Raw genomic sequence first — 43,278 nt, 5'->3', positions numbered from 1 at the left:
TATTCAAAAAGCCTTAGGATACTTATCTCCCTTAGAATACAAATTAAAATATCTATAATATTTTATTTGATGTGTACTTGACAGGGCATAGTATCCTAGGACCTCTTTTTAGTTTATTTAAATTTAACTTGATGATATACTTTTTTACCTTTTTTAATTAGGATTTTATCATCTTTAAAGTTATCTTCTGTAATTACTGCATTTACATCATTAACTTTTTCTCCATCAATAGAAATACCATTTTGTTCAATAAGTCTTCTACCTTCAGAGTTTGATTTAATTAAAGAAAGTTCTTTCATAAGTTCAATTAGATTTTTTCCTTCTTTAAATTCTTCTTTGTCAAATTCAGTTGTAGGAATATTATCTGAATCTGCTCCTGTTGTAAATAGTGCTTTTGCAGCTTCTTGAGCTTTGTTTGCTTCATCTTCTCCATGAACTGTTTTAACTACTTCATAAGCAAGTCTTTCTTTAGCCTTATTAATACTTGATCCTTCTAATTTTTCATATTCTCTAATTTCTTCCATTGGAACAAATGTTAGAAGTTTCATAAATTTAATAACATCTCTATCATCAACATTTCTTAAATATTGATACATTTCATATGGTGGAGTTTTCTTTTCGTCTAACCATATAGCTCCTTTTGCAGTTTTACCCATTTTAATTCCATCTGCAGTTGTAAGAAGACTAAATGTCATTGCATATACTTTAGCTTGTTCTACTTTTCTAACAAGTTCAAATCCACCAATCATATTAGACCATTGATCTGATCCTCCAAGTTGAAGTCTACAATCATATTCTCTATATAAATGTAGGAAGTCATAGGATTGAAGTGGCATATATCCAAATTCAAAGAATGTAAGTCCATCTTCAAGTCTGTTTTTGTATGAATCATAAGAAAGCATTTTATTTACTGTAAAATGTGTACCAACTGTTCTCATAAAGTCTAGATAATTAAGGTTAAGAAGCCAATCTGCATTATTTACAAATCTTGCTTTTCCTTCACCGAAATCTAAGAAGTTAGAAAGTTGATTTTTGAAACATTTTGCATTGTGTTCAATAAATTCTTTAGTCATTACTTTTCTCATATCATTTCTGCCAGATGGATCACCAATCATTGTAGTTCCACCACCAAGAAGTGCAATAGGTCTATGTCCAGCTTTTTGCATATGCATCATAGCCATAACTGTTAAAAAGTGTCCTAGTGTAAGTGAATCAGCAGTAGCATCAAATCCAATATAAAAAGTTACAGGTTCGCTTCCAAGAAGTTCCTTTAACTCATCTCTATGTGTTACTTGATCAATATATCCTCTTTCTTCAAGAATATCTAATACATTTTTCTTTTCCATATATCCTCCTAAAAATAAAAAATACTACGCGCATACGAAAGGACGCATTCGTGTTACCACCTTTCTTCGCCGTAGCCTCTTACTGTTTAAGCACAGTTACCTAAGACTTAGATATTGTAATTTCAAACTATCTATTTCAAAATAGTCCTACTTGATATCATCAATGTCTATGTATGAATTTAAAGATATAGTACAATAGTTTGTGTGATTTGTCAAACTATATTGAAAGTTATAATTGTAATAAAAAATTAAAAATATATTAGAGATTTATTTAACTATTAATTAGAATTATACTCTATAATTATATATGGTATAATATAAAAATTATGTTTAATACTTTTAAGATAAAAGATTAGGTGATTATATGCTTGGGGTAGATATTGTAAAAGTTAGCAGAATAAAAAAAGTCTATGAGAAGTTTAATGAAAAGTTTTTATTTAAAATTTTTAATGATGAAGAAATTTTATACATAAAAGGAAAAAATTATAATATAGAGACAATATCAGGACTTTATGCTGCAAAGGAAGCAGTTTCTAAATCAATGAAAACTGGAATATCTAAATTATCTTTTAAAGATATAAAAATATACCATAAAAACAATGCTCCATATGCCATTGTTTTTGACAATGTATTTGATTTAAGTATATCTCATGAAAGGGAGTATGCCATAGCTGTATCAAATTTTAGAGAAAAATTAAATGATAGTGAATTTAAGTTTTTAAATAAAAGAAATAAAAATGCTCATAAGGGAGATTTTGGAAAAGTTGCAATTATAGCAGGTAAAAAGGGAATGACTGGATCTGCCTATTTATCTTCTAATGCTGCAATGAGAACAGGATCAGGACTTGTATATAATATTGTTCCTGAGGATATAATGGATATTATGAGTATTAAATATATTGAAGTTATAGCTAAATCTTTTGATAATTTAAATAATATGAATGATTTTCTAGAAAAAATGGACTCAATTGCAATTGGACCTGGAATGGGACTATCAAGTAATGAAGAGAAAATACTTGATAGTGTGCTTAAGATAAATAAAAATATTGTAATTGATGCAGATGGAATTACTAATTTATCAAAAAATATGAAATTACTTGAAAAAAGAAAGCCCTATACTACAATATTAACTCCACATAATTCAGAGTTTTCTAGATTATATGGGTATAGTATAGATGAAATACAAATTAATAGAATTAAACTTGCTAAGAGCTTTGCGCTAAAATATAAATGTGTTCTTTTATTAAAGGGTAATAATACAGTTGTTACTGACGGTAAAAGGGTATATATAAATAGAAGTGGCAATCCAGGAATGGCAACTGCAGGATCTGGAGATGTTTTAACTGGTATAATTGCTTCACTTCTGGGACAAAACATAGACATATTTAATGCAACTTGTTATGGTTCTTATTTACATGGTCGTGCTGGTGACTTAGCAAAAGAAGCTGTAGGTGAAGAAGCTTTAATTGCTTCAGATATTATTAGAAATATTTACAAGGCAGTTTCAGAATGTATAAAAGATGAATTTGAAACTACTTAATATTATATAAGGTGCGATATTATGTTAATTAAGAGAGGAGATATATTTTACGCCGACTTGTCGCCTGTTATAGGTTCTGAACAAGGTGGTGTAAGACCTGTTGTTGTTATTCAAAATGATGTTGGTAATAAGTATTCACCAACTATTATAGTTGCTGCTATTACATCTCAACTAAATAAGGCAAAGTTGCCTACACATGTGAATGTGGAATCAAAAAGTGTTCCGCTTCCAAAGAATTCTGTAATATTATTAGAGCAAATAAGGACCATAGATAAAAAAAGGTTGAGAGAGAAAATAGGCAAATTTGGTGATGGTATAATGACTGATATAGACAATGCTATTAAAGTCAGCCTACATCTTAAGTAATTGGATAATATACATACTTATAGGCTTTAGATTAAATCTAAAGCCTATTTTTATATGTAAAATTCTATATTTTCATAGTATAATGATTGTTATACTTATAGAGTAAAAAAAGACTAAAGGAGATAAAATGTTAAAAAACTATAAAAACAAAATATTTGCAGTTTTTATACTTTTATCAATTATTTCTTCCTTTTATTTTGTAAATGGAAGACTTAAAGCTGAGAAAGTTTATAAAAACTATGAAATTTGTGCTGATTATGATGATTTTGTAAGAATGGGTTTTAGTTTGGGCAAAAATCCTAAGGATTATTTTAAGGAATTATCAGAAAATGGCATAACTACTGTAATGATAAATGAATCTAGTATTAATTCAATGAAAAAAGATCCAACAAAAAATATTAAAACTTATAATGATGGAATTGATTTAATAGTTGAGGGAAATGCTGAAGATTTAGATTTTATTAAAGAAGGACTTAATTCTCTAAAAGAAAAAAGAGAAATTGAAGAAATTTCAAAAAATCAAATTAAGATTAAAGGAAATTTTGAAGATATTGTACTTTATAAATCTGATGCTTTAAATATTTTAGGTCAAAGAGTTGGAGATGACGGTTTTACTGGATCTGTACTTGAGTATATTGGACTTGGTTTTGAAGAGGAAAAAATTAACAATATAAAAGATATTGAAAATATTCAAATTAATTTAAGACCTACTTTTACTGAAGATTATCAAGATACAAGATATTCTATGAATAGATTTTTAGAATCTGTTGATAAATATTCAAAGAATCAAAATTATATAGTTTTTTCAGGAAAAGAATTTTATAAAAACACTGAAGATGATGAAAATATTCAAAGTGATTTTATAAAGGAAATTAATAGTAGAAATCTAGCTATGGGAATGGTTGAAGCATCTAATCAAAGAGGTCATTTAGATTTAGATGGAATAAATTCTGTAATAAAAAAAGATGATGTAAAAAAAGTAAGAGTATTTACAACTTGGGATTATATCCAAAATGAATTTGATTATAAAATTCCAGGACATCACAATGGAGAAGAGCTTACTAATGTTTATTATAGAGCTATTTCAGAAAGAAATATTTCTGTTGTATTTTTAAAACCATTTATTAAAAATAATAAAATGATTCCAGAAGCTAGTGTATATGGAAAAGTTTTAGGAGATTTAAATGAAAGACTTGTAGAAAAGGGATATGAAGATGGAAATGCAAATCCAATGGGAAATTGGGAAGTAAATAATAAGATGAAATTTCCAGTTGCACTTGGTACTACTGCAGCTTCTGTTATTCTTTTAGGACTTGTATTTGGAATAGGAATAAAACTTCAATCAGTTTTCTTTGTAATAGGGGCATTATTAAGTGCAATGTTCTTCTTACTTGGAAAGAAGGAAGATCTTGGAAATGTATTGTTTAATTTAGCTGCAATTGTAGCTTATCCATCTCTTGCAGTATGTATTATTATGGAGAATTTTAACAATGCTAGAAAGTCAAAAAGACCTATGAAGTTATCTAAGATATTTATTCACAGTACTCTTACTCTTTTAGCTGCAATTATAGTGTCTATGATTGGTGCTTTAATGGAAATTTCATTTATGAGTGGTACTAATTATTTAATGGAGCTTACAATATTTAGAGGTGTTAAGATTTCTCAATTATTGCCAATACTTTTATCTATATTTATATTTATGGCCTATGTAGGTTTTTATAGAGAAGATATTACAAAGCCAAGACTTGAGGTAAAGGAATTGACTAAGGCTCTAAATCAAAGTGTTACTTTTTGGCAAGCAGGACTTGGAGCACTTGTTTTAGTTATTCTTGCATTATTTATTTTAAGAGGTGGAAATACTAGTGCTAAGGTACCAAGTATAGAACTTTTATTTAGAAATATGCTAGAAAATATTCTTCCTGCAAGACCTAGAACTAAGGCAATATTTATTGGATATCCTGCAGTATTTTTATTAATATATTTAGGATATAAAAAACGTGGAGAATTTTTAATATTACTTCTTACAATGTTTACAGCTATTGGACAAGCTGATATTGTAAATACTTTTTCTCATATTAGAACTCCACTAAATATTAGTTTTTCAAGAATATTAATTGAATTTGTTGGAGCTACAATTTTAGGTTTAATTTTAATTGTAATTGCTCAAATAATAATGAAAGGGTATGACAAATACATTGCAAAAGCGCTATAAAATCCTAGTTTCAGGATATTTTGGATACAATAATATAGGTGATGAAGCAATTTTAAAAGGTCTTATTGACGGAATAAGAAAAAAATCTTCAAATATTGATATTGTAGTTCTTTCAAAAAATCCTGACTGGACTATGGCAAAATACAATGTTGAGTCTGTTAATAGATCGAAGATTAGTGATATTATTTCTGCCATTAGGGACTGTGATATGCTAGTTTCTGGTGGTGGATCACTTCTTCAAGATGTAACAAGTAAAAAGTCGATTTTATATTATCTTGCTATTTTAAAACTGGCATTATTTTTTAAGAAAAAGACCTTTATATATTCTCAAGGTATTGGACCAATAAGTCTTAAGTTTAATAGGATTTTAACTAAAAGAATTTTAAATAAAGTTGATTTTATTAATGTACGGGACAATCAGTCTAAAAGATATTTAAGTGATATGGGAATTAATAGAGATATTCTTGTTACAACAGATACTGTCTTTGGAATAAATAAACCTTCTTTAGAAGATGGAAAAGAACTGCTTGAAAAACTAGGTATAGATAAAAATAAAAAAAATATAGCTCTTACAATTATAAATTGGAAGGGATATAGAAAAAGAACAGTGGAAGAAATAATAAAAACTGTAGAAAAAATAAAAGAAAAAGAAGATGTGAATATTATTTTAATTCCATTTTTTTATCATGTAGATTTAGATATTGAAACTGAGATTTATAATAAGTTAAAGAAAAAGTATGATAATATTTATTTAGTTAAAGAATATCTTCATATAGAGAGATATTTGTCACTTGTTGGAAATATGGATATTATGCTTTCAATGAGACTACATGGATTAATTTTTGCAACACTTATGGGTGCATATCCCATAGGAATTTCCTATGATCCGAAGATTGATGGTTTGATGAAGGAATTAAATAGAATTCAAAATCACTATGTTGAGGATTTTAACTCAGATGATGTTGCTAAGGAAATAATTAATGCAGTTGAAAATTTAGATATGCTTATGGAAGAAACTAATACTCATTTAAAGAGATTTTATAGTTTAACTGATAAGCATAATGAGGCTGTAATTGAAGTATTAAAGAGGTGAAGTATGGAAAAGGTAAGTATATTTGGTGTAGATATATTTAATATAGATTTTAAAGAGGCAACAGAAATTGTAAAAGGTTTTTTAAAAGAAGATGGAAAAATTAAAAAAATCTTTACTCCAAATACAGAAATTGTAATGGATGCAAGGGACAATAATGAAATAAAGGATATAATTAATTCAGGAGATTTAGTTATAGCTGATGGAATTGGTTTAATCTATGGTTCTAAAATGAGGAAGAAACCTCTTAAGGAAAGGGTAACTGGTTTTGATATTTCTATGAAACTTATAGATATTGCAGAAAAAGAAGGATATTCAATTTATCTTTTAGGTGCAAAACCTGGAGTTGCAAAAAGAGCTTCTGAAAATTTAAAAAAAGACCATCCTAATTTAAATGTAATAGGCCATCATGATGGATATTTCAAGGGTATTCATCTTGGAATGAAGGATCATGAAGAAGAAAAAGTTGTAATAAATGAGATAAATAGTTTAAAACCTGATATAATCTTTTTGGGGCTGGGATTTCCCAAACAAGAGATATGGATTAATGAAAACGCTGAAAAACTTGATTCTAAGCTAATTATAGGAAATGGTGGGGTAATAGATATTCTATCAGGAGATATGAAAAGAGCTCCAGAAATTTTTATAAAGTTAAACTTAGAATGGTTTTATAGATTAATTACAAATCCATCTAGAATAAAAAGGCAACTAGCTATTCCCAAATTTTTAATTGCAATAATAGTAGATAAGAATTCCGTAAAGTGAGGGGGATAAAATTGAAAATTGATGAACAATGTATAAACACCATAAGATTATTAAGTATTGATCAAATTCAAAAGGCAAACTCAGGACATCCAGGATTACCACTAGGAGCTGCACCTGCTGCTTATACAGTATGGAAAGGTATGAAACACAACCCAAATGATCCTAAATGGATTAATAGAGATAGATTTGTATTATCTGCAGGACATGGATCTGCACTTTTATATTCACTATTACATTTATTTGGATATGGACTTAGTATTGATGATCTAAAAGAATTTAGACAACTAGGATCTATGACACCAGGACATCCAGAATTTAGACATACTACTGGAGTAGAATGTACAACTGGCCCACTTGGACAAGGTATCTCAATGGCTGTAGGTATGGCTATGGCAGAAAAACACCTTGGAGCAATATATAATAAAGACATAGAAATAATAGATCACAACACTTATGTAGTATGTGGAGATGGAGACTTAATGGAAGGAATATCCAATGAAGCTTCATCACTTGCAGGAACATTAGAACTTGGAAAATTAATAGTACTTTATGATTCAAATAAAATTACTATTGAAGGATCAACTGATCTTGCATTTAGAGAGAATGTACTTAATAGATATTCTGCTCTTGGATGGCAAACAATAACTGTAGAAGATGGAAATAATATCTCTGAATTAGAAGAGGCAATTAAACTTGCTAAAGAAGATAAAACTCATCCTGCAATAATTGAAGTAAAAACAAAAATTGGATATGGATCACCAAGAGTTGGACTTGCAAAAGCACATGGTGAGCCATTAGGAGAAGATGGAGTTATAGAAACTAAAAAATATTTCAACTTCCCAGAAGATAAAGATTTTTATGTGCCAGAAGAGGTTCGTGAATATTTTGAAGAAATTAAAAAAGATTTAGAATTTGAATATGAAAAACAAAAAAGAGTAGAAAAAATCTATTCTGAAAAATATAAAGAAGATTATGAAAAATTAATTAAGGCTTTTAATGAAGATTGGGATTTATCTTTCTTAGAAGATAAAGAATTTTATGAATTTGAAAAAGATTTAGCAACAAGAGCATCATCTGGAGAAGCTTTAAATAGAGTTGCTGATAAGTTTGAATCTTTCTTTGGTGGTTCAGCAGATCTTGCACCATCAAATAAATCAAATATGAAAAATTCAACTAATTTTAGTGCTATTAATCCAGTTGGAAAAAATATCAACTTTGGAATAAGAGAACATGCAATGGGAGCTATTGTAAATGGTATTATGCTTCATGGAGGACTTAAATCCTATGGAGCAACATTCTTAGTATTCTCAGACTATATGAAGCCTGCAATAAGACTTTCAGCTCTTCAACAAATAGCACCTGTGTTTATCTTTACTCATGACTCAATAGGAGTAGGAGAAGATGGACCAACTCATGAGCCAATAGAACAACTTGCAATGCTTAGATCTATTCCAAATAATATTGTATATAGACCAGCAGATGCTTTTGAAGCTGCAGTAGGTTGGAAAGTTGCTATGAGTTCAAAATCAACACCAGTTTGTTTAATATTATCAAGACAAACTCTTCCAAATCTTTCAACTTCATCACTTGAAGCTGCAAAGGGAGCTTATATTGTTAAAAAAGAAGACGAAGAACTTAAGAAGATTATTATTGCAACAGGTTCTGAAGTTAGTATTGCAATAGAAGCTGCAAAAGATGATAAAAACACTCGTGTAATTTCAATGCCTTCAAGAGAACTATTTGAAGCACAAAGTGTTGATTATAGAGAAAGAGTACTTCCAAGAAATATTAAAAGAAGACTTGTTGTAGAAGCTGCTACATCTTTTGGATGGCATAAATATGCAACAGAAGAAGGAAAAGTTATTTCAATTGATGAATTTGGAGCATCAGGTCCAGGATCAGAAATATTTAATTATTTTGGAATTACTGCTGAAAATGTAAAAAAAGCTTTAAATGAAATTTAATATTAATTTAAAATACATCTAGTTTTCTAGATGTATTTTTTTATAAAAAAAAAGCCCACTTTAAAGTGGGCTGCTTTAATAGTATGTAAACTCTTAAAGCCTAACTACTAAAAGATAGGAAATTGTATTCCTAAACTTTAATCAATTATATTACATTAAATATATAAAGTAAATGAATAAAAAAAAGCACTGATTAATCAGTGCTTTAAATAATTATTTTGTTGCGTAGTTATCAAAGTATCCTTGAACATAAACTACAGGAGTACCTTTGTCTCCAGAACCTGAAGTTAAATCACAAAGTGATCCTAAAAGATCAGTAATTCTTCTTGGAGTTGTTCCAAGTGTTTCTGCTGTTCCAACTAGATTTTCATCTTTGTTAGAAATTTTTTCACGAATTATCTCTTCTCTTTCTTCTTTAGATAAATCTTTTAGTTCTGTATCTGCAATATATTTTATTTTAAGTTCATTTGGAGTTCCAGCAAGTCCTTCTGTATGAGCTGGTGAAACTACTGGATCTGCAAGTTCCCAAATTTTTCCAACGGGATCTTTAAAAGCTCCATCTCCATAAATCATAACTTCAATTTGTTTATTTGAATAGTCACAAAGTTTCTTTTGAACAGCTGTTACAAATTCAGCTCCATCTCTTGGGAATAGTTTAACACTATCATCACTAGCAAGGTTTGAGCCAAGTAGACCAAAATCCGGATTATATCCTGAACCATTAACAGATTCATTTAAAATATCATCAAGGCCATAAACTTTTTCTGCACCTGAATCGATAAGTTCTTGTTTTATCATATCTCTTGTATGAATTGAACAAACTAACACATCTTTTGTGTATTTAAGAATAGATTTAGGATCATTTGAAAAATGTATTTCACAATTTCCAGCAATTTCTTTGTATAGAGATACATAGTCAATTCCTGTGAATTCGTGTTTTACTTCTTCTCCAAAGATTCTTCTATAATCACTTTCTTCTAAAACATCAGTAAATGGATTAATCTTCTTTTCATAAAGTAGTTTTTCATCCATAAGGTGATTTCCCACTTCATCAGAAGGATATGACAGAAGTATGTGAAGTTTTCTACCACTGTTAGCAATACCTTTAAGAACAATAGAAAATCTATTTCTACTTAAAATTGGAAATACAAGACCAATTTCTCCATCATATTTATTTCTAACATCTTCTGCAATTTGATCCACAGTTGCGTAATTTCCTTGACTTCTTGCTACTAAAGACTCAGTTACTGCAACAACGTCTTTATCTCTCATTTGAATATTTTCTGATTCAACAGCTTTTATCATTGAGTCACAAACAATGTCAACAAGGTCGTCACCACTTTTAACTATAGGTGTTCTAATACCTCTTACAACTGTACCAATATATCTTTCCATTTTTTCCTCCTACAATATATAAAATTTCTTTTCAGACAAAAAATAATTTACAGGGATATCAAAATTTTCTTGCCAAGTATTGCCTGTAGTAAACTGAAAATCATATCCAATACCTAGCTTTTTAATATCTCTTTTTAAGCTTTTAAAGAATTTATCATAAAATCCTCCACCATAACCAATTCTATATCCTTCTTTATTAAATAAAAGACCAGGAACAATGGCAAGATCTATAATATCAGGATCTATAAAATCAAGATATTCAGATGATGGTTCTAAGATTTTCATATAATTCTCTTTAAGATTAGAGAAATCTCTTAATCTTGATGCTTTCATTGTCTTTGTTTTAGGATCTACAACTGGAACATAAACTTCCTTATTTAATTTAAGAGAGTTTTTAATAATATTATGTGTATTTACCTCTTTATTATAACTTACAAAGATAAATATATTATTAGCATTTTTAAACAGCTCAAGACTATACAAATTTTCTTCAATAAGATTTGAACAAACTTGCACCTCTTCATAGCTTAATAAATTTCTTCTTTTTAATATTTCATCTCTTAATTCTTTTTTACCCATTATTCACCATCCTTAATAATAGCAATGGGGTTAAAAGTAATTTTCTTTTTGGAAACTTCTATGAATTTCCTGCAATAACATTATAACCATATAATTTTGATTATAAAAGGAAAAACTTAAGAAACTAAGAAAAAATTGCTTAATCTTAATTCTTTTTGCAAAAAGGTGGAAATTTGTTACCAATTTGTAATATAATAGATAAGTAAAATATTTCTTCATAAGAAAGGAAAACTATGATAATTTTTGAAAATGTATTTAAAGAGTATCGAAATGGCTCTTTAGCACTTTCTAATATTAACTTTGAGGTTGAAAATGGAGATTTTCTTTTTCTTGTTGGATCTTCTGGGGCTGGTAAGTCTACGATGATTAAACTTTTAATTAGGGAAGAAGATGTTACAAGAGGAAAAATTTTAATAGACGATGTTGATATTACAAAATTGCCAAAGAGAAAGATACCAGAACTTAGACGTGATATTTCAGTTGTATTTCAAGATCATAGATTGTTAAATAAAAAAACTGTTTTTGAAAATGTTGCTTATGCTCTTGAAATTCAAGGGGAAAGTAAAAAAGAAATAAAAAAATCAGTTGAAGAAACTTTAGATATAGTAGGTTTATTAGACAAAAAGAACTGCTATCCAGAGGAGTTATCTGGTGGTGAGTCACAAAGAGTTTCTATTGCAAGGGCAATTGTAAATAAAGCCCCTATTCTTTTATGTGATGAACCAACAGGAAATCTAGATCAAGATACAGCTTGGGAAATAATGAAAACACTTATAAAGATAAATGAAAGAGGAACTACTATTGTAATGGCAACACATGCTGTTGATATAGTAGATAAGATGCAAAGACATGTTATTACTTTGTCTGATGGAAAGATAATAAAGGATATAAAAAGAGGTGGCTACTATGAAGAAGATTAGACAGTCACTGAATTTACTAAAAGAAACTTTTAAAAATTTATGGAGAAATAAGGCAATGGGATTTGCTTCTATAATTTCTATTGCTGCAATGCTTAGTTTATTTGGATTTGTACTTCTTTTAGTAATAAATATTAATACTTCTGTTTATCAACTTGGAAATGAGCTTGATAAGGTTGTTATTTATCTTAAAGATGAAACTAAGCCACAAAATGTAAATAATCTTATAGCAGATATTTCAAAGGATGATAGAGTTAAGGATGTAAAATACACATCTAAAGATGATGCTTTAAATGAATTTAAAGAAAATTTTGGAGATAAGGCTTATATTTTAGATGTAATTGAGGAAAATACTCTTCCTGCTTCTCTTACAATTTCTTTAAAGGATTTATCTTATACTAAGGATTTTGCCGATGGATATAAGGATAAAGATGAAATTGAAAGAGTTGATTATCATTATGATTTGATTTCTAAGATGATAATTTTTGAAAAGGGAATAAAGTATGTTGGTTTTGCAATAGTAATAATATTATTATTTGTTTCAATTTTAATTATAAATAACACTATTAAAATTACAGTTGCAAATAGAAGACGTGAAATAAATATAATGAAATATATTGGAGCTACAAATGCATATATTAGAGGTCCATTTCTACTTGAGGGAATTGTATTTGGAATAATTGGTGCAATTATTGCAACTTTTGTAGTCTATTATGGATATTCCTTTGTATTTGAAAAGGCGAATGAACAGTTCCAAAATATTTTTGGAATGAATATTACATCTCCTGATGTAATTAAGACAAATATTTCAATTATATTTGCATGTATTGGTATTGGAATTGGATATTTAGGTTCATTAGTATCTACAAAGAGATTTTTAGATGTTTAGAGGTGAAGATATGAGAAAGTGCAGAGCTTCTCTTTTGGCACTTTGTTCTGTTCTTATTTTTTCTCAAGTTACTTATGCTTCAAGTAAGGACTTAGAAAAAAAGAGACAACAAAAAATAAAAGAGAAAGAGCAAGTATCTCAAGATGTAAAAAGTAAAAAAGATAATGTAACTAAAACACAGGGAAAAGTTTCATCTGTTCAAAAGGAAATAGATGTACTAGATAGCCAAATTGTTGGTGTGGAAGGCGAAATATCAACTCTTGAGAGTGAGATCGCAGTACTTAATGATAGAATTGAAACAACTCAAAGAGAACTTGAAGAGTCTGAAGCAAATTTAAAGGAAAAAGAAGAACTTTTTGGTCAAAGAGTTAAGGCAATGTATATGGATGGGCGAGTAAGCTATGTTGAGGTTTTACTTAATTCAAAGGATATGGAAGCTTTAATTAAGAATAATCAAACTATTACAACTATTGCAGAGTCTGACAAAAAATTAGTTGATTATATTACAACTCAAGTAAATACAATAAAAGAAGCTAAAAAACAATTAGAAGAAGATAAGAGAAATGTTGAAATAAATAAATCAAAACTTGTATCTCAAAAGAATAGCTTAGTTGCAGTTAATAATAAGAAAAGTGCATATATGCAAAGTCTTGAAGCTGATGTAGAGCTATATAGAAAAGAGTATGAAAAGGCTGAAAGTTACTGGAGTAATATTGATTCAGAAATAGTAAGACTTCAAGGTGAGATAAGAAATGCAAAAAATAAAGAAGCACAAGCTGAAAGAGAAAGACTTGAAAGAGAAAGAAATGCAAGAGCAAAAAATGTCTCAGCAACAAATAATATAAGACCAAGAGTTAATTCTAATGCTTCAATGGCTTGGCCACTTCCAGGATATAATAGAATATCATCTCAATATGGAAATAGAAGTCATCCAATACTTAAGCAAAATAAATTCCATGCAGGTATTGATATTCCAGCACCAAATGGAACTCCTGTAAGAGCTGCAAAAGCAGGAACTGTAATAATGTCTAGATCAATGAGTGGACTTGGAAATGTAGTAATGATTGATCATGGAGATGTTGTAACAGTATATGGACATAATTCTGTATTAAAGGCAAGAGTAGGACAAAGAGTAAATCAAGGAGATGTAATATCTTTAGTTGGATCTACTGGTATGTCAACTGGAAACCATCTTCATTTTGAAGTTAGAGTAAATGGAGCAACTAGAAATCCACTATCCTATGTATAAAAGAGGTTAATATGAAAAAAAGACGTAATGTATTATTAGTAGTAATACTTTTAATAGTGACAAATATTTTAACTTATAATTTAACATCTTGGGGATATGGAAGAATTAGTAAAGATAAGTTTGCTAAGATGAATTTTTTAGAAAAATTTGTAAAAGAAAATTATCTATATCCTGTAACAGATGAAGAACTTGCAATAGGTGAATTAAAAGGTGTTGTAGCAGGACTTAATGATCCTTATTCTGAATATTTAACAAAGGAAGAATATAATAGTCTAACAGAGACGACTTCAGGTAAATTTTATGGAATAGGTGTTTTTATTTCAAATCAAAATGATGAATTTATAACAGTTATTTCTCCAATTAAGGATTCACCAGCAGACATAGCAGGATTAAAAGCAGGAGATAAAATAATTAAGGTTGATGATAAGGAATATAATGCATCTCAAACTTCTGAAGCTATGAAAGCTATGAGAGGCGAAAAAGGAACAGAGGTTAAAATAACTATATTAAGACCATCAACAGGAAAGACAAAGGATTATAATATAGTTAGAGATGAAATAAAAGAAGAAACTATAATATCATCAAATTTAAATGGTATAGGTTATATTGGCATTACTCAATTTAGTGAAGATACTTCTAAGGATTTTAAAAGAGAAATAGAAAAGCTACAAAAGGAAAATATAAATTCAATTATTATAGATTTAAGAGGAAATCCAGGTGGTATTGTAGATACTGCGGCTGAGGTTGCAGATATACTTCTTCCAGAGGGAATGATAGTCTATGCAAAGGATAAAAATAAAAATACTGTATTTGAATTTAAATCTGATAAAAACTTTGTAGATTTACCTCTTGTAGTTTTAATAAATCAAGGTTCTGCTTCTGCATCAGAGATTTTAGCTGGTGCTATAAGAGATTATAATCGTGGAACTATAATAGGAAAAAAATCCTTTGGAAAGGGAATAGTTCAATCGGCTATGAGATTTCCAAGAGGTGATGGAATAAAACTTACAACTTCTGAGTATTTTTCACCTAAGGGGATTAATATTCATAAAATTGGAATTGAACCAGATATTGAAGTTGATTTAGAAAAAGATATTAAAGGAATAGGTATTGAACATATAAATGAAGATGCTCAACTTCAAAGGGCAATGGAAGTATTAAGGGACGAAGTAAATAAATAAAAATAAAAGCTATCTATTTTTAAAGATAGCTTTTTTTATACATTGAATTTGTGTTAAAATAAAAAAGTATGTAAAAAATGTAAATTATATCTTAAATTTGTAAATTAAATATATATACTTTTGTTTTTTATATTGAGGAAATGCCTATTTGTCGCTATAATAGATTAAGAGTAAATAGTAAAGAGGTGTACTGATGAAGGTTTCAATTATCCTGGCTGCAGGAGAAGGAACAAGAATGAAATCAAAAACTCCAAAAGTCTTACATGAGATTTTAGGAGCTCCAATGCTTAAATATGTAATAGACAGCTCTAAAAGATCAGATGTTGAAAAAATTTGTGTAATTATTGGCCATAAGGCTGATGAAATTAAAAATTATTTTCAAGATGAAGATGTTTTATTTAGAGTTCAACCAATGGGTGAAGATGAACCTTATGGAACTGGCTTTGCAGTAAAACAAGCAGTAGGAGATTTTGATGATAATGATACAGTTGTTGTATTAAATGGAGACACTCCTCTTATAAGAGAGCAAACCTTGGATGGATTTCTACAATTCCATGAGCAAGGTCATTTTTCATGCACAATTTTAACAGCTGATTTAAAAGATCCAACTGGTTATGGCAGAATTGTAAGAGATGATGATGCAAAAATTGTAAAAATCGTAGAGCAAAAAGATGCAAGCGAAAAAGAAAAATTAATTCGTGAAATAAATTCAGGAATATTTGCCTTTAATGGAGGAGACTTAAAAAGAGCATTAGAAAGTTTAGATACAGACAATGCACAGGGAGAGTTATATCTTACTGATGTTGTTAAAATTTTAGTTTCTGAAAAGAAAAAGATTGGTGGATTTAAACTAAGAGATAAAAGAGAGATTCTAGGGGTAAATAATAGAGAACATTTATCTAATTGTACTGAGATTATGAAAGAAAGAGTAAACAAAAAATTTATGGAAAATGGAGTTACTCTTATTGATCCAAATAATACTTACATTGAACCAAGTGTAGAAATTGGATTTGACACAATCATATATCCAGGAGCTATTATCCAAGGTAATACAACTATTGGAGAAAACTGTAAAATCTACGGAACTACTAGAATTATTGACTCAGAGATTAAAGATAATATTGTAATAGATAATACTTTAATTGAAGAATCTATTATAGGTTCGAATACAAAAGTAGGACCATATGCACATATTAGACCAAATTCAAATATTGGAGAAAATGCAAAAGTTGGTAATTTTGTAGAGATTAAAAATTCAAATTTTGGAAATGGCTCTAAAGCTTCACATCTTGCATATATTGGTGATGCAGATGTTGGGGAAAATGTAAATATTGGATGTGGAGTTATATTTGTAAACTATGATGGTAAGAATAAGTTTAGAACTACAGTTTCAAATAATGCATTTATAGGTTCAAATTCAAATTTAGTAGCACCTGTTGAAGTTGAGGAATACGGCTATGTTGCAGCAGGATCTACAATTACTAAAAATGTTAAAGAAGGACAACTGTCAATAGAAAGATCAATTCAAAAAAATATTGATGGCTGGGTTGAAAAGAAAAATTTAAAATAATTAATAGGGGGATTTTATTAAGATGAATTCATGTATAGGGGATATTATAATTTTTACTGGTAATTCCAACAATACACTTATAAACAGAATCTGCAAGGAATTAGGAATTGAAAGAGGAAAATGTGAAGTTAAAACTTTCTCAGATGGAGAAATAGCTATTGATATTGGAGAAACTGTAAGAGGAAAAGACGTTTTTGTTGTTCAATCTACTTCAAGTCCTGTAAATAATAATTTAATGGAACTTTTAATTTTACTAGATGCACTTAAAAGAGCATCAGCTGGTAGAATTAATGCTGTAATTCCATATTATGGATATGCAAGACAAGATAGAAAGACAAAGGCAAGAGAACCTATTACATCTAAACTTGTAGCTGATTTATTAACAGTTGCAGGAGCAGATAGAATTGTTTCTATGGATCTTCATGCTGGACAAATTCAAGGATACTTTAATATTCCAGTAGATCATCTAACAGCAATACCATACCTTGCAAGATACTTTAAAGAAATAGTTAAAGAAGAAGAGTTTGTAGTTGTTTCCCCTGACCTTGGTGGTGTTACAAGAACTAGAAAATTCGCAAATGAATTAAATCTTCCAATAGCAATTATAGAAAAAAGAAGACCTAAACCAAATGTATCAGAAGTAATGAATATTATTGGAGATATAAAAGGCAAAAACTGTATTCTTGTAGATGACATTGTAGATACTGCAGGAACAATATGTCAAGCTGCAGCAGCTCTTCAAGAACATGGAGCTAAAAAAGTTTATGGATGTGCAACTCATGGAGTATTATCAGGTCCAGCTATTCAAAGACTTGAAGACTCTGTAATGGAAAAATTCATAATAACAGATACAATTGAACTTACAGAAGATAAGAAAACAAATAATATTGATGTAGTTAGTGTTGCTCCATTATTTGCAAATGCAATTAAGAGAATTAATACAAATACTTCAGTAAGTGAAATGTTTGATAAATAAAAAGGTGATAAATTGTATATTATAGCAGGTCTTGGAAATCCAGGTAGCAAATATGAAAATACAAGACATAATATGGGATTTCTAGCAATAGACAATTTGGCTAAAAGGCTAAATATTAATGTTAATAGAATAAAATTTAAAGGGCTTGTTGGCGAAGGTAGAATTGGAAATGAAAAAATAGTTTTACTAAAACCACAAACTTATATGAATAATAGTGGAGAATCTATTCGTGAAATTTTAAGTTTTTATAAAGAAACTCCTGAAAATTTAATAGTTTTTGTAGATGATATTGATATTGGTTTTGCAAATTTAAGAATTAAAAAAGGTGGATCTGCAGGAACACACAATGGTTTGAAATCTATTATACATTTAATTCAATCAGATGAATTTCCAAGAATTAAAATTGGTGTAGGAAAGCAATATGAAGGACAAGATCTTGCTGATTTTGTATTAAGTGGTTTTTCTAAATCTGATGGAGCTGAAATTGAAAAGACAATTGATCTTGCAGTAGATGCTGCAGTTGAAATTGTAGAAAACAATGTAGAGTCAGCTATGAATAAATACAACAGAAAAAAATCTAAATAAATAGCTCAAGATTAGAGGGGAAACCCTTTATCCTTGGGTTTTTTGTATTTGAAATAGAGGTGAGTAAATGGACTTTTTAGTAGATAATATGCTTAATTTAAATGCCTATAGAGAAACTTTAGAATCCCTAGAAAATAAAAATACACCAATTTTAATCTATGGACTTACTGAAAGTGCAATAGGACAAATAGTATATTCACTAGAGGAAAATACAAAAAGAAATATAGTATTAGTAGCTCAAGATAGTTTAAGAGCAAGAAAAATCTATGAAGATATATTGAACTTGGGATTTAAAGAATGTTCAATTTTTCCAAAAAAAGATATATTTTTATATGATAGAGACTCTAAGAGTTTTGAAAATATGGTTCCAAGATTAAAAACCTTATCAGGACTTATAAATGGTAATGTCAAAATACTTATAACAACATTAGATGCTTTAAGAGATAAGGTTTGCAAAAAAGAAATTTATAAAGAAGCAACTATAAAAATTAAAACTAGCAGTGAAATAAATACAAAAGAATTAGAAAAAAAACTTGTAAACATGGGATATGAAAGACTTCCACAAGTTGAAGGGCGAGGTCAATTTTCTATAAGAGGTGGAATAATAGATATTTACACTTCTGAAATCCCTTATAGAATTGAACTTTTTGATGTTGAAGTTGATTCTATTAGATCCTTTGATATAGATACTCAAAGATCAATAGAAACTCTTGAAGAAATTGAAATAAGTCCAATACTTGATATTCTTTTATTAGATAAGAGAAAAAAAGAAATAGCAAGTAATTTAGAAAAAGATATTAAAAAATCAAAACTTAAATCTGTTGAAAAGGAAAGACTTGAAGAAAAGTTTTTAAAATATGTTGATCTACTTAATCAAGAAGAAAGCATTTCAAACTATGATTTGATACTTCCATATATAGACGAAGAAGATTTATCAAGTGTTATAGATTATTATGATGAAGATCCAATTGTTATTTTTGAAGAGCCAAAGAGATCTCTAGAAAGAGCAGAGAGATTTGAAGTTGAAGAAAAAGATAATTTATCTGAGATGATGAGCTTTGGTGAAGCATTAAAAGTTCATGAAAATGTAAGATATTCCTATCATGAAACTATTAATAATTTAAAGAAAAAAGATATTATAAATTTAAATACTCTTTTAATTCCAACAAAGGAATTTCAAGCAAAATCAATTTATAATTATAAGATGAAATCTATTACTAATTATCGTGGTAAGATGAAACTCTTTAAAGATGATCTAAAGGACTATATTTACAGAGGATATAAAGTTGTAATACTTGGTGGAAATGAAAAGAGAACTAGAAGACTTCACAACACATTAAAAGAACTAAATATTCCTGCAAGACTTGAGTTTAACAGAAATACAAGTTTAAAAAGTTCTGAGATTATAGTTACAACAGGAAGTCAAAATAATGGTTTTGAAATTTCTGATATAAAAACTGTTTTAATAAATTATGCTGAAATTTATGGAACTCACTTAGAGAGAAAAAAACCTAAGAAAAAATCAAAGCAATTACATTTTCAAGATCTTGAAGTTGGAGATTATGTAGTTCATGAATCTCATGGTATTGGTAAATATATTGGAACTGAAAGACTTGAAGTAAAAAAGATAAAAAAAGATTATATTGTAATTGAATATAAGGGAGAAGATAAATTATATCTTCCAATTGAAAATTTAGATCTTATATATAAATATGTTGGAGCTGAAGGAAAAACCCCAAAAATTAATAAATTAAATTCAGTAGAGTGGAATAAAACTAAGCGAAAAGCTCAAAAAAATGTAGAGGATATGGCAGATGATTTAATTAAATTATATGCTAAAAGAGAATCATCAAAGGGCTTTTCCTTTAGTGCAGATACACAGTGGCAACAGGAATTTGAAGATGCCTTTATCTATGAAGAAACAGATGGACAACTTCGTGCTACTGATGAAATAAAAGAAGATATGCAAAGACAAAGACCAATGGATAGACTTCTATGTGCAGATGTTGGATATGGAAAGACAGAGGTTGCATTAAGAGCTGCTTTTAAAGCTGTAATGGATGGGAAACAAGTTGCATTTTTAGTTCCAACAACAATCCTTGCACAGCAACATTATAATACTATTGTAGAGAGATTTAAGGACTTTCCAGTAAAGGTTGCAGTATTATCAAGATTTAGAACTAAGAAGGAACAAGCTAAGGACTTAGAGGACCTAAGACATGGTTTTGTAGATATAATAATAGGAACACATAGATTATTGTCTAAGGATGTTAAGTTTAAGGATTTAGGACTTTTAGTAATAGATGAGGAGCAAAGATTTGGAGTAAGGCATAAAGAAACTTTAAAAATGCTTAAGGAAAATGTAGATACACTTACTGCAACTCCAATTCCTAGAACTTTACAAATGTCTATGATTGGCATACGTGATATGTCTGTAATAGAAGAGCCACCTGAAGAGAGATTTCCAGTTCAAACCTATGTCCTTGAATATAATGACATGATGGTAAGAGATGCGATTATAAAAGAGATAGAGCGTGGAGGGCAGGTTTATTTTGTATATAATAGAGTGGCAAATATGGAAAATAAACTTGCAGAGCTTAGAAATTTAGTTCCTGAGGCATCTTTTAAAATGGCTCATGGACAAATGGGTGAAAGACTTCTTGAAGATACTATGATTTCTTTTATAAATAAGGAATTTGATGTACTTCTTTGTTCTACAATTATTGAAACAGGAGTAGATGTTCAAAATGCAAATACTATGATTATCACAGATGCAAATAGACTTGGACTTTCACAACTTTATCAATTAAGAGGAAGAATTGGAAGAAGTAATAGAATTGCCTATGCGTATTTTACCTATGAAAGAGATACATCATTATCAGAAATTGCACAAAAAAGACTTAAGTCAATTAAGGAATTTACTGAATTTGGATCAGGATATAAAATTGCAATGAGAGACTTAGAAATAAGAGGATCAGGATCTATTTTAGGAGCAAGACAACATGGTCATATAGATTCAATAGGATATGATTTATATATTAAATATCTAAGAGATGCTGTATCTAGACTTAAAGGTGATGTAGTTGATGAAAAAATTGAAACAACAGTTGATTTAAAAATAGATTCTTATATACCAAGTGAATATATTTCAAATGAAAATATTAGACTTGAAATATATAAGAAGATTTCTGTAATAGAATCTGAAGAGGATTATTCAGACTTAATAGATGAACTTATAGATAGATTTTCAGATATTCCTAAGGAAGTTACAAATCTTATGGATATATCTCTTCTTAGATTTAATGCAAGTCATGCAAAAATCAATTCAATAGTTCAAAAAAATGAAAATTATGAATTTAAACTATCCTTTGTGCCAGAACTTACACTTATAAATGAACTGACAGATCAGTTTAAAAATATAAAATTATCTTTAGGAAAAGAAGCAGGATTTACAATCTCAAAATTGAAATATCCAATAGAAGATTTAAAGAAAGCCGTAGATTTAATAAATTTACACAAAAACTACACATCAAAAGAGAAATCTTAGTGTATAATTAATTCAACTATGTAAGAGAGGATGATTATTTGAAATTTTTAAATAAGAAAAGTTTAACAGCACTAGCACTAACACTTGTAATGGGATTAACAGGTTGTGGAAAAGCTCCAGAGGGAGTTGTTGCAACAGTTAATGATGAAAATATTTCAGAAGAAAAATTTGTAATGCAATATGCAGCTCAAAGAAATCAATATGTTTTAATGGCAGGAACAAATGATATTTTAGAAGAAATGTCTCATGATGGCAATAAGACAATTGATGAAACCATTAAAGAATATACTTTAAAAAATCTTGAGCAAATGGAAATATTAAAACAAGATGCGGCAAAATCAAATATTACAGTTGATCAATCAGTAGTTGATAAACAAATTGAAGAAGTTCAAACAAAACTAGGTGGAGAAGAAGCATTTAGAGAACAACTTTCTAAAATAGGTTCAAGTCCAGAATTTTATAAATCTTACTTAGAAGATATTAATTTAATGGATAATTACTATAAGGGAAAAGTTAAAGAATTAGAGCCAAGTGAAGAAGATATTAAAAAATATTATGAAGAACATAAAAATGAGTTCTTTACTGCAAAGGCATCTCATATATTAGTTGAGGATGAAAAAACTGCAAAAGAAATTAAAAAAGAACTTGATAAAGGTGCTAATTTTGAAAAACTTGCTAAGGAAAAATCTATAGAACCAGCTGCTAAAGAAAGTGGCGGAAATCTTGGAGAATTCCCAAATGATGCAATGGATAAAGATTTTAGTACAGCTATTGCAAATATGAAAGCAGGAGAAATTTCTGATCCAGTTAAAACTCAATATGGATACCATATTATTAAACTTGATGAGAAAAAAGAAAGAACTTTTGATGAAATTAAAGATTCTTTAAAAGAAGAATTAATTAAAAATAATTTCACTGAATATATAGAAAAACTTCAAAATGATGCTAAAATCAAAGAGTATTTAGACTATAAAAAGGAAATTGAAATTCCTGAAGAGTATAAATTAAAAGAACTTCCTGAACTAGATAAACAAAAGGCTGAAGAAGCTAAAAAAGAGGAAGGTAAAGAAGAAACAAAGGACTCTAAAGAAGAAGCAAAAGATGACAAAAAAGAAGAGTCAAAAGACAAAAAAGAAGATAAAAAAACTGAAAAATAAAAGTAAAGCTAGAGAGAAATCTCTAGTTTTTTCTTTACAAATGAGGAACTTACACTTAAAATAGTTTGGAGGTGGTTTTGTGATTAATATTATTGGACTTGGTGCAACAGACAAGTTTGGTCTTACACTTGAAGCTATAAATGCTATGAAAAATGGAAATGAAAATTTCTTAAGGACAAAGGAACATAGAGCAGTAGAGTATTTTTATGATGAAAATATAGAGTTTAAAAGTTTTGATTATCTATATGAAAAGGAGAATTCCTTTGAAGATGTATATAGTGAAATAGTAGATTTTCTAATAGAGGAATCAAAAAATAAAGATATAAATTATTTTGTTCCAGGAAATCCACTAATAGCAGAACGCACAGTAGTAAAACTTATTGAATCTTCTATTGAGTATAATATAATTATGGGAATGAGTTTTATTGAACCAGTTTTAAGAGCTGTAAAAAGAGATCCATCAGAGGGATTTAAACTACTTGATGGAGATTATTTTAATAAATATGATATAGATACTCATTCAGATATTATAGTAACTCAGATTTATAATAAAAGAACAGCATCAGATTTAAAACTAGATATATCTGAAATATATGGTGATGAATATATGATATATTTAATTACTGATGCAGGTCTTGATAGTGAGGATTTATATTATATTCCAATATATGAATTAGATAGAGTTGAAAATATAAATCATCAAAGTGCAGTTTATATTCCAAAAAACAATGAAATTTTAAATTTTAGAGATTTATTAATAGAAGTAGAAAAGTTAAGTGAAAAGATTACAGATATAAATCACCTAAATATTAAAGAAAATAATTTAGATATTGAAAGTCTTGAAAATCTTTCAAAAATGTTGATATTATCTATTTTAGCGATAAATTTATCTGAGGAAGAAGGATTATATAATTTTTATGAAATTATTGAAAAATCATGTGAAATAATTGCTGAAAATGGGGATTTTATCAAAAATACTATGGAAAAAAGAAAAGACTTAAGGTATAATTGTGATAGTCTTCAAAAAGAAGGAAAAGTATCGTTAATTAGAAAATTGAAAAGCTATAACGAGAATGCATTACTAAGAGCATCAAATGTAATTGATGATGTTTCAAGTATTGGATTTATTTGGGATGAAGTTGACGGTGCTTTAGAAAAAGTTTCTGAAGAGCTTGAAGAAGTTTATGAAGCTATAAAGAAAGATATCTCATATGAAATTTCCAATGAACTAGGAGATTTAATCTTTAGTTCGGTAAATTTATGTAGGTACTTAGGGTTTAATCCTGAAGATGTATTAGACTTAACTATAGATAAATTTATTAGGAGATTTGAAATAATGAGCGAATTAGCCTCAAAGAAAAATATGAAATTAGAGTATTTGGATTTAAAAGATCAAGACGATCTTTATAATGAGGCAAAACATATTTTAGAAAAAGATTAACTTATTATAGGAGGATTTAGAATGAACAAATCAGAATTAGTAGCAAGTATTGCAGAAAAGAGTAACTTAACAAAAAAAGATGCTGAAGTAGCACTTAATGGATTCCTAGCATCAGTTGAAGAAGCTCTTGCAAGCGGAGAAAAAGTACAACTTGTAGGTTTTGGAACTTTCGAAGTTAGAGAAAGAAAAGCAAGAGAAGGAAGAAACCCAAGAAATCCAGAAGAAGTTATTAAGATTCCAGCTTCAAAGGCTCCAGTATTTAGATCAGGAAAAGCTCTTAAAGAAGCAGTTAATAAGTAATAAGTGGGAGCTAAAAGGCTCCCTTTTTTTTATTTTATTTGGGAGAAGTTATGAGAATAGATAAATTTTTAAAAAATTCAAGAATTATTAAAAGAAGAACAGTTGCAAAAGAAGCCTGTGATTTGGGAAGAGTTCAAATAAATGGAAAAGTCGCAAAAGCTAAAGATGAAGTAAAAGTTGATGATATTATTGAAGTAACTTTTGGAAATAGAGTTGAAAAAGTAAGGGTATTAGATGTTAAAGAAATTGTAGGTAAAAACGACGCTACAAGTCTTTATGAGACTTTTGAATAAACATCTTGCAAAAAATTATTTTAAATGTAATAATAAAATTGGAGGTTGTGGTTATGAAAAGAAGAAGATTTCCTCTATTTTTCGCTGTTGTAATTTTAGTAGCAGCAACTTATGGTGCTATTACTTTAAGTACATCAATATCCCAAAGAGGACAAAAACAATCTGAGATTATTGAAAATGAAAAAGAAATAGCGAAACTTAAAAAAAATATAGATATCTTAGAAAAGGAAATTAAAAATTCCGATTCTCCTCAATTTGTAGAAAAAGTTGCAAGAGAGGACCTTGGAATGGTTAAACCTAGAGAAGTTATTTATGTTGATAAGGATAAAGATTCTAAGAATAAGTAATCTCCAGAAAAAACGAAAATGAAAGTATATTAACAGGAGGATTTAATTTTTATGGCATTAGCTGTAGGTCAAATAGTGGATGGAGTAGTTAGTAATTTAACTAAGTTTGGTGCATTTGTAAATTTGCCAGATAATAAAAGCGGTCTAGTACATATATCAGAAATTTCTGATAGCTATGTAGAAAGCGTAAGTGATTTTTTAGAGAAGGGCCAAAAAGTTAAGGTTAAAATTCTATCCCTTGATGATAGAGGAAAAATAGCATTGTCGATGAAACAGGCTCAAAAGAAAACAAATAAGCCAGTAGAGGTTGATTTTTCATCTAAAGATAGAAGAAATGAAGATGCGTCTTTTGAGGATAAGCTATCAAAATTCCTTAAAGAATCAAATGAAAAAATGGAAGCAGCAAGATCTAGAGAAAACTCAAAAATGGCAGGCTCAAGATCAAGACATAGATCTAATTAGGAAATAATCGGTCATCAGAAAAGATGGCCTTTATTTTTTTAGAGGATGATTATGGCAATTAATAAAAAATTTAAAGAAAATATTGAAAAATTTAATATGTTAAATTATAAAGATAGAATTATAGCAGCTGTATCAGGCGGTGCGGATTCTATTTTTCTGCTTGAAAATTTAAATGAATTAAAAGAAGAATATAATTTAGAAATAATCGTAGCTCATGTAAATCATGGAGTGCGAGATACTGCAAAAAGAGATGAGGACTTTGTAATTAAAAGAGCCAAAGAGCTAAATTTAAAATGTGAAGTTCTTCATGTAAATATGGATGAATATGCAATAGAGCATAAGATTTCTAGTGAGGAAGCAGGAAGATTTTTAAGATATAATTTCTTTAGAAGTCTTGCTTCTAAAAATTCAAAAATATTTCTTGCTCACAATGCAAACGATCAAGCAGAAACTGTCTTATTTAGAATAATAAGAGGAACAGGAATTGAAGGATTATCTGCAATGGATTTTATAGATAGGGATTTATATAGACCTATGTTAAATATAAAAAGAGACGAGATTGAAGAATATATTGAAGAAAATAATATAAATTTTGTTCAAGATGAAACTAATTTTGAAGATATATATTCAAGAAATAAATTAAGACTTAATGTAATACCATATATTGAAGATAATTTTAATGAAAACTTTACAGATTCTTTAATAAGACTTTCTCAAATATCAAAAAGTAATTTTAAGTTTGTTAATAAAATTACAAGAGATTTATTTTTAAAAAACTATAAAGACAATAAACTTTATATAAAAAATCTAAAAGATTTAGATGAGTATATATTAAGTGAAATAGTAAGAGAATTTTTAAAAAATGAAATTAATACACTTGAAGGAATTTCTAGCAAAAATATATCTGATGTTGTCTTATTAATTCAAAAGGCAGTTAATTCAAAGATTAATTTGCCAGGAGATTTAAATCTTATTTTATCCTATGATTATATTTATTTAGCAAGAGAAATAGGAAAAGTAGAGATAGAAGAACAGGTTTTAAATCTTGGAAAAAATAAAACGCATTTTGGAAATATTTATGTTGCGAAATCTAATTTATATAGAGCAGATGATAATATGATATCTATTGATGCAAATAAAATTAAGGGAAATCTCAAAATTAGAAATAGAAGAGATGGAGATAAATTTATGCCCTTTGGTATGAATAAATATAAAAAATTAAAGAACTTTTTTATTGATGAAAAAATTGATAGATATAAAAGAGATTTAGTTCCAATAATATATGATGATGAGGAAATTATATGGGTAGTTCCCTATAGAACTAGTGAGAAATATATTATTGATAAAAATACAAAAGAGATTATAAACATTAGCTTGGAGGTAAAAGATGAAGGAAATTGAATCAGTCCTTTTTTCAGAAGAAGTGATTGAAAAAAAATGTTGCGAACTTGGAGAAAGAATTTCAAGAGATTTTGATGGAGAAGTTTTAGTTGTGGGTATATTAAAAGGAGCTGTTCCTTTTATGTCAGAACTTGTAAAGAGAATAGAACTTCCTATTAGAATGGATTTTATGGATGTATCTAGTTATGAAGGATCTGTTTCAACAGGAAAAATTAAAATTTTAAAAGATGTTGAAAATGATGTTAGAGATAAAGATGTAATTATTGTAGAAGATATAATAGATACTGGAAATACTTTATCATACTTAAGTGAGCTGTTTAAATTAAGAGGTGCAAAATCTGTAACTATTTGTTCTCTTTTAACTAAACCAAGCAGAAGAGAAAAAGAAGTAGAAGTTAAATATATTGGATTTGAAATTGAAGATTATTTTGTAGTTGGATATGGAATGGACTACAATGAAAAATATAGAAATTTACCATATATTGGTATACTTTCTGAGAAAGTTTATAAATAATATAAGAGAAATGTGGTATAGCACCACATTTTTTATTTAATAATTGTTATCAGTAAATAGATTTAATAATTTTTCATATTATGATATAATTAAGTGTATGTAAGGAGTGATATTATTGAAGAAAAAAATGGGTGGTGCAGGTTTATATCTGGTATTAATATTACTTTTAGTAACAGCAATAAAAGTATTTAATCCGCCAGCAGCAACAATTCCAACGAAAAATTTCACACAATTTGTAACTGAAATTCAAAGTGACAATTTAAAGAGCATAAAATTTGATGGAGCAAATGCAACCTTTATAACAAAAGATGAGAAGACTTATGAAACAGTTCTTCCAGAAGAAGCTAGAGTTAATTTTTACAATAATTATCTAAAGGAAAAAGTTGACCAAAAAGAGCTTCAAGTTGTAGGTACTCCAATGAAAGAAACTCCAATATATATGGAATGGATTCCAAATATATTAATACTTGGAGTGTTTATATTCTTCTGGTATTATCTTATAAAACAAAGCCAAGGTGGTTCTAAAATGAATAGCTTTGGAAAAAGTAAAGCAAAAGTTGTAAAACAAGATGATAAAAATTTAATATCATTTAAAGATGTTGCTGGACTTCAAGAAGAAAAAGAAGAATTAGGCGAAATAGTAGACTTTTTAAAAAGCCCTAAGAAATTTATAAATATGGGAGCTAGAATCCCAAAGGGAGTTTTACTTGTAGGTCCTCCAGGAACTGGTAAAACTTATCTTTCTAAAGCAGTTGCAGGAGAGGCAAAAGTACCTTTCTTCATAATGAGTGGTTCTGACTTTGTAGAAATGTTTGTAGGAGTTGGAGCAAGTCGTGTTAGAGACTTATTTGAAACTGCTAAGAAAAATGCACCATGTATTATTTTTATAGATGAAATTGATGCTGTAGGAAGAAAGCGTGGAGCAGGACTTGGTGGAGGACATGATGAAAGAGAACAAACTCTAAATCAATTATTAGTTGAAATGGATGGTTTCGGAACTAATGAAGGGGTTATTGTTATGGCTGCTACAAATAGAGCAGATATACTAGACCCAGCTCTTTTAAGACCAGGTAGATTTGATAGAACAATATATGTTGGAGTTCCTGATGTAAAGGGAAGAGAACAAATATTAGGAGTTCATTCAAAGAATAAAAAATTAGCAAGTGATGTAGATTTAAAATATATTGCAAGAAGAACACCTGGATTTACTCCAGCTGATCTTGAAAACTTAATGAATGAAGCAGCTTTACTTGCTGCAAGAAGAAATGAAAATAAAATCTTTATGGAAGATATAGAAGAAGCTGAAATAAAAGTTCAAGCAGGACCAGCTAAAAAATCAAGAGTTGTATCTGAAGAAGAAAGAAAACTTACAGCTGTTCACGAAGCAGGTCATGCTGTTGTTTCAACTTGCTTATCAAATGCAGATCCTGTTCATATGATTACAATTATTCCTCGTGGAATGGCTGGTGGATTTACTGCATATACTCCAGAAGAAGATACTAGCTTTATAACAAAAGGTCAAATGAAGGACAGAATAGTATCACTTTTAGGTGGACGTGTAGCAGAAGCACTAGTTCTTGATGATATATCTACAGGAGCATCAAATGATATAGAAAGAGCAACTCATATTGCAAGAGCAATGGTTACTAAATATGGTATGAGTGAAAAAATAGGAACTATTACCTTTGGATCTGACGAAGGTGAAATATTTGTAGGAAGAGATCTTGGAAGAAGTAAAGATTATTCTGAACATACTGCATCTGAAATAGATAAAGAAGTTGGAAATATTATAAATGAAGCTTACGAAAAAGCGAAAACACTTCTATCAGAAAATATGGAAAAACTTCTAGCTGTATCTGATGCACTTCTTGAAAAAGAAACTTTAGACAAACACGATTTTGAAAAAATCATGAAGGGTGAAGATATAGAACATGATAAAGAATATGCTCATGATGAAAAAATAGAAGACAAAGACCTTTCAGAAGAAGCGAAAAAAATTGTTGAAGAAAAAAGTTCAAAAGAAAATAAAGATTTAGAAGATAAATAAAAATATAAAAAACTTTGATATATATCAAAGTTTTTTATTGTATTAAAGAGGCTTTAGAATGTATGTATTAGAAGATGAAGAGAATAAATATATTTGTCCAATAGAAAAAACCCTAGATATAATAGGTGGCAAGTGGAAGCCAATAATACTATGGGCACTTGTAAAAGATGAAGTATTAAGATATGGAGAATTAAAAAGAGCAACTACAGGCATTACAGACAAAATGCTATCTCAACAGTTAAAATCTCTAGAAGAAGATGATCTTATCTTTAGAAGACAATATGATGAAATTCCACCAAGAGTTGAATATGGATTAACGAAAAAAGGTAAGACATTAATACCACTTTTAGAAGAAATGTGTAATTGGGGAAATAATATATTAAGTATGAAAAAGTAAAAGACTTTGGAAATCCAAAGTCTTTTTTTGTGAAATTTAGAAGTTTTTTTAAATTTATCTTTTTTCTTTTTCGTATTTTTTGCCAATATCCCAAGCAATTCCTATTTTCTTCTTAGCAACCATATAAGATGGACCTTGCATTTCAAATAAAAGAGGTTTAACTTTAGAAAAATCTATTTTTCCAGATTCATCTAAAACATCTTCATTAGCATAGGTATTTTCTATTTCTAGAATATAATTATATTCTGTGTCAGTTTCATAAATATCTATGATTTTTGCTTCCATTGCAAGAGGAGAATCCTTTGCTATTGGAGCTGTATCATAGGATTCATAATAATAATCTAATACTTTAGATTTATCTACATCATGTCCTGAATTAAGTCCAATATAATCAGTAACCTCAATCATACTTTCAGTTGCAACATTTAAAGATACAATCTTACCAATGCCCATTCCCTTATTAGAATAATGTCCCTTAGCAACACTAAGAAGAGTTTCATTCATACCAGTAATTCCAATATGAGCAATAGTAACCCAATTTACTTTGTCATTAATCTTAGTACCTACTAAAAGAACAGGAGTAGGATAAACTCCTAGTTTTTTTCCAATATTTTTTTTATTATTCATATTTTCCTTCCTTTCTTTTTGAAGAACTAACTTAATTATAGAACTTATGAATAATTGTTCAAGTATGCACTTTTAAGTGAGTACTTACTATTGAGTAAGTAATAAGATGTAATTTAATGGTGTTTTTAATGAAAATAAAATTTTATAGTTAAATTTAAAAGAAGATAAAATGGATTAAAAGTATTAAAAAAGGGCTATTTTAGAAAATAGCCCTTAGTTTTTATTTTAAATGTTTTAATAATTCAATTATATATTCATACATTCTTTTTATTGAAGAAACAGATGCTCTTTCTCTAGGTGTATGAGCTTCAAAGATATCTGGTCCAATGGAAATCATATCTAGGTGTTTGTATTTAATATAAAATACTCCACATTCAAGTCCACCATGAGTTATGTCTATTTCCATAGTTTTTCCTGTAAAATCTTTATATAAATCTCTTGCAATATCACGAAGTTTTGAATCTTCTTTATATTCCCATTCAGGATAATAATTTGTAAATTCATATTTTGCGTTTGGATATTTTTTAGACATTTCTACAAAGTCATTTTTAAATTCTTCAAATTCATTTCTCTTACCAAATCTCATAGAGTTCCAAATTTCATAAGTGCCATCTTCAATTTTTTTGACGATTGCAAGTGTTGAAGATAGTTCTACAAATTCTTTAGTTTCATCTGTAAAGGCTTTTACACCTGTATGTTGATCAAGTAAATAATTTGCAAAGTCCTTAGTTGATTCTATACTTTGTGCTGTTTTTTCATTTAATCCATCACTATAAACTATATTAAGATTTCCCTCTATTGATTTATATTTTTCATAAAGAGATTTAATTAAATCATCAAATTCGCTATTATCTTTTATTGCAAGTTTTATAATTCCATTACTAGGTATTGCATTGTCTTTTGATCCTGATAAGAAGTCAATTAGCATTACATCTTTTAAATTTACTAAGAAGTCTGCCATAACTTTTACCATATTTCCACGATTATTTGCGATTTCTCCACCAGAGTGACCGCCTAAAAATCCTGAGAATTTAACATCATAAAATTTATAATCTTTTGGAATTTCTTCAAGTTCTGGAGTATAATGTGCAAAATAAAGCTCTCCACCAGCAGATGCAACAGTCATAATGCCTTCTTCTTCAGAGTCAATATTAATTAGATAATCTCCTTCTAAAATACTGTCTGAAAGAACTTGTGCACCATGCATATCTGTTTCTTCAGATACAGTTACAAGAACTTCTAAAGGAGCATGTTCAATATTATCTGAATCAAGAATTGCAAGGCTCATTGCAACTCCAATTCCATTATCAGCACCAAGTGTAGTTTTATTTGCGTGAATAAAGTCGCCATCAAGGATTATTTCTATTGGATCTTTATCAAAATCATGATTTGAGTCTTCAGATTTTTCATTTACCATATCCATATGTCCTTGAAGGATTATTTTTTTTGAGTTTTCATAGCCCTTTGTTCCAGGTTTTTTAATAATTACATTTAAAGCTTCGTCTTGGTAAACTTCTAGATTTCTTTCTTTTGCAAAGTTTACAAGATAGTCTGAAATTGCTTTTTCATTTCCAGAACCTCTAGGTATTTTAGAAATTTCTTCAAAATATTTAAAAACTTTTTTTGGTTCTAGGTTTTGTAATACCATTATTTCGCCTCCAAATTTTCTACTATTTTAACTACTAAATCTCTACCCTTTTCCATTGATGAAACTGGGATGAATTCATATATTCCGTGGAAGTTATATCCACCTGTAAATATATTTGGACAAGGAAGTCCCATATAAGAAAGTGTTGCTCCATCTGTACCACCACGAATTGGTTTGATAATTGGCTTTATTTCTAGATCAATCATTGCTTTTTCAGCAAGTTCTACAATTTCCATATGTGGTTCAACTTTTTCTCTCATATTATAGTAAGAATCTTCAATATTTAATTTAATAATATTTCCATATTTTTTATTTAAAAATCCTACTATATTTTCAAGTAATTCTTTTTTATTTTCAAATTTTTCACGACTATGATCTCTAATGATATAGGACATATTAGTTTTAGCAACATCTCCATTTATACTTTCTATCATAAAGAAACCTTCGTAGTTTTCTGTATATTCTGGTCTTTCATTTACAGGAAGCATTGAGTTTAATTCCATTGCAATTAGCATTGAATTTACCATAATATCTTTTGCAGATCCTGGATGAACTATTTTTCCTTCTATTTCAATAGAAGCACTTGCAGCATTAAAGTTTTCAAATTCTAATTCTCCAATAGGTCCACCATCAATTGTATAGGCAAAGTCTGCATTAAAATCTTTAACATTAAAATTATGAGCTCCCTTTCCTATTTCTTCATCTGGGGTAAAGGCAACTTTTACAGTTCCATGTTTAATATGATCATTTTTAATTAAATACTCCATAGCTGATACTATAATTGTAATTCCTGCTTTGTCATCTGCTCCAAGAAGAGTAGTGCCATCTGTTGTAATAAGTGTTTCGCCTACTAAATCTTTTATAAAAGGAAATTCTTTTTCTGTAATAGAATAGTTTTCATTTAGTTTAATATCTCCGCCCTTATATTCTACAATTTGTGGCTTTACATCTTTTGCAGTTGTAGCAGGTGCTGTGTCCATATGAGATACAAATCCAATAGTGGGTATATCTTTATCACTATTGGATTTAAGTGTTGCATATACATATCCAAACTCGTCTTGATATACATCACTTAGTCCAATGCTTTTAAGTTCTTCTACTAAGTACTCTCCAAGTACAAGCTGACTTTTAGTAGATGGAAAAGTTTCGCTTAATTCATCTGATGTTGTTTCAAAAGAAACATATTTTAAAAATCTTTCTACAATATTATTCATTAATTCACCTCTGAAATTATTTTTATATTTAATTATCACATTTAATCATCATAATAATATTTATACCCTTAGACATTATAATTACTAAGTTAAGATAAATAGATTTATTATGATTAAGTACTAAAATTTATTGTATCTTAATTTTATTCTTCAAATATATAAATATCAAGTTGAAAAAATATTGAGAAAATACATGAAATAGTGTTATTATATACTATTGTAAGAAAAGTATAGTAATTAGACTATTAATTGTAGTTCATATTTTATATAATTAATAAAAGTAAATATTGGTAAAAATAGTAAATAAAAATTATAAAGGTAAGTTGATATATATGAAAATAGCTGTTATAGGCGGAGGTCCTGCAGGTGTTATTGCTGCAATAGAGCTTGCAAAGAATGATCAAGAAGTTATTATTTTTGAAAAAAACAATAGAATATTAAAAAAATTATTAGCTACTGGTAATGGAAGATGTAATTATACAAATAATTATGTGTCTTCAGAAAACTATAATTGTAAGGATAATTTTGTAGAAAATGTATTAGAAGAATTTACAAGAGATAATCTAATTGATTATTTTAAATTAATGGGAATTGAGCCTGTTTTAGAAAATAGGGGAAAGATTTTTCCTGTTACTTTAAAGGCTAATACTGTTGTTAATACTCTTTTAGAAGAATTAGATGATTTAAGGATAGAAGTTCTACTAGATAGTGAAGTTTTAAGTATAAAAAAGAAAAATAAGTTTAGTGTTAAAACTAAGGAAAAAAGTTTTGAATTTGATAAAGTTATATTTGCAGTAGGTGGCTCATCTATGCCTAGTTCTGGTTCAGATGGAAAAAGCTATAAAATTTTAGAAAATTTAGGACATAATAAGATAGAAACTTTTCCTGCTCTTACACAATTAAAACTAAGTAGTGATTATTTAAAGTCTTTATCTGGTGTAAAAGTTGTAGGAGATGTAAAATTATTAGAAAATAATAAAATCATAGATAAAAGAAATGGAGATTTATTATTTACAAATTATGGAATAAGTGGTCCACCTATTTTAGACTTGTCTAGAAAGGTAAATGAAAAAAATAAAAAACTTGAAATTGAAATGCCACTTATTAATAATATAGAAGATATAAAGGAATTTAGAAATCTTTTATATAGTAGATTTTATACTTTAAGTCATTTTTCTTTAGAGAGATGGCTAATGGGACTTGTTGATAAGAAATTTATAAATATGATATTAAAAGAAAGTAATTTAAAAGCAGAAACACCTTTAGATTTAATTGAAATATCTGATCTTGAAAAACTTTTAAATATTCTTTTAAAATCAAGATTTACAGTAATTGGAACTAAGGGATTTGAAAATTCACAAGTTACTTGCGGGGGAATAGCAACAAGTGAAATAAATAAAGATACTTTAGAGTCTAATATAATAGATGATTTATATATTGTTGGTGAAGTAATGGATGTTGATGGAGACTGTGGTGGATACAATTTACAATGGGCGTTTTCTTCTGGAATTGTAGCTGCAAGGTCTATTTTATCTCGTATTTGAAAAACTACTCAAATATGATATAATTTAAAACAGAAAATCGGAGGCATATATGTTCTTTCTTAGGAATACTTTAGAAAAATATGGGGAAATAAAAGTAGGTATAGTAGGTACTGGAATAATGGGGACATCTCTATTAAATCAATTAGTACTTCTTGATAATTTCAAGCCTGCAGTTGTAGCCTCAAGAAGAATAGAATCTGTATTAAATGCATTTTCTAAAACAAATGTAAAAAAAGAAAATATAGTTGTAACTAATTCAGTAGAAGATGCAAAAAAAGCTATAAATGAAGGTTTATATGTAGCTACTACAAATACATTAATTCCTGCAACTATTACAGATTGTGTAGTAGATTGTACAGGAGATACAGAAGAAGGATCAAAAGTTTCACTTTGTGCTATAGAAAATAAAGTACACATTGTAACATTAAATGTTGAAATGGATGCAACAGTAGGTCCATATATTAAAAAACTTGCTGATGAAAGTGGAATAATTTATACAGGAACATCAGGCGATGAGCCAGGTGCGATTATGGAACTTTATGAATTTTCAAAAACTTTAGGATTTGAAGTGCTTGCTTTAGGTAAGGGAAAAAATAATGATCTAAATCAAAGTGCAACACCTGATGAACTTGAAGAAGAAGCTAAAAAGAAGGGACTAAATAAAAGAATGTTAACTTCTTTTGTTGATGGAACTAATACTATGATTGAATTAAATGCTGTATGTAATGCTACAGGATTTTTACCAGATATTAGAGGATGTCATTGTATTAATTCAACTCCGAAAACTCTAGCTAAAGACATAAAGATAAAAGAAGAAGGTGGAATTTTAAATAATTATAAAGTCGTAGATTTTGTAAGAGGAATTGCACCAGGAGTCTTTGCAATAGTAAGATGTAAATCTGATGTATTAACTGCTGAAATGGAATTTTTAAAAATGGGTGATGGTCCAAACTTTGCAATATATAGACCATACCATTTAACTAGTATTGAAACACCAAATTCTATAATAAGGGCAGTTGCATTAAATGATAGTACAATTGTTTCAAAAAATGGTCCTGTTGCCGAAACTATAACAATGGCAAAAAGAGATTTAAAAGCAGGAGAAAAATTAGACGGTATTGGCGGATATACTATATATGGAGCTTTAGAAAGTCATAAAGTTCAAATAGAAGAAAATTTATTACCAATTGGACTTATTACAGGAAATGTAACTGTAAATAAAGATATTAAAAAAGGTGAAGCTTTAAAATATTCAGATGTAAATCTTGATGAGAGTTCTACAATACTTAAATTGAGAAGAAAACAAGACGAGCTTTTTTAGTTGACTTCAAAGTATAGATAGTATAGAATAAAAATATTATAAAAGTTAGGTGGTATAATGAGAATAACCCGAGAAGTGGATTATGCTTTTAGAATATGTGCATATCTAGCTGAACACGAAGGCGATGTTGTTGGTGCACCAAGAATTGCAGCAGATCAAAAAGTTCCAGAAAGATTTACTCTTAGAATACTAAGAAAATTAAATCTTGCAGGAATAACAGAAGCTAAACGTGGAGCTACTGGTGGATATAAACTTAAAAGAAAAAAAGAAGACATAACTTTATATGACATAATAGTAGCAGTAGATGGACCTATTGTTGTAAATAGGTGTTTATACATGGATGAACCTTATTGTAATAGAAATGAAGATGGTAACTTTGGCCATTGTAAATTCCACAATAAACTTTCATCAATACAAAATAGTGTAATTGAAATGTTTAGATCCTCAACTCTAGACGAATATATATAAAAAGCAATGAAGAGACCGTTATATTATAAATTTTTCCAAAAAGAGAGTGTCAGTTGGTGAAAAGACATGAAAAATAATAATATATAGATCAGCTTGGAGCTTTTACGTTTGTTGCGTTAAGACACTTAAGTGATAGATACCTATAATTAGGGTGGTACCGCGGCATGTTCGTCCCTTTGTCTTTTGACAAGGGGATTTTTTATATTTTTTTAATAAAAAGGAGTGAATATATGAAAGTATTTAAAGCACTTTCTAAAGAATCTGTAGATTTAAGAGAACAAAGTATAGCAAAATATTGGGAAGAAATAGATCTTCTTCACAGATCAGTAGAAACAAGAGAAGATAATGAGTCCTATATATTCTATGAAGGACCTCCAACAGCAAATGGTCGTCCAGGAATTCACCATGTAATGGCGAGAACTTTAAAGGATTTAACTTGTAGATATAAAACTATGCAAGGATTTAAAGTTAAGAGAAAAGCTGGATGGGACACACATGGTCTTCCAGTAGAAATTGAAGTAGAAAAAAAATTAGGATTAAAAGACAAACATGATATTGAAAGTTTTGGAATAGATAAATTTAATAAAATGTGTAGAGAATCTGTTTTTGAATATGAAAAAGAATGGAGAGCTCTTACTAATAGAATGGCTTATTTAATTGATCTAGACAATCCGTATATAACTCTTGAAAATGACTATATTGAATCAGTTTGGAATATATTAAATAAAATGTTTGAAGATGGACTTATATATGAAGGACATAAAATATTACCATATTGCCCAAGATGTGGAACAGGTCTTGCATCTCATGAAGTAGCTCAAGGTTATGAAGAGATAAAAACAGAAACTGTAATAGCTAAATTTAAATTAAAAGATAAAGATGAATACTTCTTAGCTTGGACAACAACTCCTTGGACACTTCCATCAAATGTTGCACTTACTGTAAATCCAAATGTTGATTATATAAAAGTGAACTATGAAGGTGAAGTGTATTATGTAGCAGAAGCACTTGCTGGAAATATCTTTGAAAATGAATATGAAGTACTTGATAAAATGAAAGGTAAAGATCTTGAGTATGTTGAATATGAACAACTTCTTCCTTTCTTAAGTGTAGATAAAAAAGCATTTTTTGTAACTTGTGCTGATTATGTAACTATTGATGATGGTACAGGAATAGTTCACTCTGCACCAGGATTTGGTGAAGATGACTATCAAACAGGTAGAAGATATAATTTACCAGTACTTCTTCCAGTAGGAGAAGATGGTAAGTTTACTACAACTCCTTGGGAAGGTATGTTTGTAATGGATGCAGATCCTGAAATTATAAAATATCTTCGTGAAGAAGAAAAAATGTTTAGAAAACAAAAAATGGTTCATAACTATCCACATTGTTGGAGATGTCATACACCACTTATATATTATGCTCACCCTTCTTGGTATATAGAAGTAACTAAATTTAAAGATCAATTAATAGAGAATAATAATGGTGTTAATTGGTTCCCAGAATATGTTGGAGAAAAGAGATTTGGAAACTGGCTTGAAAACTTAAATGACTGGGCACTTTCAAGATCTAGATATTGGGGAACACCACTTCCTATTTGGAAATGTGAATGTGGACATACAGAATCTATTGGCTCAAGAAAAGAACTTGCTGAAAAAGCAATAGAAGATATAGATGAAAATATTGAACTTCACAGACCATATGTAGATGATGTTCATTTAAAATGTTCAGAATGTGGAAAAGTAATGACTCGTGAAAAAGATGTAATAGATGTATGGTTTGATTCAGGAGCTATGCCTTTTGCACAACTTCACTACCCATTTGAAAACAAAGAAGAATTTAATGACTTCTTCCCAGCTGATTTTATAAATGAAGGTATTGACCAAACAAGAGGATGGTTCTATTCACTTCTTGCTATATCAACATATATGACAGGAAAAGCACCATATAAAAATGTACTTGTAAATGATTTAATACTTGATAAATTTGGAAAGAAAATGTCAAAATCAAAGGGAAATACAGTTTCACCATTTGAACTTTTTGAACAATATGGAGCAGATGTCGTTCGTTGGTATTTACTATATGTATCACCAGCTTGGACTCCAACTAAATTTGATGAAGATGGACTTCGTGAAGTAGATTCTAAATTCTTTAGATCCTTAAGAAATATATACAACTTCTTTAGTCTATATGCGAATACAGATGAAATAGACCCAAGAGAATTTAATGTTTCTTATGAAAATAGAGATGAAATAGATAAATGGTTACTTTCAAAATACAATAATCTTCTAAAAAATGTAAAGGCAGATATGGATGTATTTGACTATACAAAAGTAGTAAGAAATATTCAAGATTTTGTAATAGAAGACTTCTCAAATTGGTATATTAGAAGAAATAGAAGAAGATTCTGGAAAACTGAAATAGATGATGATAAAAAATCAGTATATAACACAACTTATGAAGTGCTTTTAGGACTTACAAAACTAATAGCTCCATTTGTTCCATTTATAGCTGAAGAATTATTTAAATCACTTGAAGATAAAGAATCAGTTCATCTTGAATACTATCCAACAGCAGATGAAGACTTAATTGATTTAAAACTTGAAGAAAAAATGGATCTTGTAAGAAACTTAGTAGCACTAGGACGTGCATCAAGAGAAGATGTAAAAATAAAGGTTCGTCAACCACTTTCAAAAGTTATAATAGATGGTAAATACGAAGATATCATTGGAGATCTTGAAGATTTAATTAAAGAAGAACTAAATGTAAAAGAAGTTCTATTTAAAGATGATTTATCTGTATTTATGGACTATGAACTTAAACCAAACTTTAAAGTTGCAGGATCAATTCTTGGAGCAAAAATAAAAGACTTTGGAAAAACTTTAAGAGAAGTAGAACCAAAGGAATTTGTTGAAAAATTAAAAGATGGTGTAGTTCTAAACTTAAATGGCGAAGATACTGAAATCAAAGAAGATTATGTACTTGTAAATATTAAATCTAAAGATGGATTTGATGTAATGATGGAAAATAATCTATTTGTAATTTTAGATACAGACCTAACAGAAGATCTTATTGCAGAAGGACTTGTAAGAGAATTTATTTCAAAAGTTCAACAACTTAGAAAATCATCAGACTTTGATGTATTAGATACTATAAAAGTAACAATAGATTCAGATGATGAAGTTAATAATGCAATATTCAACTCTTTAGATTTTGTAAAAGAAGAAGTATTAGCAGTTGAAGTAATAAAAGATACACTTGATTTAGATATAATTGATCTTAATGGTCATGAAGCTAAAATAAAAGTTGAAAAAATGTAATAAATAAAAATACCCTCTTTTGAGGGTATTTTTTTATAGTTTTTGTATAGTGAATCCATTATTCTCAAGTAGTTTTATAACAGAATCCTCAGGTGTAAAATGAGCTGCTCCTGCAACTACAAATATTGTATTCTTGTCCTTACTATTTAACATATCTGTGATTTTTTCAGCCATACCTATATCTCTTTTGTCAAAAAGATTATTTGAAAATTTATCACCTTTATTAATTTTTAAATTAAGTTCTTTATCATTACCACTTTTCCAAATGTTTTTTAAGTCTTCAGAGTTTTGTGTGAAAATATCAATTCCATAGGAATTTGCAGCATCTAGAAAAGAATTTATCATATTTTTATAATCTTCATCACTAAGTGAGCTTAATACATTAGTTTGAAGTTCTATTGTTTCAAGTTCTTTTATAGTTTTATTATTTAATTTTGCCTTAGTTATAAAATATCTATCAATACCTAAATCTGAAGAATTTGGCATTTTTACATTCATAGGTAAATTAGATAACATATTATAAGCAGCCCAAGGCTTTAAATTTATATAATTATTTTCTTCTATGAAGTATTTATCCATAAATAATTTATATTTATTATATAGATTATCTCCTAGAGAATCTTTTAAATTTGTATTATCTTTATAAAACATTTCTTCTTGAATATATTTCATTTTACTTTGATCAGTTATATTTACCTCAACATATAACTCATTAGAAGAGTTAAAGGCATCTATTACTTTTTCATCAATTGGATACATAGAATTATCTCCAATGTGAATTGAACCAAGAATATAAATTGTATTTCCATTATTTTCTATTTTGTAAAACATACCCTTACTTCCAAGATTATTTTGTTGGATTAAATAATTATTAGCTCTTGTAAAAAAAGATATTGCATTTTCATAACTAGAAATATTATTTAAAAAAAGATTTTTGCCATTGCCCTTTAAAATTTTCTTTTCCATAAGATATTGTGCAGGATCTTTATTAGTTGCATTAGTATCGTATTTTTGAACTAAATCAAAGACTTCATTAATAATATGATTTCTAGTAAAATCTTCTTTAAAATCTAATTTTTTATAATTTGGATTTTTTTTTAAATTGTAAGAATTTAGCTTATCTTCTGAATTTTTAATTAAAAGATTAAGTTCTTCTTTTGTAATAATCTCTCTTAAATCTTCTTTTTGCATTTCATTATTAAATATTCCCTGTCTTTTAGCATCTACTAAATCATTTACAGACCAAGAGTTGATTATAGTTGTTTTAGCCTTTTCCTTAGCAAAGGTAGGAGATATACTTGATAGAGTTAAAAAAAGTGACAATATTAAAATTAATTTAAATCGCTTTTTATTTTTACTTAAAATTGAATTTTTCATAATCCCTCCTTGTATTTAACATTGTAACAGTTAGAATATTTATTTTAAAGTTTATTATTAGAAAAAAATGGTATAATTCAATTATAGAAATATTTAGTAAATTATAAAGATTTAAAAATAATATATGAACTTTACACAAAAAAGACATATCTATTTTTTAAAAGGAGAGAATAAAATGAAAGCATTAATAATTGATCAAGTATCTAGTATTATTAAAGAAGAACTTACAAGTTTAGGTTTTGAAGTAGATTTTACAATGCTACCAACTTCTGAAAAGTTAAAAGAAATTATAGAGCCTTATGATTTATTAGTAATGAGAGTAGATCCATTTATTGATAAAGAAGTAATAGATGCTGCTAAAAATTTAAAAGCTATATTAGTTGGTGCTGTTGGTACAAATCATATAGATCTTAATTATTGTAAAGAAAAAAATATTGAAGTTAGAAACTCACCTGGAATGAATGCAAATGCTGTTGCAGAACTTGTAATTTGCAAGGCTCTTGATATGTATAGAAATTCTGTTCAAGCAAATAATGAAGTAAAATATGATAAAGTATGGAATAAATATAGATGGATTGGTAGAGAACTTAGAAATAAAACTTTAGGTATTATAGGTTTTGGTGCTATTGGTAGAAGAGTAGCTGAAATAGCAAATGTATTCCATATGGATATTATTGCCTATGACCCTTTTATAAAAGCTGAAGACAATAAAATAGAATATGTAAAAATTGTAAGTTTAGATGATATTGTAAAAAATTCAGATATTATTACATTACATGTTCCACTAACTCCAGATACAAAAGATATGTTATCCTTTGATGAAATGGAAAATATGAAAGATGGAGCTATTATTATAAATGCTGCTAGAGGTGGCACAGTAAATGAAGAAGCTCTATATAAATATATAAAAAATGGCAAACTTGGAGGAGCAAACTTAGATACTCTTGCAGATGAGCTTGGAACTGGTGGACTTGATACTCAAGATGTTAAAATTGACTCTCCACTATTTGAATTAGATAGAGTTTATATTAGTCCACATATTGGTGGATCAACTATTGATGCTCAAGATGATATTGGTAGACTTGTAATTGAAAATGTAAAAGATATATTTAAACTATAAAAAAAGGACCTTTAAGATACTATGCCCTGTCAAGTACACATCAAATAAAATATTATAGATATTTTAATTTGTATTCTAAGGGAGATAAGTATCCTAAGGCTTTTTGAAT

The 43,278-nt window shown here is 28.4% G+C and carries 36 protein-coding genes; 29 read left to right on the top strand and 7 right to left on the bottom strand.

What is annotated here, in order from left to right:
- Nucleotides 1–113: 113 nt before the first annotated feature.
- Entirely contained in the window at nucleotides 114–1,346 is a 1,233-nt protein-coding gene (gene tyrS, locus J2Z71_RS07595) for a tyrosine--tRNA ligase (RefSeq protein WP_210061752.1), read from the bottom strand.
- A 364-nt stretch (nucleotides 1,347–1,710) separates the two neighbouring features.
- Between tyrS and J2Z71_RS07590 the strand changes: the two genes are divergently transcribed.
- The 6 genes from J2Z71_RS07590 (at nucleotide 1,711) to tkt (ending at nucleotide 9,283) form a co-directional block, all read left to right on the top strand.
- Nucleotides 1,711–2,886, top strand: a complete 1,176-nt coding sequence (locus J2Z71_RS07590; RefSeq protein WP_210061750.1) for an NAD(P)H-hydrate dehydratase — start codon at nucleotides 1,711–1,713, stop codon at nucleotides 2,884–2,886.
- Between the two features lie 21 nt (nucleotides 2,887–2,907).
- Nucleotides 2,908–3,252: a type II toxin-antitoxin system PemK/MazF family toxin gene (locus J2Z71_RS07585; RefSeq protein WP_210061748.1), complete on the top strand. Its 345-nt coding sequence runs from the start codon at nucleotides 2,908–2,910 to the stop codon at nucleotides 3,250–3,252.
- A gap of 127 nt (nucleotides 3,253–3,379) precedes the next feature.
- Nucleotides 3,380–5,464, top strand: a complete 2,085-nt coding sequence (locus J2Z71_RS07580; RefSeq protein WP_210061746.1) for a DUF5693 family protein — start codon at nucleotides 3,380–3,382, stop codon at nucleotides 5,462–5,464.
- On the top strand, nucleotides 5,448–6,557 hold the full coding sequence (csaB, locus tag J2Z71_RS07575) for a polysaccharide pyruvyl transferase CsaB (RefSeq protein ID WP_245311210.1): 1,110 nt from the start codon (nucleotides 5,448–5,450) through the stop codon (nucleotides 6,555–6,557). The genes J2Z71_RS07580 and csaB overlap by 17 nt, the downstream gene beginning before the upstream one ends.
- A 3-nt stretch (nucleotides 6,558–6,560) precedes the next feature.
- Complete coding sequence (locus J2Z71_RS07570; RefSeq protein ID WP_210061741.1) at nucleotides 6,561–7,319, top strand: WecB/TagA/CpsF family glycosyltransferase; 759 nt, start codon at nucleotides 6,561–6,563, stop codon at nucleotides 7,317–7,319.
- 11 nt (nucleotides 7,320–7,330) lie between these two features.
- Nucleotides 7,331–9,283, top strand: coding sequence for a transketolase (tkt, locus tag J2Z71_RS07565; RefSeq protein ID WP_210061738.1), 1,953 nt, complete (start codon nucleotides 7,331–7,333; stop codon nucleotides 9,281–9,283).
- Between the two features lie 213 nt (nucleotides 9,284–9,496).
- Here tkt and J2Z71_RS07560 read toward each other — a convergent pair whose 3' ends face one another.
- Nucleotides 9,497–10,678 carry a coenzyme F420-0:L-glutamate ligase gene (locus tag J2Z71_RS07560; RefSeq protein ID WP_210061737.1) on the bottom strand — a complete coding sequence of 394 codons (1,182 nt, stop codon included), beginning with the start codon at nucleotides 10,676–10,678 and terminating at the stop codon, nucleotides 9,497–9,499.
- A gap of 9 nt (nucleotides 10,679–10,687) precedes the next feature.
- Nucleotides 10,688–11,257, bottom strand: coding sequence for a 5-formyltetrahydrofolate cyclo-ligase (locus tag J2Z71_RS07555; RefSeq protein WP_210061734.1), 570 nt, complete (start codon nucleotides 11,255–11,257; stop codon nucleotides 10,688–10,690).
- A gap of 233 nt (nucleotides 11,258–11,490) precedes the next feature.
- On the opposite strand from J2Z71_RS07555, the gene ftsE reads away from it, so the two are divergent.
- From ftsE to J2Z71_RS07465, 18 genes are all read left to right on the top strand, one after another.
- Complete coding sequence (gene ftsE, locus J2Z71_RS07550) at nucleotides 11,491–12,177, top strand: cell division ATP-binding protein FtsE (RefSeq protein ID WP_210061732.1); 687 nt, start codon at nucleotides 11,491–11,493, stop codon at nucleotides 12,175–12,177.
- Nucleotides 12,164–13,063: a permease-like cell division protein FtsX gene (ftsX, locus tag J2Z71_RS07545; RefSeq protein WP_210061730.1), complete on the top strand. Its 900-nt coding sequence runs from the start codon at nucleotides 12,164–12,166 to the stop codon at nucleotides 13,061–13,063. The genes ftsE and ftsX overlap by 14 nt, the downstream gene beginning before the upstream one ends.
- A gap of 10 nt (nucleotides 13,064–13,073) precedes the next feature.
- The gene (locus tag J2Z71_RS07540) at nucleotides 13,074–14,312 is read left to right on the top strand and encodes a murein hydrolase activator EnvC family protein (RefSeq protein WP_210061724.1); all 1,239 of its coding nucleotides are present in this window, start codon (nucleotides 13,074–13,076) and stop codon (nucleotides 14,310–14,312) included.
- 11 nt (nucleotides 14,313–14,323) lie between these two features.
- Entirely contained in the window at nucleotides 14,324–15,493 is a 1,170-nt protein-coding gene (locus tag J2Z71_RS07535) for a S41 family peptidase (protein WP_210061723.1), read from the top strand.
- Between the two features lie 193 nt (nucleotides 15,494–15,686).
- The gene (gene glmU / locus J2Z71_RS07530; RefSeq protein ID WP_210061722.1) at nucleotides 15,687–17,063 is read left to right on the top strand and encodes a bifunctional UDP-N-acetylglucosamine diphosphorylase/glucosamine-1-phosphate N-acetyltransferase GlmU; all 1,377 of its coding nucleotides are present in this window, start codon (nucleotides 15,687–15,689) and stop codon (nucleotides 17,061–17,063) included.
- A gap of 22 nt (nucleotides 17,064–17,085) precedes the next feature.
- The gene (locus J2Z71_RS07525) at nucleotides 17,086–18,039 is read left to right on the top strand and encodes a ribose-phosphate diphosphokinase (protein ID WP_210061721.1); all 954 of its coding nucleotides are present in this window, start codon (nucleotides 17,086–17,088) and stop codon (nucleotides 18,037–18,039) included.
- Between the two features lie 12 nt (nucleotides 18,040–18,051).
- Entirely contained in the window at nucleotides 18,052–18,624 is a 573-nt protein-coding gene (gene pth / locus J2Z71_RS07520) for an aminoacyl-tRNA hydrolase (protein ID WP_210061720.1), read from the top strand.
- Between the two features lie 67 nt (nucleotides 18,625–18,691).
- The gene (mfd, locus tag J2Z71_RS07515) at nucleotides 18,692–22,171 is read left to right on the top strand and encodes a transcription-repair coupling factor (protein ID WP_210061719.1); all 3,480 of its coding nucleotides are present in this window, start codon (nucleotides 18,692–18,694) and stop codon (nucleotides 22,169–22,171) included.
- Between the two features lie 38 nt (nucleotides 22,172–22,209).
- The gene (locus J2Z71_RS07510; RefSeq protein WP_245311209.1) at nucleotides 22,210–23,328 is read left to right on the top strand and encodes a peptidyl-prolyl cis-trans isomerase; all 1,119 of its coding nucleotides are present in this window, start codon (nucleotides 22,210–22,212) and stop codon (nucleotides 23,326–23,328) included.
- Nucleotides 23,329–23,407: 79 nt separating this feature from the next.
- Nucleotides 23,408–24,769 carry a MazG nucleotide pyrophosphohydrolase domain-containing protein gene (locus J2Z71_RS09055; protein WP_210061718.1) on the top strand — a complete coding sequence of 454 codons (1,362 nt, stop codon included), beginning with the start codon at nucleotides 23,408–23,410 and terminating at the stop codon, nucleotides 24,767–24,769.
- Nucleotides 24,770–24,790: 21 nt separating this feature from the next.
- Nucleotides 24,791–25,069, top strand: a complete 279-nt coding sequence (locus tag J2Z71_RS07500; protein WP_210061716.1) for an HU family DNA-binding protein — start codon at nucleotides 24,791–24,793, stop codon at nucleotides 25,067–25,069.
- A 50-nt stretch (nucleotides 25,070–25,119) separates the two neighbouring features.
- Entirely contained in the window at nucleotides 25,120–25,362 is a 243-nt protein-coding gene (locus J2Z71_RS07495) for an RNA-binding S4 domain-containing protein (protein ID WP_210061714.1), read from the top strand.
- Between the two features lie 53 nt (nucleotides 25,363–25,415).
- A complete protein-coding gene (locus tag J2Z71_RS07490) occupies nucleotides 25,416–25,709 on the top strand; it encodes an FtsB family cell division protein (RefSeq protein ID WP_245311208.1) in 294 nt (97 codons plus the stop codon).
- 51 nt (nucleotides 25,710–25,760) lie between these two features.
- Nucleotides 25,761–26,171 (top strand): S1 RNA-binding domain-containing protein, encoded by a 411-nt coding sequence (locus tag J2Z71_RS07485; RefSeq protein WP_210061711.1) that lies wholly within the window; start codon nucleotides 25,761–25,763, stop codon nucleotides 26,169–26,171.
- A 51-nt stretch (nucleotides 26,172–26,222) separates the two neighbouring features.
- Nucleotides 26,223–27,572 carry a tRNA lysidine(34) synthetase TilS gene (gene tilS, locus J2Z71_RS07480; RefSeq protein ID WP_210061709.1) on the top strand — a complete coding sequence of 450 codons (1,350 nt, stop codon included), beginning with the start codon at nucleotides 26,223–26,225 and terminating at the stop codon, nucleotides 27,570–27,572.
- Entirely contained in the window at nucleotides 27,559–28,086 is a 528-nt protein-coding gene (gene hpt / locus J2Z71_RS07475) for a hypoxanthine phosphoribosyltransferase (RefSeq protein WP_210061707.1), read from the top strand. The genes tilS and hpt overlap by 14 nt, the downstream gene beginning before the upstream one ends.
- Before the next feature lie 115 nt (nucleotides 28,087–28,201).
- Nucleotides 28,202–30,133, top strand: coding sequence for an ATP-dependent zinc metalloprotease FtsH (gene ftsH, locus J2Z71_RS07470; RefSeq protein ID WP_280954013.1), 1,932 nt, complete (start codon nucleotides 28,202–28,204; stop codon nucleotides 30,131–30,133).
- A gap of 58 nt (nucleotides 30,134–30,191) precedes the next feature.
- The gene (locus J2Z71_RS07465) at nucleotides 30,192–30,530 is read left to right on the top strand and encodes a winged helix-turn-helix transcriptional regulator (protein ID WP_210061705.1); all 339 of its coding nucleotides are present in this window, start codon (nucleotides 30,192–30,194) and stop codon (nucleotides 30,528–30,530) included.
- Nucleotides 30,531–30,584: 54 nt separating this feature from the next.
- On the opposite strand, the gene J2Z71_RS07460 is transcribed toward J2Z71_RS07465, so the two are convergent.
- The 3 genes from J2Z71_RS07460 to pepT all read right to left on the bottom strand — a co-directional run bounded on the left by J2Z71_RS07460 (nucleotide 30,585) and on the right by pepT (nucleotide 34,019).
- Entirely contained in the window at nucleotides 30,585–31,157 is a 573-nt protein-coding gene (locus J2Z71_RS07460) for a flavin reductase family protein (RefSeq protein ID WP_210061703.1), read from the bottom strand.
- Nucleotides 31,158–31,377: 220 nt separating this feature from the next.
- Nucleotides 31,378–32,805: a beta-Ala-His dipeptidase gene (gene pepD / locus J2Z71_RS07455; RefSeq protein ID WP_210061701.1), complete on the bottom strand. Its 1,428-nt coding sequence runs from the start codon at nucleotides 32,803–32,805 to the stop codon at nucleotides 31,378–31,380.
- Nucleotides 32,805–34,019, bottom strand: coding sequence for a peptidase T (pepT, locus tag J2Z71_RS07450; protein ID WP_210061699.1), 1,215 nt, complete (start codon nucleotides 34,017–34,019; stop codon nucleotides 32,805–32,807). Before pepT ends, pepD begins: the two co-directional genes overlap by 1 nt.
- A 332-nt stretch (nucleotides 34,020–34,351) precedes the next feature.
- Here pepT and J2Z71_RS07445 point away from each other — a divergent pair, with 332 nt between their 5' ends.
- From J2Z71_RS07445 to ileS, 4 genes are all read left to right on the top strand, one after another.
- The gene (locus J2Z71_RS07445; RefSeq protein WP_210061697.1) at nucleotides 34,352–35,563 is read left to right on the top strand and encodes an aminoacetone oxidase family FAD-binding enzyme; all 1,212 of its coding nucleotides are present in this window, start codon (nucleotides 34,352–34,354) and stop codon (nucleotides 35,561–35,563) included.
- Nucleotides 35,564–35,612: 49 nt separating this feature from the next.
- A complete protein-coding gene (locus J2Z71_RS07440; RefSeq protein WP_210061696.1) occupies nucleotides 35,613–36,884 on the top strand; it encodes an NAD(P)H-dependent oxidoreductase in 1,272 nt (423 codons plus the stop codon).
- Nucleotides 36,885–36,941: 57 nt separating this feature from the next.
- Entirely contained in the window at nucleotides 36,942–37,352 is a 411-nt protein-coding gene (locus J2Z71_RS07435) for an RrF2 family transcriptional regulator (protein ID WP_210061694.1), read from the top strand.
- Nucleotides 37,353–37,582: 230 nt separating this feature from the next.
- Nucleotides 37,583–40,672 carry an isoleucine--tRNA ligase gene (gene ileS, locus J2Z71_RS07430; protein WP_210061692.1) on the top strand — a complete coding sequence of 1,030 codons (3,090 nt, stop codon included), beginning with the start codon at nucleotides 37,583–37,585 and terminating at the stop codon, nucleotides 40,670–40,672.
- A 33-nt stretch (nucleotides 40,673–40,705) separates the two neighbouring features.
- Here the strand turns inward: ileS and J2Z71_RS07425 are convergent, their stop codons facing one another.
- Nucleotides 40,706–42,049, bottom strand: coding sequence for a TraB/GumN family protein (locus tag J2Z71_RS07425; protein WP_210061689.1), 1,344 nt, complete (start codon nucleotides 42,047–42,049; stop codon nucleotides 40,706–40,708).
- A 175-nt stretch (nucleotides 42,050–42,224) separates the two neighbouring features.
- Between J2Z71_RS07425 and J2Z71_RS07420 the strand changes: the two genes are divergently transcribed.
- Nucleotides 42,225–43,169: a D-2-hydroxyacid dehydrogenase gene (locus J2Z71_RS07420; RefSeq protein ID WP_210061688.1), complete on the top strand. Its 945-nt coding sequence runs from the start codon at nucleotides 42,225–42,227 to the stop codon at nucleotides 43,167–43,169.
- Nucleotides 43,170–43,278: the final 109 nt, after the last annotated feature.

It is taken from the genome of Peptoniphilus stercorisuis (genome assembly GCF_017874395.1).
Classification (GTDB): domain Bacteria; phylum Bacillota; class Clostridia; order Tissierellales; family Peptoniphilaceae; genus Anaerosphaera; species Anaerosphaera stercorisuis.
This window is presented reverse-complemented; position numbering and strand designations above follow the sequence as displayed.

Coding starts and splice junctions, on each gene's coding strand:
- tyrS (WP_210061752.1), bottom strand. CDS start 1,346: ATGGAAAAGAAAAATGTATTAGATATTCTTGAAGAAAGAGGATATATT.
- J2Z71_RS07590 (WP_210061750.1), top strand. CDS start 1,711: ATGCTTGGGGTAGATATTGTAAAAGTTAGCAGAATAAAAAAAGTCTAT.
- J2Z71_RS07585 (WP_210061748.1), top strand. CDS start 2,908: ATGTTAATTAAGAGAGGAGATATATTTTACGCCGACTTGTCGCCTGTT.
- J2Z71_RS07580 (WP_210061746.1), top strand. CDS start 3,380: ATGTTAAAAAACTATAAAAACAAAATATTTGCAGTTTTTATACTTTTA.
- J2Z71_RS07570 (WP_210061741.1), top strand. CDS start 6,561: ATGGAAAAGGTAAGTATATTTGGTGTAGATATATTTAATATAGATTTT.
- J2Z71_RS07560 (WP_210061737.1), bottom strand. CDS start 10,678: ATGGAAAGATATATTGGTACAGTTGTAAGAGGTATTAGAACACCTATA.
- J2Z71_RS07555 (WP_210061734.1), bottom strand. CDS start 11,257: ATGGGTAAAAAAGAATTAAGAGATGAAATATTAAAAAGAAGAAATTTA.
- ftsE (WP_210061732.1), top strand. CDS start 11,491: ATGATAATTTTTGAAAATGTATTTAAAGAGTATCGAAATGGCTCTTTA.
- ftsX (WP_210061730.1), top strand. CDS start 12,164: ATGAAGAAGATTAGACAGTCACTGAATTTACTAAAAGAAACTTTTAAA.
- J2Z71_RS07540 (WP_210061724.1), top strand. CDS start 13,074: ATGAGAAAGTGCAGAGCTTCTCTTTTGGCACTTTGTTCTGTTCTTATT.
- J2Z71_RS07535 (WP_210061723.1), top strand. CDS start 14,324: ATGAAAAAAAGACGTAATGTATTATTAGTAGTAATACTTTTAATAGTG.
- glmU (WP_210061722.1), top strand. CDS start 15,687: ATGAAGGTTTCAATTATCCTGGCTGCAGGAGAAGGAACAAGAATGAAA.
- J2Z71_RS07525 (WP_210061721.1), top strand. CDS start 17,086: ATGAATTCATGTATAGGGGATATTATAATTTTTACTGGTAATTCCAAC.
- mfd (WP_210061719.1), top strand. CDS start 18,692: ATGGACTTTTTAGTAGATAATATGCTTAATTTAAATGCCTATAGAGAA.
- J2Z71_RS07500 (WP_210061716.1), top strand. CDS start 24,791: ATGAACAAATCAGAATTAGTAGCAAGTATTGCAGAAAAGAGTAACTTA.
- J2Z71_RS07495 (WP_210061714.1), top strand. CDS start 25,120: ATGAGAATAGATAAATTTTTAAAAAATTCAAGAATTATTAAAAGAAGA.
- J2Z71_RS07490 (WP_245311208.1), top strand. CDS start 25,416: ATGAAAAGAAGAAGATTTCCTCTATTTTTCGCTGTTGTAATTTTAGTA.
- J2Z71_RS07485 (WP_210061711.1), top strand. CDS start 25,761: ATGGCATTAGCTGTAGGTCAAATAGTGGATGGAGTAGTTAGTAATTTA.
- tilS (WP_210061709.1), top strand. CDS start 26,223: ATGGCAATTAATAAAAAATTTAAAGAAAATATTGAAAAATTTAATATG.
- hpt (WP_210061707.1), top strand. CDS start 27,559: ATGAAGGAAATTGAATCAGTCCTTTTTTCAGAAGAAGTGATTGAAAAA.
- J2Z71_RS07465 (WP_210061705.1), top strand. CDS start 30,192: ATGTATGTATTAGAAGATGAAGAGAATAAATATATTTGTCCAATAGAA.
- J2Z71_RS07460 (WP_210061703.1), bottom strand. CDS start 31,157: ATGAATAATAAAAAAAATATTGGAAAAAAACTAGGAGTTTATCCTACT.
- pepD (WP_210061701.1), bottom strand. CDS start 32,805: ATGGTATTACAAAACCTAGAACCAAAAAAAGTTTTTAAATATTTTGAA.
- pepT (WP_210061699.1), bottom strand. CDS start 34,019: ATGAATAATATTGTAGAAAGATTTTTAAAATATGTTTCTTTTGAAACA.
- J2Z71_RS07445 (WP_210061697.1), top strand. CDS start 34,352: ATGAAAATAGCTGTTATAGGCGGAGGTCCTGCAGGTGTTATTGCTGCA.
- J2Z71_RS07440 (WP_210061696.1), top strand. CDS start 35,613: ATGTTCTTTCTTAGGAATACTTTAGAAAAATATGGGGAAATAAAAGTA.
- J2Z71_RS07435 (WP_210061694.1), top strand. CDS start 36,942: ATGAGAATAACCCGAGAAGTGGATTATGCTTTTAGAATATGTGCATAT.
- ileS (WP_210061692.1), top strand. CDS start 37,583: ATGAAAGTATTTAAAGCACTTTCTAAAGAATCTGTAGATTTAAGAGAA.
- J2Z71_RS07425 (WP_210061689.1), bottom strand. CDS start 42,049: ATGAAAAATTCAATTTTAAGTAAAAATAAAAAGCGATTTAAATTAATT.
- J2Z71_RS07420 (WP_210061688.1), top strand. CDS start 42,225: ATGAAAGCATTAATAATTGATCAAGTATCTAGTATTATTAAAGAAGAA.